The 57671-nt window shown below is 43.3% G+C and carries 50 protein-coding genes (2 of these 50 cut by a window edge); 10 read left to right on the forward strand and 40 right to left on the reverse strand.

All coding sequences use genetic code 11. From position 1 onward, the window contains the following. From ABJF92_RS00485 to ABJF92_RS00515, 7 genes are all read right to left on the reverse strand, one after another. Positions 1-165, reverse strand: the 5' portion of a protein-coding gene (locus ABJF92_RS00485; RefSeq protein ID WP_446813894.1) for a CopD family protein. It extends 720 nt beyond the left edge of the window; the window shows 165 of its 885 coding nt (coding positions 1-165); its start codon is at positions 163-165; its stop codon lies beyond the left edge, outside the window. A gap of 35 nt (positions 166-200) precedes the next feature. Next, positions 201-548, reverse strand: coding sequence for a copper resistance CopC family protein (locus tag ABJF92_RS00490; RefSeq protein WP_446813895.1), 348 nt, complete (start codon positions 546-548; stop codon positions 201-203). A gap of 11 nt (positions 549-559) precedes the next feature. Further along, a complete protein-coding gene (locus tag ABJF92_RS00495) occupies positions 560-3694 on the reverse strand; it encodes an efflux RND transporter permease subunit (protein ID WP_446813896.1) in 3135 nt (1044 codons plus the stop codon). A gap of 3 nt (positions 3695-3697) precedes the next feature. Next, positions 3698-5245 carry an efflux RND transporter periplasmic adaptor subunit gene (locus tag ABJF92_RS00500; RefSeq protein WP_446813897.1) on the reverse strand — a complete coding sequence of 516 codons (1548 nt, stop codon included), beginning with the start codon at positions 5243-5245 and terminating at the stop codon, positions 3698-3700. After that, positions 5242-6627 carry a TolC family protein gene (locus ABJF92_RS00505; RefSeq protein WP_446813898.1) on the reverse strand — a complete coding sequence of 462 codons (1386 nt, stop codon included), beginning with the start codon at positions 6625-6627 and terminating at the stop codon, positions 5242-5244. The genes ABJF92_RS00500 and ABJF92_RS00505 overlap by 4 nt, the downstream gene beginning before the upstream one ends. Positions 6628-6697: 70 nt before the next feature. Next, on the reverse strand, positions 6698-7111 hold the full coding sequence (locus ABJF92_RS00510) for a hypothetical protein (RefSeq protein ID WP_446813899.1): 414 nt from the start codon (positions 7109-7111) through the stop codon (positions 6698-6700). 59 nt (positions 7112-7170) lie between these two features. Then, positions 7171-7752, reverse strand: coding sequence for a TetR/AcrR family transcriptional regulator (locus tag ABJF92_RS00515; protein ID WP_446813900.1), 582 nt, complete (start codon positions 7750-7752; stop codon positions 7171-7173). Positions 7753-8038: 286 nt separating this feature from the next. On the opposite strand from ABJF92_RS00515, the gene ABJF92_RS00520 reads away from it, so the two are divergent. The 3 genes from ABJF92_RS00520 to ABJF92_RS00530 are packed head-to-tail and all read left to right on the forward strand — an operon-like array spanning position 8039 to position 13773. Then, complete coding sequence (locus ABJF92_RS00520; RefSeq protein ID WP_446813901.1) at positions 8039-9262, forward strand: efflux RND transporter periplasmic adaptor subunit; 1224 nt, start codon at positions 8039-8041, stop codon at positions 9260-9262. Between the two features lie 3 nt (positions 9263-9265). Then, entirely contained in the window at positions 9266-12379 is a 3114-nt protein-coding gene (locus ABJF92_RS00525) for a multidrug efflux RND transporter permease subunit (RefSeq protein ID WP_446813902.1), read from the forward strand. Then, a complete protein-coding gene (locus tag ABJF92_RS00530; protein ID WP_446813903.1) occupies positions 12376-13773 on the forward strand; it encodes an efflux transporter outer membrane subunit in 1398 nt (465 codons plus the stop codon). Before ABJF92_RS00525 ends, ABJF92_RS00530 begins: the two co-directional genes overlap by 4 nt. A 76-nt stretch (positions 13774-13849) precedes the next feature. Here ABJF92_RS00530 and ABJF92_RS00535 read toward each other — a convergent pair whose 3' ends face one another. Beyond that, the gene (locus tag ABJF92_RS00535; protein WP_446813904.1) at positions 13850-15025 is read right to left on the reverse strand and encodes an MFS transporter; all 1176 of its coding nucleotides are present in this window, start codon (positions 15023-15025) and stop codon (positions 13850-13852) included. A gap of 149 nt (positions 15026-15174) precedes the next feature. On the opposite strand from ABJF92_RS00535, the gene ABJF92_RS00540 reads away from it, so the two are divergent. Next, entirely contained in the window at positions 15175-16056 is an 882-nt protein-coding gene (locus ABJF92_RS00540; protein WP_446813905.1) for a LysR family transcriptional regulator, read from the forward strand. 112 nt (positions 16057-16168) lie between these two features. Here the strand turns inward: ABJF92_RS00540 and ABJF92_RS00545 are convergent, their stop codons facing one another. The 10 genes from ABJF92_RS00545 to ABJF92_RS00590 form a co-directional block, all read right to left on the reverse strand. Beyond that, entirely contained in the window at positions 16169-17617 is a 1449-nt protein-coding gene (locus ABJF92_RS00545) for a uracil-xanthine permease family protein (RefSeq protein ID WP_446813906.1), read from the reverse strand. 115 nt (positions 17618-17732) lie between these two features. Further along, positions 17733-18374, reverse strand: a complete 642-nt coding sequence (locus ABJF92_RS00550) for a M15 family metallopeptidase (protein WP_446813907.1) — start codon at positions 18372-18374, stop codon at positions 17733-17735. Between the two features lie 127 nt (positions 18375-18501). Continuing rightward, positions 18502-19779, reverse strand: a complete 1278-nt coding sequence (locus ABJF92_RS00555; RefSeq protein ID WP_446813908.1) for a TRAP transporter large permease — start codon at positions 19777-19779, stop codon at positions 18502-18504. After that, positions 19773-20258, reverse strand: coding sequence for a TRAP transporter small permease (locus ABJF92_RS00560; RefSeq protein WP_446813909.1), 486 nt, complete (start codon positions 20256-20258; stop codon positions 19773-19775). The genes ABJF92_RS00555 and ABJF92_RS00560 overlap by 7 nt, the downstream gene beginning before the upstream one ends. A 45-nt stretch (positions 20259-20303) precedes the next feature. Further along, positions 20304-21329: a TRAP transporter substrate-binding protein DctP gene (dctP, locus tag ABJF92_RS00565; RefSeq protein ID WP_446813953.1), complete on the reverse strand. Its 1026-nt coding sequence runs from the start codon at positions 21327-21329 to the stop codon at positions 20304-20306. A gap of 160 nt (positions 21330-21489) precedes the next feature. Further along, on the reverse strand, positions 21490-22401 hold the full coding sequence (locus ABJF92_RS00570; protein WP_446813910.1) for a LysR family transcriptional regulator: 912 nt from the start codon (positions 22399-22401) through the stop codon (positions 21490-21492). 369 nt (positions 22402-22770) lie between these two features. Further along, positions 22771-24249, reverse strand: a complete 1479-nt coding sequence (locus ABJF92_RS00575; protein WP_446813911.1) for an LA2681 family HEPN domain-containing protein — start codon at positions 24247-24249, stop codon at positions 22771-22773. 140 nt (positions 24250-24389) lie between these two features. After that, positions 24390-25007, reverse strand: coding sequence for a hypothetical protein (locus tag ABJF92_RS00580; RefSeq protein ID WP_446813912.1), 618 nt, complete (start codon positions 25005-25007; stop codon positions 24390-24392). Position 25008: 1 nt separating this feature from the next. Next, positions 25009-26040 (reverse strand): DUF262 domain-containing protein, encoded by a 1032-nt coding sequence (locus ABJF92_RS00585; protein ID WP_446813913.1) that lies wholly within the window; start codon positions 26038-26040, stop codon positions 25009-25011. Between the two features lie 152 nt (positions 26041-26192). Further along, entirely contained in the window at positions 26193-26732 is a 540-nt protein-coding gene (locus ABJF92_RS00590) for a hypothetical protein (protein ID WP_446813914.1), read from the reverse strand. A 377-nt stretch (positions 26733-27109) separates the two neighbouring features. On the opposite strand from ABJF92_RS00590, the gene ABJF92_RS00595 reads away from it, so the two are divergent. Beyond that, a complete protein-coding gene (locus ABJF92_RS00595) occupies positions 27110-27223 on the forward strand; it encodes a phage integrase N-terminal SAM-like domain-containing protein (RefSeq protein WP_446813954.1) in 114 nt (37 codons plus the stop codon). Between the two features lie 24 nt (positions 27224-27247). Here the strand turns inward: ABJF92_RS00595 and ABJF92_RS00600 are convergent, their stop codons facing one another. The 8 genes from ABJF92_RS00600 to ABJF92_RS00635 form a co-directional block, all read right to left on the reverse strand. After that, positions 27248-28039 carry an ABC transporter ATP-binding protein gene (locus tag ABJF92_RS00600; protein ID WP_446813915.1) on the reverse strand — a complete coding sequence of 264 codons (792 nt, stop codon included), beginning with the start codon at positions 28037-28039 and terminating at the stop codon, positions 27248-27250. Further along, positions 28036-29130, reverse strand: a complete 1095-nt coding sequence (locus tag ABJF92_RS00605; protein WP_446813916.1) for a FecCD family ABC transporter permease — start codon at positions 29128-29130, stop codon at positions 28036-28038. The genes ABJF92_RS00600 and ABJF92_RS00605 overlap by 4 nt, the downstream gene beginning before the upstream one ends. 114 nt (positions 29131-29244) lie before the next feature. After that, complete coding sequence (locus ABJF92_RS00610; protein WP_446813917.1) at positions 29245-30381, reverse strand: ABC transporter substrate-binding protein; 1137 nt, start codon at positions 30379-30381, stop codon at positions 29245-29247. 267 nt (positions 30382-30648) lie between these two features. Beyond that, positions 30649-31635, reverse strand: coding sequence for an XdhC family protein (locus tag ABJF92_RS00615; RefSeq protein ID WP_446813918.1), 987 nt, complete (start codon positions 31633-31635; stop codon positions 30649-30651). 51 nt (positions 31636-31686) lie between these two features. Further along, on the reverse strand, positions 31687-32319 hold the full coding sequence (locus ABJF92_RS00620) for an N-carbamoylsarcosine amidohydrolase (protein ID WP_446813919.1): 633 nt from the start codon (positions 32317-32319) through the stop codon (positions 31687-31689). A gap of 14 nt (positions 32320-32333) precedes the next feature. Beyond that, positions 32334-33086, reverse strand: a complete 753-nt coding sequence (locus tag ABJF92_RS00625) for a maleate cis-trans isomerase family protein (RefSeq protein ID WP_446813920.1) — start codon at positions 33084-33086, stop codon at positions 32334-32336. Positions 33087-33104: 18 nt separating this feature from the next. Continuing rightward, a complete protein-coding gene (locus ABJF92_RS00630) occupies positions 33105-33911 on the reverse strand; it encodes an alpha/beta fold hydrolase (RefSeq protein WP_446813921.1) in 807 nt (268 codons plus the stop codon). A gap of 8 nt (positions 33912-33919) precedes the next feature. Beyond that, positions 33920-35065: an FAD-dependent monooxygenase gene (locus ABJF92_RS00635; RefSeq protein WP_446813922.1), complete on the reverse strand. Its 1146-nt coding sequence runs from the start codon at positions 35063-35065 to the stop codon at positions 33920-33922. Positions 35066-35283: 218 nt separating this feature from the next. Here ABJF92_RS00635 and ABJF92_RS00640 point away from each other — a divergent pair, with 218 nt between their 5' ends. Both ABJF92_RS00640 and pncA read left to right on the forward strand, forming a co-directional pair. Then, positions 35284-36315 (forward strand): 2,5-dihydroxypyridine 5,6-dioxygenase, encoded by a 1032-nt coding sequence (locus tag ABJF92_RS00640; RefSeq protein WP_446813923.1) that lies wholly within the window; start codon positions 35284-35286, stop codon positions 36313-36315. 59 nt (positions 36316-36374) lie between these two features. Beyond that, positions 36375-37115 (forward strand): bifunctional nicotinamidase/pyrazinamidase, encoded by a 741-nt coding sequence (gene pncA, locus ABJF92_RS00645; RefSeq protein ID WP_446813924.1) that lies wholly within the window; start codon positions 36375-36377, stop codon positions 37113-37115. 106 nt (positions 37116-37221) lie between these two features. Here the strand turns inward: pncA and ABJF92_RS00650 are convergent, their stop codons facing one another. The 14 genes from ABJF92_RS00650 to ABJF92_RS00715 all read right to left on the reverse strand — a co-directional run bounded on the left by ABJF92_RS00650 (position 37222) and on the right by ABJF92_RS00715 (position 53751). Beyond that, a complete protein-coding gene (locus ABJF92_RS00650; RefSeq protein WP_446813925.1) occupies positions 37222-37806 on the reverse strand; it encodes a nucleotidyltransferase family protein in 585 nt (194 codons plus the stop codon). 41 nt (positions 37807-37847) lie between these two features. Beyond that, complete coding sequence (locus ABJF92_RS00655) at positions 37848-38561, reverse strand: ABC transporter ATP-binding protein (protein WP_446813926.1); 714 nt, start codon at positions 38559-38561, stop codon at positions 37848-37850. A 12-nt stretch (positions 38562-38573) separates the two neighbouring features. Continuing rightward, positions 38574-39332 (reverse strand): ABC transporter ATP-binding protein, encoded by a 759-nt coding sequence (locus tag ABJF92_RS00660; RefSeq protein WP_446813927.1) that lies wholly within the window; start codon positions 39330-39332, stop codon positions 38574-38576. Further along, a complete protein-coding gene (locus ABJF92_RS00665; RefSeq protein WP_446813928.1) occupies positions 39329-41251 on the reverse strand; it encodes an ABC transporter permease in 1923 nt (640 codons plus the stop codon). Before ABJF92_RS00665 ends, ABJF92_RS00660 begins: the two co-directional genes overlap by 4 nt. Before the next feature lie 92 nt (positions 41252-41343). Further along, on the reverse strand, positions 41344-42549 hold the full coding sequence (locus tag ABJF92_RS00670) for an ABC transporter substrate-binding protein (protein WP_446813929.1): 1206 nt from the start codon (positions 42547-42549) through the stop codon (positions 41344-41346). Between the two features lie 225 nt (positions 42550-42774). After that, a complete protein-coding gene (locus ABJF92_RS00675; protein ID WP_446813930.1) occupies positions 42775-43236 on the reverse strand; it encodes a MarR family winged helix-turn-helix transcriptional regulator in 462 nt (153 codons plus the stop codon). A 116-nt stretch (positions 43237-43352) separates the two neighbouring features. Further along, a complete protein-coding gene (locus tag ABJF92_RS00680) occupies positions 43353-44036 on the reverse strand; it encodes a TetR family transcriptional regulator (protein WP_446813931.1) in 684 nt (227 codons plus the stop codon). A gap of 33 nt (positions 44037-44069) precedes the next feature. Continuing rightward, positions 44070-47732 carry a molybdopterin cofactor-binding domain-containing protein gene (locus ABJF92_RS00685; RefSeq protein WP_446813932.1) on the reverse strand — a complete coding sequence of 1221 codons (3663 nt, stop codon included), beginning with the start codon at positions 47730-47732 and terminating at the stop codon, positions 44070-44072. A 1-nt stretch (position 47733) separates the two neighbouring features. Continuing rightward, positions 47734-48267, reverse strand: coding sequence for a (2Fe-2S)-binding protein (locus tag ABJF92_RS00690; RefSeq protein ID WP_446813933.1), 534 nt, complete (start codon positions 48265-48267; stop codon positions 47734-47736). 189 nt (positions 48268-48456) lie between these two features. Further along, positions 48457-48714, reverse strand: coding sequence for a ParD-like family protein (locus ABJF92_RS00695; protein ID WP_446813934.1), 258 nt, complete (start codon positions 48712-48714; stop codon positions 48457-48459). Between the two features lie 61 nt (positions 48715-48775). Continuing rightward, on the reverse strand, positions 48776-49465 hold the full coding sequence (locus ABJF92_RS00700; protein WP_446813935.1) for a response regulator: 690 nt from the start codon (positions 49463-49465) through the stop codon (positions 48776-48778). Between the two features lie 5 nt (positions 49466-49470). Then, entirely contained in the window at positions 49471-50913 is a 1443-nt protein-coding gene (locus ABJF92_RS00705; protein ID WP_446813936.1) for an ATP-binding protein, read from the reverse strand. 83 nt (positions 50914-50996) lie between these two features. After that, complete coding sequence (locus ABJF92_RS00710) at positions 50997-51479, reverse strand: hypothetical protein (protein ID WP_446813937.1); 483 nt, start codon at positions 51477-51479, stop codon at positions 50997-50999. A gap of 55 nt (positions 51480-51534) precedes the next feature. Beyond that, positions 51535-53751, reverse strand: a complete 2217-nt coding sequence (locus ABJF92_RS00715; RefSeq protein WP_446813938.1) for a YHYH protein — start codon at positions 53749-53751, stop codon at positions 51535-51537. 614 nt (positions 53752-54365) lie between these two features. On the opposite strand from ABJF92_RS00715, the gene ABJF92_RS00720 reads away from it, so the two are divergent. From ABJF92_RS00720 to ABJF92_RS00730, 3 genes are all read left to right on the forward strand, one after another. Beyond that, entirely contained in the window at positions 54366-55406 is a 1041-nt protein-coding gene (locus ABJF92_RS00720) for an aliphatic amidase (RefSeq protein ID WP_446813939.1), read from the forward strand. A 94-nt stretch (positions 55407-55500) separates the two neighbouring features. Next, positions 55501-56298 (forward strand): AAA family ATPase, encoded by a 798-nt coding sequence (locus tag ABJF92_RS00725; protein ID WP_446813940.1) that lies wholly within the window; start codon positions 55501-55503, stop codon positions 56296-56298. 90 nt (positions 56299-56388) lie between these two features. Next, positions 56389-57671, forward strand: the 5' portion of a protein-coding gene (locus ABJF92_RS00730) for a VWA domain-containing protein (protein ID WP_446813941.1). It continues 964 nt past the right edge of the window; only the first 1283 of its 2247 coding nucleotides appear in the window; it begins with the start codon at positions 56389-56391; its stop codon lies beyond the right edge, outside the window.

Genomic DNA, 57671 nt, shown 5'->3' on the forward strand with positions numbered 1-57671 from the left:
TCCTCCTCCAAGGAGCGCACCAATCACCATGTATTTTTTAATCGCACTGTGTAAAAAGGCACATTGATTTAACAAGTAAAATGAAAACATCCCACCAACAACACTTGCCACGCCCACATAATGTAATATACGCATTATTAATTGAGCTATTTCCCAACTTGTCATAACCATCAAACTGCCTTTCTACTCACGATCAATCATTAATGCTGCATGAAACTAAAATCACCTTTCATCACATGTCCATCGCCCCCCAGACCCTTCCATTCAACTCGGTAGGTATCTGGCTTAATATTCGGCAAAGCTAATTGAAAGTGTTGTTGTGCAGGAGCTTTACGGTCAAGCTTAAGGGGAATTGGCACACCATTAGAGGCAATAACCTTAAGGCTCATCACTCGCATCGGTTGTTTAAAATGTAGCTCTACCTTTTCTGCCTGCTCCATCAGCATGGCACCATCCTTTGGAACAGTCATCGTCATCATTCCATGAGCCAAAGCATTAACTGAAGATGCGAAGGCCGCAGAGATCATTAACAGTTTAAATTTATTCATTACCTTTTCCTTTAAAGTGAGTTCGATTGAGTTAAAGAGGATTTTTTCCATAGAAAATACACAACAGGCAGCACAAGTAGTGTTAAGACCACCGCACTGACCATGCCACCCACCATAGGTGCGGCAATTCGACTCATTACCTCTGAGCCTGTACCTGTGCCGTATAAAATGGGCAATAAGCCAATAATGATCGATGCGGCGGTCATCATCACCGGACGCACCCGCATGCCAGCACCATGCAATACCGTATGGTAGAGTGTCTCGATTCTTGGTGATAAACCTTTGTCCGCGCATTTTTTTAGGGTTTCATCCCACGCTTGATTTAAATACACCAACATAATGACGCCTATTTCTACTGCTACACCGGCCAAGGCGATAAAGCCAACCCCAACGGCAACGGAGAAATTAAAGCCAGACAAGTACATCAGCCAAATGCTGCCAACCATGGCAAATGGCAGGGTGCCCATAATGATGGCCACTTCCGAGAGATTGCGAAAATTGATGTACAACAACACTATGATGATCAGTAAGGTAAGTGGCACCACATAGGTCAATTTGGCTTTTGCCCGCTGCATGTATTCGTATTGCCCAGACCAGTTCAATGAGTAGCCAGCTGGCAACACTACTTGCTCGGCAACAATTTGCTGGGCATTTTCTACATAACGGCCGATATCCACCCCTTCAATGTCCACAAAGGTCCAGCCATTTAGTCGTGCATTCTCACTTTTCAGCCCTGGAGGGCCTTCTTCCACATAGACCTCGGCAATATCTCCTAACGCTATTCTTAATCCGTTCGGGGTAACGATAGGCAAAAGGCTAAGCTGCTCTGGAGAGTCACGATACTCTTGTGGATAGCGGACATTGACCGGGTAACGTTCCAAGCCCTCAACGGTATTGGTCACATTCATACCCCCGACAGCCGATGAGATAACTTGCTGCACATCTTGAATATTCATGCCATAACGTGAAGCCTTCAGGCGATTAATGTCCACCTTAACGTAGCGACCACCAGCCACCCGTTCAGAATAAACCGATGCTGTGCCCTCGACGGGCTTAAGGATTTTTTCAAGTTGCTGGCCTATACCTTGGATGACAGTTAAGTCTGGACCAGCAATTTTAATCCCCACCGGAGTTTTAATCCCCGTTGCCAGCATATCGATACGAGTTTTAATGGGCATCACCCAAGCATTAGTAATACCCGGAATCTTCACCATTTCATCCAGCTGCTGCTTGATTTTGTCACTGGTCATGCCTTCTCGCCATTGTGACTGAGGCTTTAACTTAATAAAGGTTTCAATCATGGTCAACGGGGCTGGGTCGGTTGCGGTTTCTGCACGCCCTACTTTACCAAACGCCGTTTCCACCTCTGGAAGCGTCATAATCAGCTTATTCGTTTGTTGCAACACCTGACGTGCTTGGCCGATAGATATACCCGGGTAGGCCGTTGGCATATACATCAGGTCGCCTTCGTCCAAATTAGGAATAAACTCACTGCCCAATTTATTCAGTGGCCACATACCAACGAAAAATACCATGACCGCCAACAGCAAGGTGGTTTTGGGATAATGCAACGCCGCTTTCAAGGCTGGCATATAGACAGCTACCAGAGCCCGATTAATCGGGTTCTTATGCTCCGACACGACTTTGCCGCGAACAAAATAACCCATCAGTACGGGTACCAAGGTAATAGCTAGCGCCGCCGACGCTGCCATGGCATAGGTTTTGGTGTAGGCCAGTGGCCCAAACATCCGCCCTTCTTGGGACTCCAGAGTAAATACCGGCACAAAACTTACAGTGATAATCAGCAAGCTGAAGAATAAAGCTGGTCCAACTTCCGTTGCCGCCTTAGTGACAATTTGCCAACGGTTTTCCTTGGTCATCTCAACTTTCTCCATATGCTTATGGAGGTTCTCTATCATTACTATGGCGCCATCAATCATGGCACCAATGGCAATGGCAATACCGCCCAGCGACATGATATTGGCGTTAATACCTTGCCAATGCATAACAATGAAGGCCGTTAAAATACCAACTGGCAAGCTAATAATGGCCACTAGTGAAGAACGTACATGAAATAGGAACACCACGCAGACCAACGCTACCACAAGAAACTCTTCCAGCAGTTTGGTCCATAAATTATTGACGGCACGATCAATTAGTCCAGACCGGTCGTAAACCGTAACCACTTCCACGCCTTCCGGTAAGCTTGACTTTAAGCTCTCCAGCTTTGCTTTGACGCCGGCAATGGTTTGTTGTGCGTTTTCGCCAAAGCGCATCACCACAACACCGCCAACCGTTTCACCTTCACCGTTCAGTTCCGCTAATCCGCGACGCATTTGCGGGCCAATACCCACCTCAGCAACATCTTTAATGGTCAACGGCGTGCCACTGGCACTGACCCCTAGCGGAATCGCCTCAATATCTTCAATGCTCTGAATGTACCCAGAGGCACGCACCATATATTCCGCTTCTGCCATCTCGATGACCGAGGCCCCCACCTCTTGATTACCTCTTTTAATGGCATTTTGGATATGACTTAGGGGCATATTGAGTGCCCGCAGTTTGTCTGGGCTAACACTGACTTGATATTGTTTCACCATGCCACCGATGGGGGCTACTTCAGAAACTCCCGGTACCGTTTGCAACTCATACTTTAAGAACCAGTCTTGTAACGACCTCAACTGAGCAAGATCAAGGTTGCCTGTCCTATCGATTAAGGCGTACAAATACACCCAACCGACACCTGTGGCATCTGGACCTAACTGGGCTTTGGCATTACTCGGTAATGAGGGCGCAACCTGACTCAAGTATTCTAAAACACGGCTACGCGCCCAATACATATCAGTATTTTCATCAAAAATGACGTAAACATACGAATCGCCAAAAAATGAATAACCACGCACAGTTTGCGCGCCAGGCACCGACAGCATTGCCGTCGTTAAAGGGTAAGTAACCTGATCCTCTACCACCTGTGGCGCTTGACCTGGGTAGCTGGTCTTAATAATGACTTGTACATCAGACAAATCTGGAATGGCGTCAACCGGGGTGTTTTTTAAGGAATACAGCCCGACCGCTACCAACATCATACTGGCCAACAACACCATAAAACGATTATGGATAGACCATCGAATAATTGCAGCTATCATGAATTACTCCTGCTCGCCACTAGCGGATAAATAGTCACTGACCACAAACTCAACACTACTCTCTCGAGTGATTTCAAGTTGTAAATCTTTACCAACAGGCAGTTCACTTGGCTCCAGCCAATCCGCCATTGCAAAGTCCATGGTCATCTTCGGCCAGCCCCAATCCGCTATTGCTGCATGATCAACATTCAGCACCCGCTTAGCGGCATCAATGTCATTGATTTTCGCTGCCACCCACACCACATCATTGACGGGTGCTGCATGGTTTGCGTCCTCATGTTTTGCTTCCGTAACAGCCATTGTCATCTGATTATCCGGCATGATATTCATGCGTTTAAAGTCTGAGCTTTTGCTGGATTCGGAATCCAATAGAAACTGAGCCGAGGTGACCACTTCATCGCCTAATGCCAGTCCTTGTATTATCTCTACATAATCATCCCCGAAGGCGCCAGTTTGTACGGCGATGGATTTAAAACGCCCTTCTCCAAGCGCCAACACCACGCGATCTTGGACACCACCACGAATCAGTGCGGCTTTTTCAACCAAGAGCTTTGACTCTGACGACACCGCTTGAATACGCACATGAGCAAACATATCGGGTTTCAATAACTGCTCGCTATTATCTAAGCGAATGCGTACCTGAAGGGTGCGATTTTTGGCGTTTAAAGTGGGGTAAATAAAATCAACTTGGCTATGAAAGACTCGCCCTGGCAGGAAGTCCATTTGTGCTTCTACCGACTGACCAACCGCAACCAACTGTGATTGTCTTTCAAACACTTCAGCTTCTAGCCACACCTCACTAAGATCGGCGATCGACATTAGGGTGGTACCCGGTTTGATGTAAAAGCCATCCTGAATACCTAAGTTATCTATCACCCCACTTTGTGGAGCATAAAAACGAATGGTTTGCGACACACGACGCTTTGACTTAAGAGTACGAATAAAGTCACTGGGCACATGCAAAGCTTTAAGTCTCTCTTCTGTTGCTTTCATCATGCGCTGATCTTTACGACCTAAGGCAAATAAGAACTCTTCCTGTGCATTCACTAACGTGGGTGAATAGAGATCAAACAATGCTTGTCCCTGCGCCACGTAATCACCATTTGATTTCACAAAGCTTTTCTCTACCCATCCTTCTACCCGCGGATGGATGTGGGTAATCTTGTCCTTGTTATAAGATAAATACCCTACAGTGTTGATATTAGGTTTAAGTACCCCTTGAAAGACCTCACTGGTTCGCACACCTAAGTTGTTCACTACTTCCGGCGAAATTGTCACCGTCCCTTGGCTACTCTTCGCACCGGACTCATTCGCGTAAAAAGGGATGAGATCCATGCCCATTGGCGATTTACCCGGTTTGTCTCGTCGATAATTTGGGTCCATTGGTGCTACCCAATATAAGGGGCTTTCCTCTGCGTCTGAGCCGTTAGATTCTGCCTCCATGGTATGTTCAGCCATTTGTCCCGACACCACTGAAGGTAAAAAATGGTAACCAGCAACAGAAAGCACACCACCTAAAATAAACACTCCGATAAAATTCATCACTTTCATTTGCTCACCTCTTCTGCAGTGCTCGCCAATACATAGTTCAATTCAGACAAACGCTTTAAGCGCTCGACTCGGATAGCCAGTAATTCAATTTGGGCATTTAAAATAGCAATGCGCGCCTGAACCACCTCGGTAAAAAAGCCGTCATTACTGGTGTAGGCATTCAGTGTGGTTTGTGCACTTTGCTCATAACTCGGAATGAGTTGACGCTGGAACAGCTCGACTCGCCCCTGTAATAATTCAATGTCTGAGCTAAGGGTGCGATACTTTGAGCGTAATTCGTTAAGGACTAATTGTTTTTCTGAAACGATAGCCTCAACTTTTAACGCCGCAGCTTTAACCTGTGCGTCTTGATTCCGAGAGGAAAATATTGGCAGGCTGACACTGGCAACCAGCGAGGCCAGATCGGCTCGACTGTTACCACTTAGGTCATCACCCCGATAGCCATAGCCTAAACTAATGCCCCATTGCGGCTCGTATTTTTGTTCAGCAAGGGCTTTGTCTACTTGTGCGATAGACGATCGTGCCTCTACCATTTGCACCATTGGGTGTTGGCTTAAACGCCTCATTAACACTTCAGAGGGTGGTATCTGCATGGCGGCGGCAGAAAGACTTAGAGACTCAACACTATTAATTGCTAAGCCAATAGGCGTGCTCGCCTCTACTGAGGAGGATGACTGAATATATTGCGATAGCTTGAATAGCGCACTACGTTTGCCCTGCTCAAGCTCTGCTAACCTGTGGTCGAGCTTGATCAGTTCTAATTCAGAGCGCACTAAGTCTTGCTGTTTAGCCGCACCATAGGCTGAGCTATAGCTACTTTCCACCACATCATGGAGTTGTTCAAAAAGCTTTTTATTTCTCAATACCAGCTTAATACTTTGCTCATATTGATAAGCCGTTAGCCATAACTTAGACACCTCCATGGTCAAAATGGCTCGGCGGTTATCCCGCTCTAGGGGTAGCTGATCCCCTTGAACACTGTATTTTTCCGCCATTAATCGCAAAGTATCGCCAGCGGGAAAGGTTTGCGAGATCGAAAAACTCAGTTGTGTCATAGCTTCTTGATTAAAATCAAAGCTATCCGTAGGCATATTTAATAAACCAAGATTGACCTTGGGGTCGGGTAAGGCTGTCGCCCCTTGGCTTAGCGCTCGTAACGCCTCTTCTCGATGCAAACTAGAGGCAAGCCATTCATCTTCGCTGATGGCTTTGCTAATAGCGTCTTGTAGCGTTAATTTAGTGCTATCCGCCACCACAGGGAGTATGGCAAGGAAAGGTAACACCAATAAATAGCGTAAATAGCCTATTCTGCTCGTCATTGAGCAAGGCTGATCAGCGCTCTGTGAATCACCACAGAGTGCCCAAAAATTGTTTTTGGTCATTGTGTTTCATACTCATTTTAAATTCATAACAACTCAGCGCAAAGTACCGCGATGAGCGTAAACAGCGAATTTAAGAAATGACTATAGGGGGGAAATAAGGGGTACTTGGGTGGGCAGAAGTATAACTCTGCGTGGGTAGTAAAGTGTGCACCGCAAAGAAGGTATCAGAGGAATTAATGTAACCTAAAAGTAGGCCTGAAAAGGCGCTACAGTGGCTATCTAAACAGCCTTGATGGGAGTGATCCATTGTCATGGTCGCACAATCAAGCATGCTTTCTGGCTGACATGCGATATCACCAATCGACATATCATGGTCAGCTTGTGTCATAGTATGAGCAGACATAGTGTTCATACTGTCACTGGTCATCATCATGCTATTGGTGGTCATTGCCATAGAAAATAAAGCCAGCATAAGCAGCACTAAGCAGGCGAAACCACGCCTTCTTACCGACTGACTAACTTTATGTGAAACATCTACAGACATGAACCAATCTCTCTACTAAGTGCGCAAACTATATAAAACTCATGAATGATATGCAAAGACTAATTTTCACTTAGCAGCGACGATATCTGGGTTAAAGACTGCCAAGATTGCTGAAACGCGTCTTCTAAGCTAATGTCGGAACCCAGCCATAATTCCACCCCTGACCAGCCGCTAGACAGTAAAACATCGGCAAGTATATTTAGCGTTAAAGGGGGATATTCTGGGTATTTCTCTGCCAAGACACGACTCAATTGGTCTCTCATCTTGCCCATTCTCACTAGCCTAATTTGGCTAAGTCGCGGATGATCTTGCATCACTTCTTGAGCCACTAACAGCTCATGTCGATGGGGTTCTAACGCCAATGTATTAGCCAGCATAAGTTGGCGAATACTTTCGTAAAAGCCTGCTTCATTTTTCATAAAGGTTTCGATGTCTTGCTCTGGCATGGACATTTCCGGCCCCATTAAAGCAGACTCTTTGTTGGCATAATAATTAAAAAAAGTGCGTGGGCTAATACCAAGGTGTTGGCTAATCTCAAGAGTGGTCACATTTTCAAAGCCCTTCTCAGTGATCAAAGCCAATGTGGCTTGCTGGATTTCTTGCGCGGTCTGTAGGCGTCTACGCTCTCTTAGATTTGGCATATTTTGATCATCCTTTTGGTTTTCTATAGAAGCAAGTCACCTTCTATTTCTTATTCAATTTATACATCTTTGATGTATGCATTAAGACCATGATTTACATAATATTTTTAGTAATAAATGTGCAAATAATATGCCCTTATTTGACTTTACACTAATTTACCTTGAAAGCAAAGTTTGCGCATTGTGCAATCTTTTATACTTACCTATTATTCCCCTACCGTCCGACGTCATGCAGCAAATGCCAACATCGGATTTTTCTTCGCTGTTACATCAAGGGTAAATATTAATGAAAAACGACAATCGACATTGGTTTAAACAAAGCCTTCTGATTATTGCTCTACTTGCTTCCCACGGCGCACAAGCCGACGGTCCACCAGCGGGTGGCCCACCAACCGCGCAATCACGCTCTGTTGGTATTATTGAAGTCGAGCAACAAAGTGTCCCTATCATTGTCGAGTTGCCTGGTCGTTCTGTGGCCTATGAACAAGCGAATATTAGACCTCGGGTTGAAGGCGTGGTCATCAAAAAACTTTATGAGCCGGGTAAACTCGTTGAAAAAGGCACACCTTTATTCCAATTAGACGATTCAACATATCAAGCGAGTGTCGCTACATACGAAGCCTCCGTTGCCGAAGCGGAAGCGGATTTGCCTGTCAAGCAAGCTGCTTATGATAGAGCCAAGAAACTGGAAGGCTCTGGCTACACTTCCGACGATGTAGACTCTGCAAAATCCTCCTTAGCATCGGCTAAAGCCACACTAAAAACCGCACAAGCCGCATTGAAATATGCTCGCACACAACTGAGCTGGACCATCATCACAGCGCCAATCCAAGGCATTGTTGATGTGTCTGATGTATCACTAGGGGATTTAGTCACAGCGGGGCAAAGCGATAACTTAACCACGGTCACAACCCTAGATCCTATCTATGTCGATATGGTGGCACCCGTTGCAGAGGTGTTAAAAATGCGCCGTAACATTGAAAAAGGGCTGGTCCAAGAAGGCAAGAAGCTCTCTGCAAGCTTACAGCTAAGCAATGGTGAAACCTACCAAGGCACGGGTATGCTTGTGTCTTCTTCACCTACTGTCTCGACTAGCACAGGTGTGGTCACTGCACGTTTTCAGTTTGACAACCCTGATCATGTGATTCTGCCCGGCATGTTTATCCAAGGCACCTTGCAACCTGGTACTCAACAGGCTTATTTAATTCCGCAAAGAGCCGGCACTCACGGTGCTGATGGCAAGCTGTCAGTATTTGTTGTGAACGGTGAAGGCAAAGCCGAAATCGTTAAACTCGATACTCTAGGAAGTTACAACAACAATTGGATAGTGACATCCGGCTTAACCGCACACCAACAGCTGATTGTTGATGGTCAGAAAAATCTAGTGGAAGGCAGCGACGTTGACCCTGTACTGGTGACTATCCAACAAGATGGCACCACTGTTGATGTTGATTCTGCTGATTCTTCAGCCTCAGCACACAGTGCGCAGATGACTCAGCTGGAGAAGTAAACCATGACACAGTTTTTTATCCATCGACCTGTTTTTGCCTGGGTATTGGCAATCACAGTGATGATTATCGGTGCCTTTGGCTTGCAAAGTTTGGCCATTTCACAATACCCAGAAGTTGCCCCAACCTCGGTGAACATTAATGCCACTTACTCTGGTGCCTCAGGTGAAATTGTCGCGAATTCAGTGACCTCGGTTATTGAAGACGGCATGACAGACCTTGATGGTTTGCTGTACATGACCTCGACTTCTAGTGAAGGCAGCTCCAGCATATCCCTAACCTTTGACAGTGCGGTTGACCCAGACATTGCACAAGTACAGGTGCAGAATAAGTTACAGCTGGTTGAAGGCTCTTTGCCAACCGCTGTTACCAGCACAGGGATTTCGGTTACCCGCTCTAGCAGCAGTATTTTATTGGTGGGTGGTTTAGTCTCCACTGATGGTAAATATTCAGATGTTGCCTTGGGGAATTTATTTTCTGACAAGATGCAAAAACAGCTGGAACGCCTTGAAGGGGTGGGTGATGTCAACCTATTCGGTAGTGAATATGCAATGCGTGTTTGGTTAGACCCAAGCAAACTGTATCAGTATTCCCTCACACCAAGCGATGTGACCGACGCTATCAGTAGCCAAAACACTAACGTTACCGTTGGTTCCTTGGGTGCGACGCCAAGTGTTGAAGGTCAGCAGACTAAAATTTTACTTAAAACACGTTCACAACTGACTTCCGTCAGCGATTTTGAAAACATTATCTTGATGACGAACGATGATGGCTCATCCGTCTTTCTAAGCGATGTGGCCAGAATTGAGCTTGATAACGATGACTACGATGTTACCTCTATTTACAACAACTACAACGCAGTGGGCTTTGGCGTAAACTTGTCTACCGGTGCGAACGCGGTGGAAACTTCGGAGCGCGTTCACAGTAGCATTTCGCAGTTGTCTGAAGGTCTTCCTCAAGGCATAGAAGTTGTTTATTCCTACGATACTACGCCTTTCATCGAAAAATCTATTACGCAAATTTTCCACACCTTGATCGAAGCGATTGCCTTGGTATTTATCGTTATTTTGGTGTTTTTGCAAAGCTGGCGAGCCACCTTGATTCCGACAATCGTGGTGCCCATTGTATTGTTGGGAACCTTTGCCATTTTGGAAGCAGCGGGTCTAACCCTTAATACCCTCACCATGTTCGCTCTAGTACTGGCCATCGGCTTGTTAGTGGATGATGCCATCGTCGTGGTCGAAAACGTTGAGCGTATCATGGAAGAAGAAAACCTCAGCGCCTTGGCGGCCACCGAAAAAAGTATGAAAGAGATTTCCTCTGCTTTGGTGGGCATAGTGATAGTACTGTCATCCGTATTCTTACCTATGGCCTTTATGAGCGGCTCAACGGGGATTATTTATCGCCAGTTCTCAGTGACCATTATTTCCGCCATGGTGTTGTCTCTGTTCGTGGCGCTTATCTTAACGCCGGCCATGTGTGCCACCTTGCTAAAACCGTCCCATGGTAAGCCTAAGAACGTTGCATCGCGTACCTTCAACAAGGCGTTTGACCGTTTAAACCTGAACTACTCTGGTAGCGTTGCACGCTTCCTGAAAAGACCTTTCCGAATGCTACTATCGGTTGCACTGATTGGCATTGCCTGTAACTACTTATACCAGCAGTTGCCTTCTAGCTTTGTACCAACAGAAGACCAAAGTATTCTAATGGCCACCGTGTCTTTGCCAGAAAATGCCACCCGCGCACAAACAACTAAGACTGCGACCGCTATCAAGGATTACCTATTAAATGAACAAGGTGATTACGTTGAAGGGGTGTTCTCGCCTATTGGTTACAGCTTCGATGGCAGCGGCCAAAACAAAGCCATGGCGTTTATTAAGCTGAAAGATATATCCGAGCGTCCTAATAAATCGGCAGCACAAATTGCTGCTGAGGCCAACGGACACTTTGGTAGTGGTCGTTATGGACAGGTTCTGTTCTTGCAACCACCCTCTATCCAAGGTCTGGGAACGTCCAACGGTTTCCAAATGTACCTGATTGACCGTGGTAACAATGGTATTGAAGCCTTACAACAACAAGCTCAAAAGCTAGCGGCTGACGCCCAACAGTCGGGGCTAGTGACCGCTGTACGAGGCTTTGATGCCAACACAGCCACTCAGTTGACGATGGACATTAACGCTCAACAAGCCCAAGCATTTGGCCTAAGTCTGTCTGATATTAATGACAATTTGTCTATCATTTTTGGTGGTGAATACGTCAACGATTTCATTCTAGATGGCAAGCTTCGTAATGTGCGTGTCAAGGGTGACCAAGAGCATCGCATGCAGCCGGTTGATATTAATGATTGGTACATGCGCAACAGTGACAACGAAATGGTGCCAATGGCCGCTTTCAGCCAACAAGTTTGGGGGGAAACCATCACCACGCTTTATCACCATAACGGTGAAATAGCGATTTCTTTAGAAGGTTCTGCCGCACCCGGTGCGACCTCTGGGGAAGCCATGGATGAGATGGCTCGCTTGGTTGACAACCTTGGGCCTGATTACGATTACGCTTGGGCAGGATTGTCTTACCAAGAGCAAATTGCCGGTGACCAAGAGCTCATCTTATATATTCTCTCTGCAGTTGTGGTCTTCCTTGCACTTGCGGCGCTTTATGAAAGTTGGTCAGTACCTTTGGCTGTGATTCTGGCAGTGCCGATCAGTGTTCTTGGTGCGCTATTAGCCACTTGGATCTTTGGTCAGTCCAATGATGTTTACTTCAAAGTCGGTATGTTGACCACCATAGGTCTAGCGGCCCGTAACGCGATTCTGATCATTGAGTTTGCAGAAAGCATGCGACAACAAGGCACAGATATTGTGGAAGCCATTCTTACCGCTGCCAAAATGCGTCTGCGCCCTATCCTGATGACCACATTCGCCTTTGCTTTTGGTGTCTTACCCTTAGCGACCGCCGATGGCACCGGAGCTAACGCCCAGAACTCCATTGGTACTGGCATGCTCGGTGGTATCGTGTTCTCGGCAATTTTCGGCATCCTGATGGTGCCTGTCTTATACCTCGCCATTATGAAGATTGTTGATATGGTGAAAAGTATCGGCAAGAAGGAAACAGTAAAATGATGAATTTATTAAAAATAGCGCCCTTCATATTGTTAACAGGTTGTGCCGCGGTGGGTCCTGATTGGCAAGCGCCAACAACAGAGTTGGAAAGTACCTTTGTGAGCGGTGAAAGCGACAGCATTAACGATGTGGCCTACCAAGCTTGGTGGCGAGAGTTTAATGACCCAACCCTAACCACTTTAGTGGAAAAGGGTTTTGAGCAAAACTTGAGTATTTTACAGGCGAAGGAACGTATCCGTGAAGCCAATGCCCTATTGCGCGAAACTGGCATTAACTCAGCTCTAGATGGTTCTTTGTCCTATGACAGGTTACGTTCTGGTGGGCAAAACGTGTCGACTTCAACCAGTTCCAGCACGAGTTTAGATGCTGAATTTGTTATCGACTTATTTGGTGGTATTCGCCGCGAGCAAGAAGCGGCACAAGCCTATTTGGCCGCTACTCAGGCTGATATCGGCACGGAGCGTTTAGCTTGGTTAGCGGAATTGATTGAAATGTATGCGGATGCCCGCTACTACCAAAAAGCCGCTGAGCTTACTGAATCCACCATCACAACTCGCCAAGACACCCTAGCCATTACCCAAAGACAATTGGATAACGGCTTGTCTACTCATTATGAGTTGGCCGAAATAAAAGCCGCGCTGCAAACCGCTCAAGCGGACCTACCGGGCTATCAAGCTCAGTATCAAGCAGCCGTGTTTGCCTTAGCAACCTTGATGGATGAACCGGCTAAGCAGATCTTGGAAACCATGGAGTCCAGCGCGGATCAGTTAACCCTGCCCACAACGATTGCCACAGGCATTCCAGCAGACTTGCTGCGTAATCGTCCTGACATTCGTTACTACGAAGCCATTTTGCACCAACAAGTGGCAAAAACAGGGGCAGAAGAAGCGGACCTCTACCCTTCTATCAGCTTAACTGGCTCGGTTTCTCATGCCAATTCTGCCGATAGCTGGAGCTTTGGCCCTTCTATTTCGCTAGGCCTATTTAATCGCGGCTTACTTAAAGCACAACGTGATGCGCAGATTTCTGCCGCTAATCAGGCTGAAATTGACTGGCGTGCCAGCGTACAGGATGCAGTGGAAGATGTGCATGTTGCCCAATCTAACTTCACCTTGTACCTGCAACAATCTGAGTTGTTAAAGCAAGCAGCAGAGTCCTACAGTACCGCGCTAGAGCTTGGGCATAATAATTTCAAGAATGGCGCCATGACCTTGCTTGACTTGTTAGATACCGTCCGCTCCGAAGCCAGCACGCAAATCAGTGCAGCTTCCGCTCGCAATACTGCCCTGCAAGAATGGGCAGCCTTGCAAATAGCCATTGGTGCTGGAGCAGGATTTGCAGATCTAGAACAAACCAGTGAAGAAACAAAGGTAGAAACGGTCGCTCAACCTTAGTACAACAGACTTAATAAGCTCCCCCAAAAACGGAAAGCGTTCACGCGCTTTTCCGTTTTTTCGTTTTTTCGTCTGCTTAGGCTAATTTCTCACTGGATCTGCCCTCAAGATGGGCCGACAGCCTAGTTAACAAAATCGCGCCCAAGACAATCACCGCTCCTATCCATGAGGTATCCATTAGCGTCATGCTCTCCACCACCACACCGCCGACGATAGAACCTATGGCAATACCCACATTAAAGGCCGCAATGTTTAAACCTGAGGCAACATCCACCGCATTTGGCGTGTATTTTTCCGCCAGCTGAACCACATAAACCTGCAAACCTGGCACATTACCAAAGGCAAAAGCGCCCCATATCAATACCGTTATCACGGCCGCAAGCGGCTGCGAGGCAGTGAATGTAAAAACCAACAACACCAATGCTAGTGCACTAAAAATAATCTGTAGTGCTTTAACTGGCCCCATACGATCGGCCATTTTGCCGCCATAAATATTGCCTACGGCTACAGACAGACCATATACCAACATAATTAAGCCAATGGCGCTAGGCGCAAAGCCACTCACTTGCTCAAGTATTGGTGCTAAATAGGTAAAGGCGACAAAGGTGCCACCATAACCAACAGCGGTCATGGCATACACTAGCAACAACCTTGGCTGAGTAAGCACCGTAAGCTGCTCTGCAAATGTCGCTGGTGTGGCTTGTTTTAAATTTGTCGGAATCAGTATGGCACTGCCTAACAAGGCGATTACGCCTAATAACGCCACCACCAAAAAGGTCGTATGCCAGCCAAACCATTGACCGATATAAGTTCCAAGCGGTACCCCTGTCACCAAGGCAACTGTTAAACCAGTGAACATAATAGCAATAGCACTGGCAGCTTTTTCTTTTGGTACCAAGCCCGTGGCAATGGTTGAGCCGATGGAGAAAAATACCCCATGTGCTAAGCCGGTAAGGATACGTGCCATCACCAAAGTGTTGTAGCCCGGCGCTTGCCAAGCCAGCAAGTTGCCAACAACAAATAGCAACATGACACTTAATAGCAGTGATTTTCGATTCCAGCGCCCAGTTAAAGCTGTCAACACCGGTGCCCCAATGGCTACACCGAGGGCATACAAACTCACCAACAACCCTGCTGAGGGTAAACTAACGTTTAGATCTTCTGCCATCGTGGGTATGAGCCCGACAATGACAAATTCTGTGGTTCCAATCGCAAAGGCGCTAAGCGTCAATGCAAGCAATGCTAAAGGCATAATATAAGTCTCTCTGTTAGGTTTTGATCGCGCCATTATGCCCATCACGCTTATTGTCAAAAACAGCATATATAACAAATAATATTTGTTATATATGCAATAAAAGATCAAAATTACACCTTTACTCAAACAGTTACTCAGGTACTAGTATGCTCACCCGATCCGATGATTTAGAGATTTTGCTGACTGTCGTCAACTGTGGCGGTTTTTCAGCCGCCGCTGAACTATTAGATATACAAGTGGCCCGTGTTTCACGAGCCATCAGTAAGATAGAGAAACAATTGGGTGTTACCATACTTAACCGCACCACTCGGCGCATTGAACTTACCGAAGAAGGCCGCATATTTCTTGACGCTATTCGTCAGGGTATTCATCAGATCAACAAGGCTGAAGAGGACATTATCTCTCAGGGGGAACTGCCCCAAGGTCGTTTACGAGTGGATGCCGCCAGCCCCTTTGTGTTTCACCAAATCGTGCCTCTAGTACAAGCTTTCCAGCAACGCTACCCGCATATCCAATTGGAGCTTACCTCTAATGAAGGCATTGTCGACCTCATTGAGAAGCGTACTGACTTAGCCATTCGCATTGGTCAGTTGCCTGACTCAACTCTTCACGCGACACCTCTGGGAATGAGTACTTTACACATAGTGGCTTCTCCTAATTATTTAGCGACACGCGGTGTCCCTAAGCACACCAGTGATCTACAGGAGCACAGCATTATCAGCTTTACTGGCCCAAAGATCCTCAATGAATGGCCTTTAAAAGGCTTCACTATGCAGCCAGCGAATTTAACCTCCAGCAATGGGGAAACTGTTCGACAGTTAGCTTTGGCTGACAACGGCATTGCATGCTTGTCTGGATTTATGGTCAATGACGACATTACCCAAGGTAGCCTCATCTCTATCTTGGCTAATGAAAAAATCCCTCACCCTAAAAGAGAGCAAATTAATGCGGTCTATTATCGGTCTTCCAGCGTAGCCAAACGCATCTCCGCTTTCATTGAATTTATAAAGCCAAGGTTAACACTTTAAAAATGTTGCTTATTACTCAGCTATCTACACCTTCAAGTTTTCAAAAGGCACAAAAAAGCCCCAATAATGATCCATCACTATTGGGGCCATAAGTGCTACTTAGAACTAGCGATTAAGCATGCGCTTCTTTCACTTCTACTGTAGATACGTCCGCTTTTTCAGCTTTCTCAACAGCCTCATTTACTTGGTCCGCTTTCGCTTCCTCCGGAATCGCTAAATTTAATACGATCGCGATACTCGCGGCAGGAAGTAAACCTGTAGCCAACAAAGACTTAACCACTGGGTGCGCGTGTTGCAAAGCACTTGGCTCAAGCATAAGCCCTAAACCAACAGAAACAGACAGTGCAAAGATCAGCATGTTACGGCTGGTCCAATCTACATCGGCCAACATTTTTACGCCTGACGATACCACCATACCGAACATGACAATTACACCACCACCTAGCACGGTAATTGGGATGCTGGCGATGACTGCACCGATTTTGGGAATTAAACCACAAATAATTAGGAAGATGCCCCCAAAGGTCACAACATGGCGGCTCATCACTTTCGTCATAGCGATCAAGCCAACGTTTTGTGAGAAAGAGGTATTGGGTAATGCACCAAAGAAAGAGGAAAAAGCGGTACCCAAGCCATCCGCAAAGGTTGCCCCTTTAATCTCTACATCGGTGGCTTCTCTGTCCGCACCACCTTTGGTGATACCAGACACATCCCCTACCGTTTCTATGGCAGAAATCAAGGACATCAACGTAACACCAATAATCGCAGTGGTCGTAAACTCAATACCAAACGGTAAGATTTTAGGTAATTCAAAATAACCTGCTCGTGCCACATTACCAAAGCTAACCTGACCAAACATATACGCCACGATATAGCCGACGATAAGGCCGATTAACACAGAAGATACGGATAGCATACCCTTACAAAAGAACTTAAAGCCCAAAGTCGTTGCGATAACCACTCCCGCAATGAGCCAATTTTCTAAGCTACCAAACGCCGGTGTATTCATGGCTGGCACACCACCCGCTGCATATTGAACCCCTACACGCAGTAGCGATAAACCGATCATTAGAACAATTAAACCCGTTACCAATGGTGGTAAAGCAAAGCGAAGGCGTCCAACAAAAGGCGCGATCGCAGCCTGCACCAAACCACCGACCAGAACCCCACCGGTTACCACTGCCATGGCCGCAACGCCTTGGCCGGCTACTAATGGGATAAGAATAGGAATAAATGCAAAGCTAGTACCTTGAACAATGGGTAAGCGAGACCCGACAGGACCAATGCCGATGGTTTGCAGCAAGGTTGTGATACCCGCTAGCAACATACACATTTGCATCATGTAGATCATGTTGCCAAACTCGGGGGAATTTGAACCAAAACCAAACCCGGCGGCACCACAAATAATAATTGCAGGGGTAACGTTTGCGATGAACATGGCTAAAACATGCTGAATACCTAGAGGAATAGCAAAACCTATAGGGGGGGTATAGTTAGGGTCTCGTAATTGCTCAGGGGTACCCAACAAAGAATTTGTTTGAGAGCTACTCTCTTTAGGCATAGGTCTACACTCCATTGATAATTTTGACTACACATGAAGAAAAGCAAGATCCATACCTATTTTCAGTCACCACTAAAAGTGATGTATTTTTGATTCTCTCGAAAATTATGCATAACTATGGCATGGGCCTGATAAAGTCACTCCCTACTATCTCACTTTCCCATTGTCGAATAATATCTCTTGGCCGTGTTACACCATAATTCGCCTGCGTATTGCCTGTTCGATAAGCCCATAGCTGATTTCCAAAGTCGTAATGCCACCACTCACTGGGTAAATTTGTAAAACCAGCCTCCGTCATTGCATGAAACAGAATCCGTCGATTACGCTGAGCTTCTGTATTTTCCCAACGAGAAGCCTCCAGTGCATCCGTCCATGAATCTTGGCTTGCTTCGTCAAAATGCGTTCCCATGTCAATAAAGCGACCAATATTGTCACACAAGGTCACATCTATTGAACCGCCTGTTAGATGTGGGCTAGGCGACTTCACATCGGTACTAGGAGGAGATACTAAGCGCTTTGCCTTTTCATGCAAATATTCTTCTGGGCACTCAGGGTATGACTTTTTAAGAATATTAATCAAAGTATCAAACAAGTATTGCTGTACGGAGAATGGTCGCCAGCCATCTAACACCACTAGCCTAGTACCCTTTGGCAATAAACTTACTACTTCATGAAGCTTTTCAAATACTGTTTCCCGGACAAAACATTCAGGTATTGCATTGGCTATACCCATTTTCGCATAAAAAGGATATGTCACAATTTTGCTCGAAGTGCTTAGCGGTATTAATGCCTCACCATTATCCTCAATTGTGATTTTCCTATAGTCATTCCATGAAAAATCACAGGTTTCAGGAATCTTTTTTTGCGCTTGATTACGACACATATCAATTAAACACACTCGGCAGGTATAGGGTTAAGCTAGGAAAGCAGATAACAAATAGCTGAGCTACAATCGCCACTAAAACAAAGGGCCAAATACTCTTGAACATTTCTGTAATTTCAATTTTACTCACAGCCGCAGCGACAAATACACATGCCCCCATTGGTGGTGTAATCAAAGCTATCGTTATGTTTATCGTAATAACCACCCCTAAATGTACAGGGTCTACTCCCGAAGCAATGGCGACAGGAAAGAATACAGGTGTCAGTAACATTAATGCCGATACCTCTTCCATTAACATACCAATGAAAAAAGTAATGAGGCTTAATATAAGCAAAACAACCATGGGATTCTGACTATAAGGTTCTAGATATGCAGCGAGTTCCGTCGGCAACTGTGCATATGCAAGCAACCAACTCACAATAGATGAGGCCGCAATGATCACAAAAATGGTACCTGTCAAAATCGCCGTATCAATCAAGGCGAGGCACAGTTTAGAAAACGATAAACTTCGATTTAACACTCCTAGTATTAACGCATACGCCACAATTAAAGCACCGGATTCAGTAGGTGTTACGAAACCAAAAACAATACTAGAAACGATGATAAAAGGCGCAATTAATGCTGGAGCAGAATACCAGAAGGCCACCAAGATCCCTTTAAGACTCGCTTTTTCATTTTGACTTTGGATACCAACTTTTCTTGCGTAAATATAATTCATGATCAAAAAGGCGCCGCCAAGCAATAACCCCGGAAAGACACCAGCAAGAAATAAGTCCCCAACGGATGTATTAGTAAGTGACGCATAAAGAATCATAAAGATACTTGGAGGGATAATTGGGCCTATCAATGAACTTGCAGCAGTTAACCCCGCCGCATAGCTCGTAGAATAGCCCTCTTTTTTCATTGCTGGCACCAATAACGACCCTAGAGCCGAAGTATCCGCTACGGCTGAGCCGTTTACGCCAGCAAAAAACACACTCGAAACGACATTCACATACCCCAACCCCCCTCTTAGATGACCTACCAGAGAGTTTGCCAACTTGATTAACTGTGATGTTAACCCTGATGAGTTCATCAGGTTTCCGGCAAAAATAAAGAGTGGGATAGCCATGAGTGCAAATGAATTAATACCTGAAAAAAACTGCTGCGGTATCATTCGGAAAGCCAATGAAAAATCGACAAAATAAAAGCCAACGATAGAGGCTAGTATTAGGCAAATAAAAAGCGGTATACCTAATAAAATATTAACTAGAAAAGTTATAACAATTGCAATTAGCATGACGCCGCGCCTTGTTTAGATTTAGGAAAGGGCCCCTGCAATAAGACCATGAAAAATAGCGCTCCGAAGCCAATAGGGACCGAAAGCATTGGAATTGTTTTGCTGATACCAAGACTCATGCTTGAAAATTTACTCAAGGACAAAGCATATTGCGTACTAATGTAAGAAAAAAAGAGGGCCACAGCTAAAACGATGAACCACTGGTATAAACGAATAAGGCGTTTTATCGAGACATTTACAGCAGACTCTATAAATGCAACTTTCATGTGTTTTGATTCAACATAGGCACATGACATGGCGAGCATCACACTGGCAATAATGCCATATCGTGAAAGCTCGTCTGACCAAATGGGAGAATGGTTCAAAATGTAACGGGTAAATACACTGTATAAAATCAGCAATACGTTAAGGGCTAAGATAGACACGGATGTCAGTAAAAATAAACGGTACAACGTTGTTCGGATAAAAGTTAGATTCATGCAAGCCTCATAACGGCGCCCTTAGGCGCCGTGATAATAATGTTATTATTGATTAAACCCTGCATCTTTTAATGCTAAATCTATCCACTTCTGATCAATTCCTTCTTCTTCTAACCACTTAAAGAAAGATGGTTGACCAAGTTTACGGAACTCTTCTAGTTCTTCAGCAGTCGGGCGATACACCTCCATACCTTTTTCTTCTAGATACGAAATCCGTGTTTCTACTTGGTTCTGTACAGCTTTACGGTTAATTTCGTTCGCTTCTTTTACCGCTTCAAACAAGGCAGTTTTATCATCCTCACTTAAACTATTTAACAACTCATCATTACCAACCAAAAACTGATCCGAGTATTGGATATTCGCTAGAGTCATGTATTTTTGAACTTCAAACAGGCTGCCCAGAATAATGTACATAGGAGGGTTCATTTGACCATCCGCCACACCAGTTTTTAACGCTAAGTAAACTTCTGTCCAAGGAATAGGCGTACCTGATGCACCGAAAGCGTTATACAAAGCAACCTGACTTTTATCCATCGCTCGATAACGTAACCCTTGAAAGTCTTTAGGAGATTTAATTGGATGCTTATTATTGGTAAATGCTAGGAAGCCACCTTCTTCCACCACCGCCATAAGATGACCGCCGGTCCGTTGATAGAATTCATTTTGAATCGCTTTCCAGTATTCTCCTTCGTCAAAGAATTCACGCGCATGATCAAAGTCACTAAATAAGAAAGGTATCGCACTCACAAAAATTTCAGGCATCAAAGGAGAAACACCACCAAATGAGGCAATATTTAAGCTAGGTGTATTTAGAACTTGCTCCATACGCTCTTCTTCTTCACCCAACATACTATTAGGATATAGTTTTAGAGTAATCTCTCCATCTGTCTTTTCTGAAACTAGCTTTTTAAGATTGTTGGCAAATAGATGTACTGCATTTTTATCTTCATCCGCAGCGCCGTTATAACTTAAGTTAATTGTTTGCGCTTGTGCAGAAAATGACATTCCTGTAATTGCTACACCTAGAGCCATTGCCTTAATCAAACGTGTTTTCGTTAGTAATTTGCTCATTGCTTTCATCATTAAATTCCTTAGTGGCTTTAAAGTAATAAACTCTCTAAACATTTGTACTGACCTGCACAATCAACATAGACTTGAGGTGTTGACACCACAAGCCATCAAGCGTTGCAATTTAGTCAACATTATAGATAAAAATATATTCCTCTAACTCTTAATGAGCCAAAAACGCCATTGTTTCCGATAGATGGTCTAGTAACGCTTGGGAGGCTAAGGTTAGAGGCCTATTCTCAATACTTAATACTCGTACTTTGGCTTGAGCAAAAAGATCACTCTTCATTGGAACAACAACAATGACTCCTTTTTCAATTTCTTCACGCACAGTTAACAAAGGCATAAAAGTAAGGCCTAACCCCGACATTACAAAATTCTTCAGTGCCGCAACAGAGTTCGTTTGAAGACGAGGCGTAAGTTTTAAATGATTAAGCTCTTCCGCCAACGCCACCAATCGACCCATACCTGTTGATTTGTCTAACAGCGCCATAGGATGTTCGGCAATTTCATGAAAAGTCACAGGTTCCTTGTGTTTCGTCAAAGGATGATTAGGGGGGGCTATAAGCTGCAACGGGTGATTTGTTTCTAAGTGACAATACAATTTAGGAGTATTAACAGAGGCATAAGTTAACGCAAAATCAATATGGTCTTCGTGCAGTAACTGAACAGCATCTTGCGCGCCAGCCATTTCTACTGAAAGTTGAATCCCTTTATTTTTTTCCAGAAAGGATTGCAGCGAAGAAGATATCAAATCACCAATAATACCTTCTCCTACAGCGATCCTGACCTCGCCCGTCCTTAGATTAAGTAGATCATTAATCCTAGATAAGGCAACCCGCTCACTGGCAGACATCTTGCGATAGTAAATTAGTAGTTCTTCACCTGCTGGGGTAATTGGGTTTCGATTATTGCTTCTGTCCCAAACCGGCAACATGAGATTATCTTCTAGCTGCGATAACAATCGACTAACAGCAGAAGGGTCAACATTTAGCCTTGCTGCAGCTTTTCTGAGCGTTTTATAACGGGCAATAGCATTAAGGTACTCTAGCGCCCTTGGTGTTATTTGATGCATAGATAGCCTTTAGATATATATTCACATTGAGAAGTAAAAAGGTTAAGCATGATATTCAACAACAATTCCCCGACTCTATAAGAGTTCAAAAAAAACCAACTGAACTTCCCAGAGTTCGCTAGACAGTAGAAACTTCTAAAAAATCCACCAAGTTTACAATTCTCGACAGTTTCTATATGTACATTAGGTGCTTTTGATATGAATCCAAACCAATTGCAACTCTAATAAAATACTCTTTATTACAAATTAAACATTCTGCATTCTGGCTAATGAACACTGGACTTCCTTATACAGTTGACGCCGCCAGGTTGCGGAGTCAGATTGCAGCTGCTTGTTATGGGCTTATCCCTAAGTGAAAACACTTAATTTTTACTCATAAAAGCGTTCAATTGGCGAAGATTGCATGGGAAAGGATACCTTTTCATTCTCTATATTCCTTATTTCCTCTTCCCTATGCATAGCAAGAGACAAATACACCAGGGCTTCTCTAGCCATTGACATGATTCTTAGAGTTTTCAATTGAAACTCATCAAGGCTTATATAGGAATGAATATCAGCATTTTTAGCGGGAGCATCGTAATCTTGCAAGCTCAAATACCTATGTTCGATTCGATTCCTTAAACCCGCTAACTCTTTTGCTTCCGGTAAGGCCACATCATCAAAGTCGTCATCAAAAAGATCTTTAGATAAATAGTAAAGCCCTCGTAGGGGCCAATTTTGGTTTCCTTCAAAGCAAGAGTAAAGTTCGAGTTTATTATTTTTCCTTTGCCCCCAGATTTTTCTAAAACTCACTGCATTTATTTTCAAACCAACGTTGTAATAATCGTTCAAGAAAAGTGCGACTTTATCAAATATCGAATATGCCAAACGAAAAGCTACCTTTAACTGTTCAATTCTATAGCTAAACTGAGCCCCATCGAAACCATTCATCAGAAGGACATCTTTGTCTGAGATGTGTTCGCTATAAAAATCAAGCGACTCAAAGAGCATAAAACGTGCAGTAACATACTCCTGCTTCATAATATTAAAATAATTGGGAAACCGAGCTTCCTCATTAATGTTATATGTATGACTTGGAAGGTGAAGAACGTCTTGAGCAGAAACTGAAAGTTTTGTCACATCGTTCAGTGATGATAAAAAAAGATTATTATCTAAACACCATGTTCGATATTCTACCTCTGCTTTGCTATTTCCAACTGGCCATTGGTTTAGATCGTAATCAAATCTATACTCGATTCTTTCTAGATGCTTTTCTGCGGTAAGGTAATTTTCCCTGAAATATTCTTGGGCTTCAGGGTGCAAACCACTGTCCCACAGCGCATCTTTTGAAATTGCCCCCTTGAGTTCATCAACAGCATGGGCAACCATAACGTCTCCATGTCCATAGTCATAAAGAGCACGAGCATAATGGATAAGGCCAACGCCTTTATTTCCAAGAGCCATAGCAAATTTAGGCATTAAGTTAAGTGCTGAATCCCAAGCTTTAATTGCCTCTATAAATCGTCCAAATTGATTAAGACTATTTCCAAGGTTTGTATAGACTTTACATTGAAATATATGATCCAAACTAGGAAATTCTGAATCAGCGATAGCTCTTCGCAAATTTAATATTTCTAGGACTTTTTCACTCTGCTGCCAACTCCAAGCGTATTCTGGCTCGTGAGATTTTAAAGAAGCTAGTGAACTATAAATATTTGCTTTATAGAAAAGAGCTATCGGTCTTAGGTGAGGATCTGCAGACTTGATCATAGAGTCACACTTTCCTACCAATATAGTTAAATCAGATACATTATTGTTCACCGCCGCAGAATCTATCTCTATACCAAGAAGATCTAAATCACTACTCATCTGAATCACTCATGCAAAAGATTAATTTTCCTGATTATTATTTCCCAAACCCAACTATAACGCTGACCCATAACGCCTTGCTTTGCGGAAATTTAGGAGCGCTAGCGAGTAAATTTTCCGTAGCAACTACTTGTTAGGCATTATTTAGTCAGCCTATCAGCTAATAAAAGGAAATAGTTTGATAATATGGTGAATATGAGGTCATGCGTATTTCTTCGCTTTTGAATTAATAAAGATGCCATTGATGGAGACATCTCGGCTATGTATGCCATTTGGTCTTTCACATACTTTTCAAACTTTGCCATAGCAGAAGGAGATCGGTGAGCTATAGCATTTCTTATAACTCGTAATTCAAACATTTTTTCAGGTGCTTCGCAGGATTTTTGAACCCTTGAGTTTTTCCTAAAATAATCATCAATGCGTTGCTGAAAAATTTTTGCGTCTAACCAATCAGTAAAATCTTTATCTCGATCTTTCCTATTTTTATTAATTTTTTTGAATGCTTCGTTAATATTTTTTGATGCTGGACCATGGGGCTTTATTTCATAATTCCCCCTAGTTTTTGCCTTGCACATGCAGCGAAGGAAATACTCTTCAATAAAACACTCCCAACTGACAACAAGACGGATAAAACACCCTTCTATATGAGTATCTCTCTCCAAGCTTTCTTGCTCACTTGACAGCCTAAGAACAATACGATTAATATTTTGGATTTCCTTATCGAAATTTTCATACGTTGCCTTTAATGAATACGCCATATTAAAATACCAACTTAGCTATTTCCTCATGCCTAAAGCGCCTTTGTGCAACATTACCGGTACTTTGTTTAAACTGGGATTTTAGTACTGGATCAAAATTTGTCTGTACATACTGCACGCAAAACTCTTCCATTTTTTCCAATGTTTTATCAATGTCAGTTTTCCCGGTTTTTTCATTTTCCCTACCTTCAAAGCCATAAAGTCGAGCATAAACAACTAAAAAAAGTGAATAGAACATGAATTTTGGTTTGAATACATGTCTTATATGTTTTGATTCGAATAGAGTACCAATTACAGTAAGCGTTTTATTAAAGTGTTCGTTAATTTGGTGTTTCAAAGGAAATTCATCGTCAAACTCTTTATACATCTTTTCAATCAGCTTCGAGCTAGCTGACTTTGTGCCATAAATAATCGTACATAAAATGTCAGAAACAAGGGAAGCATCTGCCATTCTAGCTATTACAGCTGGTGTAAGTATTTTAAACTCTACCCAAAACGTGTTGTATTCAGATGCCAGCTCATAAATTAGAGTTTTAATCTCTCCTGCGTAAACAGAATTTAGCTTCTCTTGGCTGTTTAGAGGCAAACTAAAGGAATTCAAACGTGAGAAGATTGAAATTATATCGCTATCTGAAGCCCCTCTAATTGATATAAATGACACCTCAAAGTCTTCAACCATTAATTGCTCTTCGGCAGGCAGCTCTCTAAAATTACAGCCGTAAAATTCTTCATCATAAATATTTTTAGATAGCAAAAACTCATTTCTGTAAAATTCTACTATTGTGGAGATCCTTTGCTGCCCATCAATAATTTCCTTTTTTCTCTTACCACTATCGTCAACGTAATCCCTTAAGTAGATTGGTGGAAGCGGAAAATTATTGAGAATCGTATCCATTAAGGCCGTTTTAGCATTAACAGGCCAGGCTGTTCTTCGGCGTTGATATTTTGGTTGAATAGATAATTCTCCACTCTCTAAAAGCCTTGCAATATCAAGAATGCTGTACATCCTTTGAGATAGTTGTATTTTTGCCATTATTTTTCCTTTTTAATATCTTATGTCGACTATTACCGTCACTCTTAATATTTTCACCGCTGCCTAACGCCTAATTAACAGGAAAAACTTGTTGGCTAAAAGAAGCGAGAAGGAGCAAAAGCCAACTATTTTTGCCCTTTTTTAATTTCTTGTTATGTTTTATTTTCGCAAGTTAATAATTTCATAAACAATACCTTAGAAAAATCTTTTCCAAACTGTTCAATATCCTCTGGACCTCCATAAGGAAACTCTTCATTTGATTGCTCTTTAAGGTAACAATGAAGCGCAACAGCGCTATCATGAGCAATATCAAAAAATGGAACCGCTGGATGTTTATAATTAGGGTCAAAGTGAACTACCCACTTGTTTCTAAAGCTAACTATTTTTTCTTGATATTCAGAGAATTCCTCTTGCGTTTTACCAATTGATTTAAAGAGATAACTACGAAAATGAGCATGGTTTTTTACAACTTTTTTCCAATGACATTCTTCTTTATGGGAACCAAATATCTTGCACCAATTTATGACTGTGTCATATAACAGAACATTATTTAAATGTGTAAAAGGGTTCAAGTCCTTATACGAACGATCTAAGTCATCACATTTATCTTCAATAACTAAAAATGAATGATACGAACGAAAAAATGCGTTTAACCATTCAAATCTGCTTTGTATTTCATGAAATTTTGGCAAACACTACTCCTTGAAAAATAACATTTTAATAGTGCGTATGCGCATTTACACTTCTTAAAAATCTTCTGGATATCTCTATAACCAACTGACTTTAAAGTATTTTATAAAGAAAATCACAAAAATTAAAACGAGCAAAACGAGCGTGTGTGTTATTCCTTTTATCCACAGCACATTATTTAGACACATAAAAAACTTATTATTTGATACTAAAAGACTTTTTGGTTATTGGCCAGTGCAAGTACGCAAACCCATGACTATTTTTTTTGGAAAAACAAGCAAAGAACGAATAACTTCCAAAATAAACTGTATATTCACACAGATTTTTACTTCATATCCACAAGGCGTGTGCGACGTCTTCAAGCCCTTTTGTTAACTCTATACGCAATGAACTTCGGTTACGTGGTTACAGCCTTAAAACTGAAAAGTCATATTTAAACTGGATTAAGTACTTCATACGTTTCCACCAGCTTAAGTCTTTAGATATTGAATAAGGCGCTTAAGCGCCTTATTCATGTTCACGCATACGCCGATTGAGGTGTGAGTAATTCAGCATCTAGGTATAACTGACCTTTACGGGTTTCTTCCAACGTTGTTCGTACATTGTAAGCCTGTCCAAGCTCTGGCATGGCTAACACCTTGTGAGCATCGCCTTGGGTTTGAATAACGCCTTTATCCAGCAATATTATTTGGTCGCAAAACTTCGCAGCCAGATTCACATCATGCAATGCAGCAACGGTGATAAACCCTCTTTCTACTGTCAATTTTTTAATGACACTTAAAATAGAAAGTTGATGATGCAAATCTAGGGCACTCGTCGGCTCATCTAATAAGATAACCTTGGGTTTTACCACCAATATACGCGCTAGCGCCACCAGCTGTTTTTGCCCACCACTTAGTTCGCTAATACTTCGCTCTGAAAGGTGTCCGATATTAAGTAAAGAGAGCACATGCGCTACTTCTTGGATATCCGCATGTTTCACCCGCCAGCCTGTTTTTTGTTTTAGTGATACCAGAACAGATTCGAAAACAGAAAGCGCTAAGCTGCTATAAAAAGATTGAGGTAAATAAATAATGTCTCGTGACCGTTGCATCTTGGAACATGTGTTGAGATTTTTCTCCTCCAGAATCACCTCACCTGACTGGGCTTTGATTAAACCTGAAATTGACTTAAACAAAGTAGATTTACCCGCTGCATTAGGACCCAGCAAGGCGGTAAAACTTCCCTGCTCTAAAGGTGCCACATTTAAGTCATTAAGTACCAAGTGAGCACCATAACTGACGGTTAAGTTTTGAACAGATAAACTCATAATGCTTGCTCCTTAGAATGTCTTAGGATGATGGTCAAAAAGACAGGAACACCGATCAAGGCGGTAATAATTCCGATAGGGTATATAATGCCCGGCGTGATGGCTTTACTAACGATAGACGTCACACTTAGCATTAATGCGCCTAATAGTGCAGCAAGAGGAACAAAGTATCGTTGGTTTTCACCAACTAACAGACGCGCAATATGTGGCCCAACTAAACCAACAAAACCAATGGTTCCGACAAAAGCCACGGCAGTAGCCGCCAATAAAGAAATACAAATAAGAATTTCGATACGCAATCGAGGAATATCAACGCCCATACTTAACGCACTTTCCTCTCCTAGCCTCAGCGCTGTTAATTGCCAAGTTCGCATCATACAAAAAGGCAGAACAATCGTTAATAAAATCGCTCCCCATGATATTTGTGCCCAACTAGCACGGTTTAATGAGCCCAACATCCAAAAGACAATACGCTGTAATTGGGTTTCAGAAGCACCATATTGCATAATGGCTAATAACGCATTAAAGGCAAAAAAGATCGCGATACCAAAGAGTATGATTGTTTGCGTACCGACACCTTTTAAACGCATTAATAATAAAAGAACTCCGCACGTTCCTAAGGCAAAAATAAAGGCATTTAAAGTCACCAAAAGGGACCCTACGTTAGCCGCAAAGCCCACTCCACTAACAATCGCAAGCGCCGCACCAAAACTTGCAGCAGAAGAAACACCTAAAGTAAAAGGTTCTGCTAATGGGTTATTTAATAACGTTTGCATTAATGCGCCCGCGACACCTAACATCGCTCCGACTAACACAGCTGTAACCGCTACAGGCAAGCGATAATCCCAAATAATAACTTCTAACTTAATGCCGTGAGATTCTCGATTCATTAATACTTCAAGCACCGTACCAAGAGAAAAGTTCCCTGGACCAATGCTTACATCCACAATCAAGCTAACCATTAATAGCAGTACAATTAGACTCAGCATTTGAATTTTTTTACTTTCACTGGCCATAAAACCATTAACCAAATCATCTTGTTTTTTTAAAATGACCTGCCCATCATTGGGCATTGTTACACTATTACTCATACAACTTACCTACTTCACACGGATACCAGACGCAACAAAAAATACCCTTTCACTCAGGCTCTTTAATACAAAGTCGAGCTGAGCGAAGAGGGTATTATGAGTGGTTAAAATGGACTATTTCAGCTTCTGCCAAAAGACACCGCTGTAATCAATTGGTAAAAATCGATCATGCAATTCAATGAAGTTCGCTTCGGTATCCAATGCTTTAAAGTCTTCTGGGTAAAACCATTTAGCAAAGGTTTGTAAGGCAATAAAGTGATAAGGACTGTTGTAGAACTGATGATAAATAGAATAGAAATGTTTGGATTTAACGGCTTCTAATTCAGGCCAGCCTTTACGGTCGGCTAAGGCTTTTAAACGCGTTTGAGCAAGCTCTTGAGTTGCCTCATAACCCAAAAGTACCGCTTGGGTATTAGGGTTAGCTTCAGACCAGTTGGCACCCGTACCAATGATGTAATCCAGTTTGTCGCTAAAAATAACTTCTGGATTAACATTACCACTATAACCTGGGAATTTTCGGCTTCCCCAGTTTATACCGCCAGCTTCGTCAACCAAACGTCCTAAATTTGCGGCACCAAAAGTACTACAGCATTTGTCCGGATTGTAACCAGCGGCTCGGTCAATGAATACAACGGGGCGTTCTTCTGGTTTTTTCGTTAAAACCACAGCGTTCACCAAACGCATCTGCTCCACGTAATAATCAATGAACTCATTGGCCGCCTTCTCACGATTTAACACTTTCCCTAGCATTAACAAGCTTGGCACTGTGTTTTGGGTTGGGCGTTGTCGAAAGTCTACAAACACCACTTTGATACCCGCTTTTTCAAGCTTAGTAAGCAATCCACTTTCTTGTGCTTTGAGTAAATTACCTAGATTCAGGATAAACAAATCCGTATCAAGAGTAATAATCTTTTCTAGGCTGAAATCCCCCGTGTAAGGACTACCAAGATTTTCAATGTCGGCAATCTTTGGGAATACCTTAAGATATTTACGGTATGCGTCGGGATCGTATTGGATTAAATCGTCTTTCCAACCTACAACTCTACCAAGCGGATCTTGCTTATCAAGCAGCGCTAAACTGTAAGTTAAACGCCCTTCACCTAAAACAATATTCTCTATTTTATCTGGGTCTAAGCTGACTTTTCGACCAGCCATATCCGTGACTTGAATGATGTCAGCTGAGGCACTAAACGCAGTAGCGAATAACGCTGGCGCTAAAAGTTTTTTTATTATCGAACGATTTAATCTCATCACTTTCTTCCTTCATTGGGTGAGTTCGAAGGAGATTCTACGGATTTGAATTCAACCTGTAAATGTAAATGATAACTATATTCATTTATATTTATAAATTGCATACTCTGAGAATGATGAGCGCCTTCTGCTTTAGCCCCTCTATCGGCATTAAGCCTCTTGAATACGAATATTCACAGGAGCCATAGGGCTCTTAACCAAATGAGTGAAAGTTTTTTTAACATGTATTATTGATAGGGATATGTCTATGGCGCTTGACAACCAAGTCTATGTGACGAGCGGTGTAGCGCCTTTTTGAACTCTTACAATATCTGCCATGACGGCTAGGGCAATTTCTGCTGGGGTTTTACTGCCGAGGTTAAGCCCGATTGGCATGTGTATCCGAGCCAAAGCCTCGCCAGACAGTCCACCAATACGCTTCAGTCTTTCAGCTCGCTTTTCAGATGTGCGCTTAGAGCCCATCACACCAATATAAAAAGCAGACGTTTTAACCGCATCGATCATGGCCAAATCATCAATTCGAGGGTCATGAGTTAACGCGACAATAGCCGTATTGGCATGAACATTATTCGCCTGGTAAATAAAGTCCGCAGGAAAGCTTGGCTCAACCCTTACGCCTTCGACAGCAAAGTCAATTAAGCTGTCTTCACGATGTTCACATAGGATCACTTCATACCCTAACATCTTGGCATATTGGGCACAAAAGACAGCAACGGTTGAGAAACCTGCAATAATCAAGCGGCTTGTCGGTCCATAACAAACCGTGACTTGCTGCTTAGTTTCATCATATTCAACTGTTGAAGCGGGAAGGGTTGTGTCGCTTAATTCGCGTTTCTGGCGTGATAAATCAATGTATCGAACAATGTTTTGCTGGCCTAATAGGCTTTCCAGCAAAGTACTAAAATGCTGTAGACTGTCTTCATTGCACGGAAACCGTTCCACTAAAACATCCAGTTGCCCACCGCAAGGCAAAGCAACTGTCGCCTTTTTAGCATCACTTGCTTGTACCCCATAGCGGAGGATTTGACTAAAACAAGTGAACTCCCCTTCTTTTAGTCTCAACAAGAAATCGTCTTCAACGCACCCTCCAGAGAGTGATCCAATAAAATCACCTTGTTCACAAGCCGCCATCATAGCACCAGGCTCTCGTGGCGAGGAGCCAAAGGTTCTGAGCACAGTGCATAGCCACACACTGTGCCCTTTTTTCGACCATTTTAGTGCTTGCTCAATCACTTGTAGATCAAGATGTTGCAATTAAATCCCCTAATGAAAGCACAGTGATTGCACTCACGTTTAACCAAGGCGCTATACGTCTACGCGTTGAAAGTAATCAATTACCTCATCACGCATAACAACATCGCCATATTTACTATCGATATCAAAAAGGTTCGCTTCGTGAGGTTCTGGGTGTCTATCCCCTACACAATCTCTCACCACAATAGTTCTAAAACCATACTGCATAGCATCAACTGCTGAAGCCCGAATACAGCCACTCGTCGAACAACCAATGAGAATAACTGTATCAATGCCAAGAGCCGTTAGCGTAGCAGCAAGACTGGTGCCAAAAAAAGCACTCGCGTACTGTTTCGTTAACACTAACTCACTATCATTAGGCGCCACTTGCGGACAAAACTCCGCAAACGTATTTCCCTTCACCATGGCCTTCATGACCGGGGCTTTTTTTAACCACACTCCGCCATCGACAAAGCTGGGATGATAGAGAATGTTGGTGTGAATGACAGGGATATTTTTGCTTCGTGCAACCTCCAATAAGGCCGGAGATCGATCAACGGCCTTTACAACACCTTCGGCATAAAGTGGAGAGGTTGTATCAGTATAACCTTTCATAAAATCGACAGAAATCAAGGCGGGCTTTTCGCCAAAACCAATCCTTGAGTCCCAGACACCTTCATAATTGTTTTTCAAATTACTCGCCATAACCTACCCTCTCCTTAGTAAGCACCCGATAGCAAAGCACCGGCACCGGGCACAACCGTATCAAGCTCAAGCGCTTTTAGCATGGCATATGTGGTGGCGACCGCTGCCGTCACAACAGGCTTACCTGTTAATGCCTCAACTTTCGCAATCGCACCTAGTGACGGCATTTGGACACAAGCAGACAGTACGATGACATCAACATCGGAGTAATCTAACTGGGCAACAATATCGGGTAATTTATTAAAGTCGTGTCGACCAACATCAAGGTTATCGGCTATTTCAAGGGCGATATGATCTACCACCTCAAACCCTTCTTCGGCAATATAATTAACGACCATCTCTGTTAACGGTTTCATGTAGGGAGCAACCAGTGCAATACGTTTTGCCTTCATTACATGTAATGCATCTACGAGTGCACCAGCACTGGTGATAACCGGCGCGTCCCCGCCATTATTTTTGGTGTGTGTGGTTAATCTTTTTTCAGACTCACGATGGTAGCCAACACCCATCGCCATAATAGCCACTAGGCAAGCGTACCCAAGCACATCCACCCTAGCATCACTCAATTCAACCGCACATCGATCGGACTCGGCATCCATAGCGGCCAATTCTTCTTTTACGACTTTTTTCATTCTCATTCGGCTTGAATGGAAAGTGAATCTTTGCCCAGGGAAAAGGCTCTGTCTTGCCATCAACATAGCGGGGATTTCTGTTTCCATAGTTGTGTTAGAACTCGGAACTATTTGACCAATTCGATAAGTATTCATGACTGCATCCTTGTTTAATTAAATAACATCCGCGCTGGACAGTGCCGCAAAGAAACCGTCGAAATCATCCCACGGAATCATATGCCCAGCGTCCACAACGTGCTGCACATTAACGTCAGGGATAAGTTCAACAATTTCTTTTTCATCGTCAGGCATGATCACTCCCCCTTTCCCTGCAACCATCAAAACAACGGGAACCGTTATAGAGGACAAGTCTTGATGAAAGTCATCTTCATGAAAATCTTGGAAAGACTTCACAATGGCAGGCTCATAACATGTGTGTAGCCACTGAGCTCGAAGTTGACGCTGCTCATGGGTCCAAGTTGGGCAGAAATCCAACATATCTTCTGCACTCATACCTAGATTAGAACGTCGAATAGAGTCGACATACCAAGGTAATTTACTAGGGTAGTCTCTTCGATTTGGCCCAGACACTGGAGGGTCCACTAACACCGCTTTGCTGACACCTTGCAATCCGCGCGCAAGCGCTCTGGTGATAAAACGCGCGCCCATTGAATGACCAAGAACAACAAAATCCTTTAACCCTAATGCTTTTGACAAGGCTACGATGTCATCTGCACACGTATCAGGGTCATAGGAAAGGTCTCCACCTGTCGACGACAAGCCTCGTCCTCTAACGTCCACGACATAGGTTTCAAAATATTCTGAAAGCTGTTCTGCAACAAACCCCCAAGTGACGGCCGGACTGGTAATTCCAGGAATAAGTAACAAGGCTGGCTGAGGTTTTCCCCCTTTACCGTATTTCAGATAATGTTGACGTATACCATTAGCATTAACATGTGCGCCATATTGAAAATTGCTCATATATCCTCCTAGTTAGTCGCATCTTTAAGCGGGGCATTGTATAGGTCGTATCCAAAGCACCAAGCTGGGTCCTCTTGAGTACGAAGCCAGGTATTGGCATTTGAAGTGCTTTGAACGCGGGTTGCTCTTTCTTTACGATTTGCCTCATAAAGAGCAAAAGCTGTAGTAAAGTCAGACAAGCCGACCTCTTCAATACATCTAACCAACATAGCTGCATCCTCAATCGCCATTGCAGCCCCTTGTGCCATATGAGGTTTCATCGGGTGACATGCATCGCCCAATAACACCATACGATTTCTACGCCATAGAGGAAGAGGATTACGATTTTTAAGAGGCCATTTGGTGACTTCGGATGTTGCATCAATTAAAGCTTGAACTGTGCCGTGGTAACCGTCGAACGCTTCGCGCATTTCTTCCTGACTACTCGGTAAGAAGGAAGCGTCACTACTCCAGTCAGGGTCCGGCACACCCGTCACATAATAATATTCATCTCGGCGGCCAGTAGTGAAATACACCATCATATGACGATCTTCTGTCCACCATTTAATACAGTCTTCAAAGTTATGATCAAACTTGGCAAGCTGCTCACCTGTAATAAGAGCTCGATGGGCAATCCAACCACTGTAGGTTGGCTTTTCTTTGCCTAGCAAATTTTCTCTCACCATAGAGTTGATGCCGTCTGCACCAATAACAAAGTCAGCCTTCGCTTCGGAACCGTCGGCAAATTTCATTAACACTTCTTCACCGGTGTCTTCAATATGCTCAAGGTGCTTATTAAAAACAACGTCTTCACTATTAAGTGGTGACAGCATGACATCGTGCAAATCCCCCCTATGAACAGTGACGTAGGCTGCACCGTACTCTTTTAAAGCATATTCACCTAACGGAATACGTGACATATAGTCTCCAGTAATACCATCTCGGCTAAACCAATAATCAGGATGGGAGGACATCAAGCTCACTTTTTCTTCAATACCCATTTTCCTAAAAATCTTCATTACGTTTGGCCCCATGTGAATACCGGCCCCTAAACGTGAAAAATGAGGCGCCCTTTCATACACGGTGACATTGAAACCTGCCTGCTTTAATAGAACAGCGACGGCCGCACCACCTAAACCAGCACCAATAACCGCGAAGTTTTTTTTATCTTTCATCAAGACCTCTCATGAATATATATAATTTATAACGTACACACTATAAATTCCTATGCAAAAGAAAGGCCATTAGTTGAAATAGTGGCCTATTAGTTGCTTTACATAGGGAGAGAACCGAAAAACACACTATTATCTTTAAAGTGTATGCACTATAAATATTCATTTTTAAGACCATGCACTTCATTAGGTCTTAAGTTAAAACAAAGAGGAGCACCAAAATGCCCGTTAGTGATAATCAATTGGTCGAAATGTTCGAACATGTACTCACACTATCTAAGGTAAAACCTTCTGAAAGTGTCGCAATCTTAAAAAGTCACTACTCAAACCCTAGAATTGTTCAAGCAGCCTTTAATGCAGCGCAACGATTAGGAGCGAGCGTTTATGGCGTTGAACTGCCAGCTCTAAATCCTCCCAAGGCAATGGGGAATGACATGACCGCCTATTGTGGCGACACGCCCTTAACAGGCAATAAAGCGGCACAAACCGCACTGGAAGCTGCGGACCTTATCGTTGACACAATGATGTTGCTTCATTCACCAGAGCAAGAACAAATCCTTAAAACAGGCACTCGCATCTTATTGGCGGTTGAACCCCCTGAAGTGCTTGCTCGAATGCTGCCAAACCTAGAAGACAAAGAACGTGTTATGACAGCCGAAAAGGTATTGAAAAATGCCAAAGTCATGCGGGTCACTTCGGAGGCTGGTAGCGACCTAACCATGGCATTAGGTCAGTACCCTACGGTAACGGAATATGGTTTCGCGGATGAACCTGGACGATGGGACCATTGGCCGAGTGGCTTTTTGTTCAGTTGGCCTAACGAAACAACGGCCAACGGCACCTTGGTCATTGATAAAGGCGATATCTTGCTCCCTTTCAAAATTTATTGTCGTGAAGCCATTAACCTCACCATAAAAGACGGCTTTATTACGGATATCGAAGGTGGCTTTGAAGCAGAATATTTACGCGAATACATGGCGTACTTTAACGATCCAGAAGTCTATGGTATTTCCCATGTGGGCTGGGGCTTACAACCTAGAGCACAATGGACGGCGATGGGCCTACACGACAAAAATGATGGCATGTGTATGGATGCTAGAGCGTTCGATGGCAACTTCTTGTTTTCAACAGGCCCTAATACTGAAGTTGGAGGGACACGGAAAACCCCTTGCCATATGGATATCCCACTAAGGAACTGTACGGTAGAGGTAGATGGACAAGTGGTTGTGAATAAGGGTGAAGTGGTTTCTTAATGACTACAGCTAATTTAGCAAACTGATTTAATTATGAATACATCAATAAGGAGACTATCATGTCAGATATTACGAGAAGAGATTCATTACGTTTATTAGCAGGAGGAGCTGCCTTAATGGGCTTAGGCGGAGCAACCATTAGCCAAAACTTAATGGCCGAAACATTAGATGCGGATGGCAATGAAAAAAGTGCACTTATCGTTGTGGATGTGCAAAATGATTTTGTACCGGGTGGCTCATTAGCCGTTGGAGGTGGCCATGAAGTCGTGCCTATTATCAACGCATTAAGCAAGCACTTTAAAAATGTTGTGATAACACAAGACTGGCATAACCCAGGTCATGCATCTTTCGCGTCCAGTTATCCAGGCAAAAAACCATTCGAAACAACCGAATTATTTTACGGCACGCAAGTGCTATGGCCAGACCATTGCGTACAAGGCACAAAAGGAGCGGAACTCGTTGATGGTTTAGACATACCTCACGCGCAATTGATTATTCGTAAAGGCTTCCATCCTGATATCGATAGTTACTCTGGTTTTTTTGAGGCGGATCAAAAGACCCCAACAGGGCTACAAAACTATCTAAAAGAGCGCGGTATTACGACACTGTATGTGGTCGGTTTGGCCACCGATTTTTGCGTAGCATGGACCGCAATGGACGGTGTTAAGTCTGGCTTTACGGTCTCTGTTATTGAAGATGCGACCCGAGCAATTGACTTAAATGGCTCGCTTGCTAACGCCTGGAATGCCATGGAGACAAAAGGCGTTGCACGTATTCAGTCTTCCAAAGTTCTCGCATAACAGACCTTAACGCAAGAAATAATATACGCTCTCTTCTGTACACCCTAAACACCAAATCAGTACAGAAGGGAGCCACTTTATAGACGATTAAGTGTACGAGACAGCTCTACGTTTTGTTTTGCCATAATGAAACCGCGTCAGGCGTATCTAAATCCATAACCACCCCGCTATCATTAACCTCTACTAATTCCACCAGCGGCCCTAAGCCTTTTAACGCTTGTTTCCCACCTTCATCTGCGGTTAAATTTTTAAATAAGTCCCATAAATCACGACCGATCCAAACAGGATGTCCTGGCAATCCTTTGTATGTAGGTCGAACCACTTTTGCTCTATTAGCTCTTTGCTCTAATCTACTCATGGTCTGGGGCCCTATTGCCGGCATATCGGCGAGATAAATACCTAACGCTGTCACTTCCGAAGATGGGTCTTTTTCTAAACGATGGGCAATTAAATCACTCAAACTGGCACCTAAGCCATTAACGGCATGCGCTGCTGTAACTAACGTGGCGTTGATCGGCAATAGTGGTAGAAAGTCTTTATGATGGTCTGTTGTAGACAACACGAGAGAAAGGTCTGAGTTAGGGTGTGCTAAAGAGATGTTTTTGATGGTTGTTTCAAGAATTGTGGCGCCATTAGGGAGGATATAAAAACGTTTGTCGGAACCAAATCGACTTGAAGTACCTGCCGCCATAATAGCGACAGGCTTCCTTTCATGGCGATTCGTCTTCACGCTTAAACAGATAAATAGTTCGATTGTACGCTGGTATCATTTGCCAGCTCATCCATAGTGCCTTCGTAACAGATATGTCCGTTTTCCAACACATAGACTCGATCACTAACCAAGTTAGCAAACTGTAAGTTTTGCTCCGACAGAAGAATGGAAAGTCCTTGTTTCTTTAACGCCAGAATCATATTTGCCATTTGTTCCACAATCACCGGCGCTACCCCTTCTGAAGGCTCATCTAATAACACCAAATATGGATTTCCCATGAGTGTACGAGAAACAGTCAACATCTGCTGTTCACCACCACTCATTTGACCACCTGGACGATTTGGCATTTCACCTAAGTTAGGGAATAAGTCAAATAGCTTTTCAGGCGTCCAATAAGGTGTGTCATCACGCTCAGGCTGTGCACCTACTTCTAGGTTTTCGGTTACAGTTAGTTCTGTAAATACACGACGGTCTTCTGGTACAAAGCCCATACCGAGTTTAGAAATAGCATGCGGGGAGCTTTTCGAAATAGTTTCCCCCATGAAATTCACATTGCCTTTGGTGTTTGAGAGCATCCCCATGACGGCCTTCATTGTCGTTGACTTACCAGCACCATTACGGCCCATTAACGCCACGACTTCACCACGTCCAACTTTTAAATTTACATCAAATAAAATATGAGCTCGACCATAAAAAGCATTTAAGTCGCTAACATCTAATATAGTTTCTTGCATACATCACCTGTATTAAGCTGCTTCGAATGATTTACCGCTACCAAAATAAACTTCACGAACTTTTTCATCGTTTCTAATGTCATCTGCGCTGCCATCGGCAATGAGTTCACCGCGAGCGAACACAATCATGCGGTCGGCATGTTCGAATACCACATCCATACTGTGTTCCGTGAAGAGCACAGAAAGGTTGCGATCCACTACCATTTTTTTAACCAGGGTCACCAATTGGTTTCTCTCTTTAGGTGCCATGCCAGCAGTGGGTTCATCCATAAGAAGCAGTTTAGGGTCATGAGCGAGTGCCATCGCCAACTCAACACGCTTTACGTCGCCATAGGCAAGTACACTACAAGCACGATGCGCTTGATCGGCCATACCAACTTGCTCCAATAATTGCATCGCTTCTTCTTTGTAATAAGATGACGCTGGTGACCACCAACGATGCAGTTTTTTGTAACGCGACAACAACACCATTTGTAGATTTTCTAAGACAGTCAATGATCCAAACGTTGCCGAAATTTGAAACGTTCGGCCAACGCCCGCATTCCATATTTGTCTAGGATGGCGACCTATTAGCTCAACACCTTCTAATTGAATCGAGCCTGCATCAGGTTTAATTTGACCGTTTAGCATATTAAAACAGGTTGATTTGCCTGCACCATTTGGACCAAGTAAAGCTAACAGCTGACCTCTTGGAAGTTCAAAAGAGACATTATTAATGGCCTTAACTCCACCAAAAGACTTACTTATCCCATCTACTTTCAACAAGCTCATAACGCGCCCCCTCTTTTCTTAGCCTTTGGTAGTTGACGTTGTTTTACCCATTGCCAAAGGTGCCCTAAGCTTCCAACAATACCGGCTGGGAACAGTAGAACTATCATCAAAATAATCATCCCTAAAACGGCTTTCCAATAATCTGTTTCTCGTGCGACCGCATCATGTAACCAAGTAAAGATACTCGCTCCTACAATCGGTCCTAACAAAGTCTGAACACCACCCAATAGCACCATTACAAGACCATCGATAGATCGTGCTACCCCGATGGCTTCAGGCGAGATACCACCTTTTGAAAAGACATAGACAGCCCCCGCGATACCTCCAAACAATCCAGCCACAACGAACGCGGCCCATTGAATACGCTTTACATCGATGCCTATTGCGTCTGCACGCAATGAAGAATCTCGTGCTGCACGCAGCGCCAAGCCAAAAGGTGCAAATAGAATGCGTCTTAAAACCAGTACACCGGCTAAAACAATCGCTAAAGTTAGGTAATACAGCGCTGTCGAACTGGACAGCCAATCAGAAGGCCAAACACCAAAAATGCCGTTACTTCCTCCTGTTACAGCGTCCCATTGATATACGATAGACCAAACAATTTGCGCAAATGCAAACGTCAGCATCGCTAAATACACGCCACTTAAACGTACAGAGAACCACCCAAAAACGATGGCTCCCAAAACAGCAAGCAGTGGCCCAACGATCAACGCCAGCTCCATTGGTAGTTTCCAATTTACAACCAGTAACGCTGCGCCGTAGGCACCTAGTCCAAAGTAAGCCGCATGGCCGAAAGAATGCATCCCCCCTGGCCCCATTACAAAATGCAAGCTGGCAGCAAACAACACGGCAATCAAAATTTCGACAAGAATAATTTCAGCGTATGGAAAGCTGTCTTGAAAGACTGGAATCAATACCAACAAAGCCACTAAGCCGACGGCAACCTTTCTTAAAATAGGTGATGACGGTTTCAATGGAATTTCAGCAGCGTAATCATTACGCGCTTCGGCTGGTGGCTTACCAAGCAATCCCCACGGGCGGATCACTAAAACGATAGCCATTACTAGAAACTCAACCACTAAGGTTAATTTAGACATCGAAAATGACATTCCGAAAACATCAATTGTGCCAAGTGCTATGCATAACGCTTTAATAACCGAGATCAATAATGCAGCAAGAAAGGCCCCAGGAATAGATCCCATACCGCCCACCACAACCACGACAAATGCGGTGCCTACTGACTCTAAATCCAAGGCTAAGTTAGCCGGTATTCTAGGCTCTTGAAGCGCACCACCTAATCCTGCTAAAAAACACCCTAGCGCAAAAACACTGGTAAACAGCCACGCTTGGTTAACACCTAATGCAGACACCATTTCTCGGTCTTGTGTTGCTGCACGTATTAACACTCCCCAGCGTGTTTTATTTAACAACAACCAGAGTGCCCCTAACACTGCAGGCCCAATGACGATCATCACCAAGTTATATTGAGGAAAGTTGCGGCCTAAAATTTCAACAGAGCCTGTCAAACCTGGAGCACGAGGGCCAAATAGATCTTCTGGTCCCCATATAGATAAAACAACGTCTTGTAGAATTAACACCAATGAAAAAGTAGCAAGCAGTTGGAAAAGCTCTGGAGCTCGATAGACGCGCCGTAAAATCACAATTTCAATCAAGGCACCCAACAAGGCGACTATCAACGAAGACAAAACAATCGCTGCCCAAAAGCCGCCTACCGTGTCTCCGATATAACTGACCATGCTGTAAGAAACGTATACGCCCAACATATAAAAAGAACCGTGGGCAAAATTCATAATTCGTGTCACACCGAAAATAAGTGACAAACCTGAAGCAACCAAAAACAGTGATGAGGCATCAACCAAACCGTTTAACAGCTGCACCAAAAAGCCTGACAAGGTCATATTGTTTTCCTTCTACACCTTTTAATTGATTTCAAAAAAGGCCATACCTAATTTATTGCGGGAGGAGACCCCTCCCGCAACCGCTTTCACTTTTAATTTGAAGGGCGCATTTCAGCAACTTGCGCATCGGATGGCTGAACATCAGCCCCATCTACGTAATAGAAATCTACCATCTCACCTTTTCCATCGACTAAAGCGGTTTTACCGACATAAGCACCAAACGTTGACTGGTGATCTTGGGGTCGATAAACGATATCGCCAAATGGCGTTTCAAGTGATAAACCTTTAAAAGCCTGAATCAAATCGTTTGTATCGGTAGACCCAGCCTTTTTAATGGCAGCGGCAACACTTTTAATACTGGTGTAACCCACAACAGAGCCTGCTCTTGGGTACTCACCAAATTTCGCTTCATAAGCATCTTTAAAACGAGTGTGTTCCGGTGTTTCGATTTTGTCCCATGGATAACCGGTCACATACCAGCCTTGTGGCGCTTCAGCCCCCATTGGGTCTAGATATTCAGGCTCTCCCGTTAACAACGAAAATACTTCTTTGCCTTCAAATAGCCCTCGAGTATTACCTTCACGCACAAACTTCCCTAAATCAGCGCCAAATAACACGTTAAAAATTGCGTCTGGTTTAGCATCAGAAATAGCCTGAACAACCGAACCCGCATCCACCTTGCCTAACGGTGTCGCTTGCTCTATTACAAATTCAACCCCTGGCTGAGCTTTTGAAAGCAGCTCCATAAATGTCGCGACAGCAGACTGACCATACTCATAATTTGGGTACACAAGCGCCCAACGCTTTTTATTTAACTTAACTGCCTCAGGCACTAACATAGCAACTTGCATGTAAGTTGATGGTCTTAATCGGAAGGTGTATTCATTGCCACTCGACCAAACCATTTTGTCTGTTAGGGGCTCAGCCGCTAGATATACCGTTTTTCTTCGCTTGGCATAATCCGTCAAGGCGAGGCCGGTATGAGATAAAAAGCCACCAAAAATCATGCTGACTTTTTCACGTGTTCTTAATTCCTCTGCGACACGAATCGCGTCACCTGGATTGGCGTTATCATCACGATAAATAACCTCCAACTGTTTTCCTAAAACACCACCCGCAGCGTTAATTTCTTCTAAGCCCATTTCCCAACCTTTTTTATAAGGGCCAAGAAATGCTGACATAGCTTTATAGCTGTTTACTTCACCGATTTTGATCGTATCAGCCGCCCAAACTGGATTCATAAACAATGAACCCATTAATAACCCACCGCCGATTAACTTATGCATTACCTTATTCATAATCACCTCTAGTCGCTTATTTACGATATCCGCTTAATGAAGATTGAGACCTTGAACATTTGAAACATAAATCTTTCACACTATTAGTTCATGTAGTGCTTACTTAATGAAACATTGCAAGCATCAGACCAATAATTGATTTACGTCACAAAAAAGTCGTAAAGAGGGAATTAGAAGCAAAAAAAAGGGCCATAAGCCCTTTAATACATTTGATTAGATAAATCGTTAGTCGCTGGCATCGTTCATTTTTTTGAGCAAAAAGATAAGCGCTACTCGTTCTGCAGGGTTTAAGCCTCTTAAGGTCTCTTCGGTTATCCCTTGCGCGCATGGAATCATTTTATCTAATAATGCTAGGCCTTCATCTGTAAGGGAAATCATCACCTTTCTGCGGTCGTTTTTGTCAGCCGCCAAATGAATCCAACCCTTTGATTTTAAACGATCTATTACGCCTCTCATGGTAGCCTGGTCGACGGTTGTGGCCGTGACAATATCCGTAATAGAACAACTTCCCATACTTTGTATGGTGCATAGCGCAATAAATTGAGGAGCCGTTAGATTTGGCTCACAGCTCATTTCCTGAAAGATCATCATATGCCTTTGATAGGCCTTTCTAAGCAAATGACCAACTTGTTCTGTAAAGTTATAGTCTGTCTCTACAGGACTGCTTTCACCTTTTAGTTCTTCCAACGATTTTCACCTCTTTAACTAAAATAAAATCACCATTAAGGTGCATACACCACAAAAACGCACAAAAATATCAATATATAGTGAGTTAAATCACATTATTAATAGTGTATACACCATTAATAATGTGATTCATCCGTCACAACAGATCTTAGCACTACCTTAGTGATGTGTTGTAACCACTCGTCTTGGTAAGCCGCTCCTTGGAAATCTTTGCCTACAAAAACCGTCAGTGTGTGCTGGTTCGAACAATAAAAATACGTTAAGGCTGATATGGTCAAATAAAGATTACTGGCGGTAAGCTCGTTTCTGAATACACCAGTAGATTGACCAGCCTTCAATATTGGCACCAAGTTACCTTGAATGTTTCCCGAGATGTTTTTAATGTTTTCAGATTTTTTCGAATGCTTTGCTCGGTGTAGGTTTTCATCGTTTAAAATGGCGACAAATTCAGGATGGCTTAGGTAATAGTGAAAGGTAAAGGCTATGATCTTTTTTAAGGCTTCAATGGGTGACAAAGGGTTTAGCTCTAGCGCATTTTCAGCTTCATAAAATGCCAAATACGTAGATTCCAACACCTCCAGAAATAACTTCTCTTTGCTTCCAAAATAGTAATATATCATTCTATCATTTGAGCTGGCCTCTCTCGATATACGTTCAATACGTCCACCTGAAAAACCATCTTCTGCGAAAACTTTAATCGCAGCCTGCAAGATCTTGCGCTTTGTATCACGGGCCTGCTGTGCACGCTTCCCGCCAGTAAGGCTCGTTAACTTATCACTTTCAATATGCTGAGTACTCATTCGACCCCTTTACTTCACACTTTCAATAACCGTTTAATGGCTGCCCGGGTTTGCTCGAATATCAGAGATAACTTTGCCTAAATTTTTCCATTCGGGTTTATCGGGGGCAAACTCTTTACGAATATAAGAAAACAATGCCGTTAATTGCTCATCATTCAAACTTGCAGAAAAACCTGGCATATAACCTAAAGATGAGTCTACTGGTTTCTGTACACCATATAAAACAGTTCTTATTAAGTTATTAGGTTTATCGCTGTGTACATTTGTATTGGTTTGCATTTCCGGTCTAATGCCATACCAATCATCTTGTTCGCGAGTTGAATGGCAAGCAGAACAAGAGCCTTCGAAAATGCTTTTGCCTTGAACCAATATATCATTAGTTTGCGAACTTGTACTTTTTAACCAGCGCGACACAACACCAGAAGTCGAGGTTGTAGGATTTCTCTCTTTTACAACTTGTCTATCTGGCTTTAGAACCGGCTCATCCACCTTTTGTGATGTGAGTTCCACTTGCTGATTGGATGCCAAGCTGGTGTTCAATAAATAATGCGACATCGCTTGAATATCACTATCAGGTAATTTTTTTAGTTCTTCTACCACTGGCCCCATAGGGCCGGTAGCAGGGCCATGTTCAGGTGAATGCCCGGTACGTAAATAATCGAACAAGCTACTCTCATTCCAAGGAATGGGGGCTTTACTCAAAAAGGTTAAAGCAGGTGCTTCCCAGCCATCGACTTCTCCACCAGCCAAAAAGCTATCACCGACTTTCTCCGCGCCCATAATGTTCCGCGGTGAATGACAAGCACTGCAATGACCAAGGCCATTTACTAAATACGCCCCTCTATTCCAAGTTTCGCTTTGCTCTGGCTGCTCTTTAAATTCAGTACGGCTTTTAAAAAGAGTATTCCAACCTGCCATTAATGGCCTCATATTAAAAGGGAAACTCAGTTCATTTTTGGGAATAGATGACTCCACCGCAGGCTGCGACATTATATAAGCATACAGAGCTTGCATGTCCTGATTGTTTATATTTTGATATGCGGTATAAGGAAATACAGGGTACAGGTGTTTACCATCTCGGCTTATCCCTTCACGCATCGCTCGCTCGAAGGCTGGAAAAGACCAGTTACCTATCCCTGTCTTTGGGTCTGGTGTTAGGTTGGTACTGTAAATTATACCAAAAGGTGTATCTAAAGCACGGCCTCCAGCATTTCGTTGCCCCCCCTCAGAGGTATGACAAACAGCACAATCTCCCGCAGCAAAGAGCTGCTCACCTCGGGCAATAGTTGCCTGAGAATATGTCGCGGGGTTAGGCACGGCAACAGGAGAAATATTTGGACGCCATGGTGACATGACCACGGCCACACCGGCTAATGAAGAAAGTAAGGAAAACCATTTAATGCTTTTTCCATATTGACCAAACCAACGCTTTTTTTTTACCGCTTTACTCGCCTCTGCATTTTTATCCAGTAACCCCTTCTTCATTTTATCTGCAGTAAAAGGGGGCTGCCGCATTCGCACTCCGGTTGCATCAAAAATTGCATTAGCGATGGCTGCGGCGCTGGGAACAGATGCAGACTCTCCTGCACCTTGAGGAGGCTCTTCAGGTTTGTCCGCCATTACGATATCGACATCGGGCATTTCAGGAAACGTTAAGATCGGATACGCTCCCCACTCTTTATCCATTACCGAGTCTTTATTGAAAGAGACCTGTTCCTTCAATGCACGGCTAGTAGACTGTAAAACATTGCCCTCAATTTGATGACGAACTCCATCAGGGTTGATCATCAAACCTGCATCATGCCCTACCACGACACGCGTAACACTCACTTCTCCAGAATCGGTATCAACTTCTACATCCGCAACCCAAGCGGCCCAAGCGGCTCCAAAACCCGGGAATTTACTATGAATATAACGTGCGTACGCAAACCCTCTTCCTTTTACGATTGAGCCAACTTTCTCCTTTTCTTTCCAATGTCCTTGCCTAGGCTGCCAATCCGCACGCTGCACCACCGATTTAACGAGGTCGGCTGCACGGGTATCTTTTAGATAACGCAATCGATATTCAACAGGATCAACCCCAGCAGCTTCAGCTAATTCATCTATGTACGACTCGTGCGCAAAGGTATTGGGCAGCGCAGAAACACCTCGAAGCCATGCCGCCCGAACAATAGGCGCCATATCATTCGCCCGAACGCGAATATGGTCAAAATGATAAGGTGGGATACTGGTTCTATCACCCATCTCCAATGCTGCAGGAGTGGGCTCGACTACCCCAGTTAACAGCAGTGTGATCATGGGGGCGCCATTTGATGGGTAAGAAGTGGTAAAGTCATAACCTGCAGGGCTGCCATCCGCATTGATGCCACCGTCAACCTCCATGAGCTGAGTAGACCCCTTTGGCTCCCATAAGTGCTCTTGCTCCCTTGTTAGCTGCACCCTTACCGGTCGTCTTACGGCTCTAGAAAGTAATACCGCATCCCCACAAACATCGTCCGCACAATTACGTCCGTAACAACCCGATGCCTCATAACGAATAACATTAATTAGTCTTTCATCTATGTTTAATAAGAAAGCTAGGTCTGCTCGTAAAATATGAGGGTTTTGCGTCCCAGACCAAATCGTAACTTTATTAGAATTTACATCTGCAACCGCGCACGATGGCCCAATTGAAGCATGCATTTGGTAAGGCCAAACATAAGTACGCGACATACGCTGATCAGCATTTTCAATAGCCTTCTCGATGTCACCTTGATCTAAAAGAGTTCGTTGCGTAGCAGGATTAACTTTAACGGCATATTCTAGATCAGTTAAATCCGGTAGGTCAGGATGAGGCTTCCAATGTACTTTTAACTCATTCATTGCACGAACAGCATTTTCTTCACGTTCCGCGACGACCCCAACAAAGTCACCGATCACTTCTATCGCCACAATCCCAGGAATATGCGCAATCGAGTCTTTCTCAACATCCAACAATGAATTGCCAACAAACTCACCACTGTCACGTCCACCATAGGGCGGGCGAATGACACGACCATGTAACATGCCAGGCACGCGTACATCATGTACGTAGGTCAATTCACCTGTCGCTTTAGCTGGAATGTCAGTTCTATTCGCAGACTTGCCGACAATTTTGTAGTCATTAACGGGTTTTAACGGTGCATTTTCGTCAACGGTTAATATTACTTTTGTATTCGCTACTAACTCTGCAAAGCTCACAGATTCACTTGCATTTTGTTTAGAAAAAATTACGCCTCCAAGGCAGCTCAACTTATCTGGCGATATTTCTAGATGTTTCGCTGCTTGAATTAATAAGTATTGTCTAGCCGTAGCGGCAGCATAGCGTAATGGAACAGCGGTGATTTGTAAGGTTGCACTGGCTATCGTTGCGCCTTGGTTGGGCGCTCGCTCTGTATCACCTAATATCATTGTCACCTGATGCATTTCTAGATCGAGTTCTTCAGCAACAATTTGCGCCAACGATGTTCGAATGCCTGTCCCTAAATCCACATGACCGTTAAAAGCGGTGACTTGACCATCAGCGTCAATGGCAATATAGACCTCAAGTTCTTTTTCTTGCTTTACATCATCCGGCTTCTGAGCAGGACTTAAAGGCGGGTTGCTTTCTTTGACTAAAAAAAGCCCTTGGCTTTTATCTAATAATTCAGCTCTACTTTCGAATGTATTGTTAGACATACTATATTTCCTCTTCAGGCGGGAAATCGCTGGCAATAAAAAAAACATCAGCCGCTTTTTTAGCCGCCTTGATAATTTCAATATGGGTTCCGCAGCGACATAAGTTGGCACGCAACGCATTCTTAATTTGTTGTGTCGAAGGTTTGTTAGAGCAGTTTTGAAGGAAGGCTGTCGTTGTCATTATCATACCGTTCATACAATAACCACACTGCGCTGCTTGCTCATCAATAAACGCTTGCTGGACAATACCTGGCGATGCGATAGTGCCTAGCCCTTCAAGGGTGCAAACTTCCTTACCAATCACCGCAACAACAGGTGTGATACAAGAGCGAGCCACTTTGTTTCCTATTAACACAGAACAAGCGCCACACTCCCCTAATCCGCACCCATATTTAGGTCCATTTAATGAAAAATCGTTTCGCAGTACATACAGCAGTGGTGTCTGAGAGTTGGCATCTACTTGCACCAACCTACTATTAAGGGAAAAGACTATCTTCTGTGATATAGACACAATGGCCATCCAATATATTTTCATTAAGTACTTACTTAACGAAATAAGCAATTAAGATACCAATTAAAAATATATTATTTATTTCTTTAAATTCAATTGGTTATGGACAGACAACAAAAAATCAAGAGGTAGATACAAGACAACACACCAAGGCAGTGCACCATTAAAGACATGATGTGAGCAACGTAAGCTATGTGCATTTACCTAAAAACCTTAAGAATGCACAATACATGATAACGCGTTAACTAATAGTGAGTTGAGATAGGAGGCTTCATGACGAAGCAATTTTAGGATGACATGAAAGTGTCTTTGATCGTTTGGACTTTCATGAAAAATCAGTGTGGGATTAAGCTCTGCTAGCCTACCCATTTTCATCCAAAATTCAGCTTGTGAGTTGATAGATCGTGACATTAGAAGACCAGACTTTCTAATTTCATCGTGTAGATCATCTGAAATTTTTACGATGCCCATGAAACACTCTATATATGATTTATACAAACCATATATAGATATCTAGAGGATATTCAAAAGCCTACTCATCTAACCTATAGGCAAACTTATAGCCAACACCATAGACACTCACGATCGGGTTGATTTGATTGTCTACCTGATGAATTTTTTTGCGTATATTTTTAATGTGTGTATCAATATTACGATCACTAATATCGACTGCGTCTTGATAAGCATGATGGATAATTTCTTCCCGGCTAAAGACTCGACCTTCCTGCCCGATTAAAAGTGACAATATCTTAAATTCGACGGCCGTCAGTGGAAGTGGTTGGCTTTGATACATAGCCAGATAACTTTCTAAATAGAGAACAAAATCTATACATTCGATGCAAGTGGGATGCGTGGTTTGTGTTCTCCTGAGCACCGCACTGATTCTTACCATCACCTCTTTAGGGCTAAAAGGTTTGCAAATATAGTCATCAGCCCCAAACTTAAAGCCTTGAAGCTTATCGATCTCTTGTCGCTTTGCACTCACCATAATAATCGCAACGTTGGAAAAACGTCTTATTGCTTGGCAAAGCGTCATTCCATCGGTCTGCGGGAGCATGATATCCAACAAGATCAAATCTACCGAGTTATTACGAACATAGTCCACGACCCCCTGCCCGCTATTTAGGTGTTTTGCGTTATAGCCCTCTAGGTGACAATAAGCTATGAGCACTTCAGCAATGTTCTCTTCATCTTCAACGATGAGTATGTTTGTTGTGGACATATTAACTATCTCAATAAAGGCAAACGAACCAACACGGCCAGACCACCCAAAGCTGAATCACCGAGCGAAATATCACCACGATGAGCTATCACTATCTGTTTACATAATGTAAGCCCTAAGCCTGATCCGCCTAGCCCTCTATGACGTGACTTTTCCACGCGATAAAAGCGCTCAAACAAATTCTTTTGATCTTGTGGGGAAACATTGGGTGCTGAATCCTGAAAAACAAACTCTACATACTCAGCAGATTGTTTAATATCAATCTTAAATTCTCCAGAAGGGAGAGTATATTTACAGGTGTTTTCTAATAAATTGTTGAATAATTGCTGCAGCCGATCTTGATCGCCACTAACCGTTATGGCTTCATCTATATCAACTGATACCCGGTTAATCGTTATTTTTTGCTGCCGAAAGCGTGCGGAAAAACTGTCTAAACACCCAGTCAAAACCGCCCTTATATTTAAGGGTATTTCGCTATAAGTTAAGCAGGCAGCATCTGCACTGGCCAATTGACTCAAATCGTCAACAATATGCTCTAAAGTATTGGTCTGTTGGATTAACACAGCAATACGTTTTTCATCTGGCTGAAATACACCATCCTGTACAGCCAATAATTGTGAGCGTAGGACCGTCAGTGGTGTTCTGAGCTCATGCGAAGTATCAGACACCCATTGGGTTCGTGTTTGTTGATTAAGCGCGAGTATTTCGGCCAGTTCATTGAAGTTTGTTGACAGCACACCAAGTTCATCCTTAGTAATAGGTGATATGCGTTGTTGGTAGTCACCTTCTTTTAACGCATTGGTGGCTAATACAATTTCTTTAATAGGCTTAGTCAAATGTCGTGACAACAAAATAGACACTATAAACGCAATCCCCATCACACCAAGTGCCACCATTAAGTAGTTGTAAAATTGTGCCGACAAAAATGCTTTTGCGGGACTACTTTCTACGAGTTGTGATGGCTCAAAACCCAGCCAACCTATAACGTCTGAATTTAATGTAATCGACTCGATATGATCGTTATCAGCAATCCTCTCTCGACCGACGATGACTTCTTTATTGGGGTTGTACAAGCTAATCCGTTTCCCTGTTTGTAACGAATCTGGCGGAAGTTTGAACCACATAAAAGCCGAAGGTGGCGTGTTGAGCGTTGATATTTCATTCTGCTTATCGGTGTCTTGAACGATGTGTTTTTCATTCGACTCATTCGATGGGTCAACGATGGATCGCCATAATTGTGGGTCTTGTGCCATTTTTTGCCAGTCATTGGCGCTCTTATAAAATAAAACCAACTGCTGCTTCACTCGCTCTAAATGCTTTTGCTCTTCTTTTTCGACAAACTGATTGAAGCCTGTCGAAAAAGTGATAAATATGAACACAAACATCAAGCCAACCAACACCATACTGGTGACAAAAAAAGCAATAAAAAATTTATGTATTAACTTCATTGGCGTCCACAAATAAAGAAGGGGTTATCAAGGTAACATGTGGCGTTGATTTTATAATTGAATCTCATCCTTTTATACAAAGGTTAAAAAGTAAAGTCGACCTTATCTCCAGCGTTAATGACTCTGTATTGAGGCCTCACCACACTGATATGAACCTCCCCTAAACTCTTTGGCATTTGCATGCTCAGAGTGGAGACATGTGCCAAGGAATGTCGTGCCTGCAGTACCACTTTGCTAATATGGTGATGTCCATGTGTTGTATCTTGCGCCAACGTGACACGCTCAATAATAAGAGGCTGCTGGTTGAGGGTAAGAATCAACTGATCTGTAAAAAGTTTTTTGATAAAGTCGTTTTGTTGTTCAGGGCTTAAGTTTGCTGGCATGACCCGATCGATGTCACCCATCAACCAAGCCTGATGATCCCTCAATTTTGATAGGAGTTTACTCATATCAGTGATGATCTGCACTTCGACTTGACCAGCTCTTAATATCACTTGGGCACTGGTTTCATTCACGGTATGCGCTTTGGCTGGCAACAGGATGATATAGACTAATAAAGGTATCATCCAACACAGTCTATTAAGGGCGAACTTTTTAAATAGAAATTTACTTAGTACCACTTTATTCCGCCTTATCTATGGTTGTTTTACAAAGAATAGTGTTATCCGTTTCTAAATCTTCTCCCCAGATAAACTGAGCACTCTCATCCCATTTAATATCATCGTAACCATCTTTTGGACCTACTGCTGAAGCACTATGTACGGTGGCATTCGGCCAAAGCGAGGCATCAAAACTGGACAGCAGCCAATTGTCAGGAGCACTTTGTGACATAAAAGTACAATACCCCTGCCCTGCAATAGGATTCTGGCTGTTTTCACACTGTTTGTTTAACGGCGCTTTGTGCAGAACCTTGCATTGCCAACGACCATCACTCACTGCAACGAAATCATTCGTTTCTGTATCTGTCAGCTGTAAAATAAAACCACCATCTCCCATTTGTTGGCGATTTGTACCTATATATTCTAACCCTGTGTCATTTTGCTTGAAGTCTTTTATGACTACATTCAGCTCAATGGGGTAATCGGTAGAAAAGGTAACACTCTCAGCGTTAAAAGAACGTTCTGTTGTAATGGCAACGGAATCTTCGAGCAGTAGTCGCTCTCCTAGATAGGCTGCGAACCAATTATCAGCCCAAGCATCGAGTCTAAACGTATGCTGCCCAGAAAACTCGGTGTTTATTCTGCTTTCTTTTACACTATTGTGTTCCGTTTGAGAGGAATTTTTTGGCTTCTGTGGCGGCGCTTGCTTATCGCGGCAAAAGGTGCCCGTTTCAAGCTTTCCTTCATTGCTAATGGTTTTTTGGGTGAAATCATAACAACGATCAAACTGAGCGGATGGACGATAGGTCGTGAAAAACTCTTCACCTTGATACCAATAACGCATGGTTCGGCTACCATCGGGCATCTCTTCATGAGTTAAGTTTTCAACGCCTTCTTGTGGTGGGCGCAAATCGGCTCTTATGCCGTCAATGTCACCGCTCAAAGGCGCAACACGAGGTAGCACCTGTGTTTCTACATTACCGACTAGGCACTGAATAATATAAGGCGGTGTTGATGAGGTTTGGTAGCGGTAACCATACTTTTCATCTGCTTGACCATTGCATACATCCAACGCACCTGGCTCTATGTCACTTCCGTCTGGGTTCTTATCAGCATACAAAGGGTAGCCATCATACCCCCAGCCGATAATGGCATCACTCGTTTGGTTTTCCATCGTCGCTATCATGCATGTCGGAGCAATATGATAGTGATAGTCGTCGCCTCTACCTGCGTGCCCGCCACAAATATCCAACTGACCAAGTTTAAAGGTATCGTGCTTCTCATCGTATATCTGTACATCTAACTCGCCTTGAGACGAGTAGTCATAAATCGGCACCCCATTGACCGCTACCCCTACCGCCGCGTCTATCGTGGTATAAGATTCAGCACGACTTGGATACAATTTAATGGGCGCAGCATAACCTTGGGCTGGCACAGGCACTTGCTCATTTGTGCCTACGATACCTGTCATAACATCATGGCTTGGATAAGTCGAAGACATCACGTAGGCGTATTCGTTATCGCAAGTGATGGATACCGTCGACTCAAAGCCTGCATCCTCGATAGACTCTCGGATAGCCATACACCTAGGAGATTCAATACTTTCAGATTCACTCGGTGGTTGTCTTTGAAACGATTGATTTCGTGGTTTGACACTGTCATCTGATCGTGCTTTAAGGGGGTGATCCGCCTTATTGTGTTTACGGTCATACGTTACAACCATAGTCGCTTTATCCAAAGTAATGTCTTTGATCGCGTTCAATAGTGTATCTCGATCAACAGGTCGCTTTGGATCAACGATGACCTTAGAAGCTAGGGCATACAGGGTAAATTGATAACTTTTTTCACCCGGCCCTTTAGAGCAAGGTGGTGCATATTGGCGTAAACCATTAACACTGTTAGTCCCAATTTCTCCTAATATTTCTTCACTTTTTAGCTCAGTATTCGAGGCAGGAATATTATATAAAGTCCAGTACCAGTGGACGCCATCTGGTGCATCGTGATGCATTATCAAAGCATAAAATTGTGTTTCTGAAGGAGCCCCCTGCCAACTCAAAGGTGGATGAACACTGTCACCATCGCACGTGTAAAATGTCGGTAAACGCCCACCATTATTCATTTCAGTACTACTTAAAACAAAACCCGTTGTTGAAACAAATGGCAGACGGTCTAAACTCCCACAGGCGCTTAGCACGATGGCACATATCGGATACAGGAAGATCAAACCTATTTTCTTCATCACTCAGCCTTTTAATCCACGAAATATACTGTTGTTAACTGCAGATAGTCTAACCCTCAAATGTAGGCAAATTATGTAGTGAAGACCGTTTTTATGAGGACAATAGGCAAGTAAATAGTGGACTTCCCTAGCGTTATTTAATAACTATTAGCATTTCAATCTTTTTTAAGGTCACTATCCAGAAATCCAAATACTACCTCCATTTTTATACCCCCTATGAACCAAGGTTTTCCGCTAAGATTTTTTTTAAAATTAAGTGTCAGTTGCCAGTCTAGAGGCGCCAAAAATGTCAGCCTTTAGCAAAAAACTACTGAATATCTGCCATGATTTCTCGACACTATCTTTATCATCACTCCACTTTAACAGTGGCTGTTCCGTCTCAGTAAACGGCACAGCTTTATAGAAATTAAACCTTCCAATCAATAGCGTAAACACACTATTTCGAACTATGAAACACGCTATTGCTGTCGGCAATTAGAAATCAATACACTATGAGAAACGAAAGATGTTGCGAGCTCATTCTCTCTAACTCTCCTCTCGCAGACAGACTCTTTTGTTCATACCCTTAATCATTATCGAGTTAAATTTCCATTTAAATCAATGAGGTAAAGAAAATGTATCATGGTGATATTTCGAGCAGTAATGATACCGTTGGTGTTGCGGTTGTTAACTACAAAATGCCACGTTTGCACACAAAAAAAGAAGTCATAGAAAACTGCCATAAAATTGCAGACATGGTTAAAGGAATGAAAATGGGGTTACCAGGCATGGATCTGGTGGTTTTCCCTGAATACAGTACCCATGGCATCATGTATGACGAAAAAGAGATGTATGAAACAGCTTCCCAATGCCCCGGGGCTGAAACAGAAATTTTTGCTGAAGCGTGTCGAGAAGCCGGTGTCTGGGGTGTATTTTCATTGACTGGTGAACGTCATGAGGAACATCCAAATAAAGCGCCATATAACACACTTATTTTGATGAACGATAAAGGTGAAATCGTTCAGAAATATCGAAAAATTATGCCTTGGGTACCTATAGAAGGCTGGTACCCAGGTAATTGTACATATGTAAATGATGGACCAAAAGGCATGAAAATCAGCCTAATCATCTGTGATGATGGTAATTACCCAGAAATTTGGCGTGACTGTGCAATGAAAGGTGCAGAATTGATCATTCGCTGTCAAGGCTATATGTACCCAGCAAAAGATCAGCAAGTACTCATGTCTAAAGCGATGGCATGGACTAATAATTGTTATGTCGCGGTGGCTAATGCCACTGGATTTGATGGCGTATATTCTTACTTTGGTCATTCCACACTGATTGGTTTCGATGGTCGGACGTTAGGTGCCTGTGCGGAAGAAGAAATGGGTATCCAATACGGCCAATTGTCCGTCTCTATGATTCGTGATGCCCGCAAGAATGGTCAGTCTCAAAACCACTTATTCAAATTACTGCATCGTGGCTACACGGGTAAAATCAACTCTGGTGAAGGTGATAAAGGCGTCGCGGCTTGTCCATTCGATTTTTACAAGAACTGGGTCACAGATCCCGAAGGAACACGTGAAAGTGTTGAAGCAATGACACGACCAACCATAGGCACAGAAGAATGTCCGATCGACGGTATTCCTAATGAAAAAACAGGATCACATCGCTAAGAACACTTTTTATAGAAAGAGGAGCGACACAAAGCGACTCTTTCAATTTCAATCCATGCGGGTGTTATACAGACTTTACGATCGAGCCTAGACTATGAATTTGAACGAATATCTTATTAACCAAGACCCCTATTACTTAGCGGTTGGTAACGAAGTTAAACACTTTGAGGCCGCTTATGCTGACCGAATGCCAATTATGCTTAAAGGCCCCACAGGGTGTGGTAAAACGCGCTTCGTCGAGTACATGGCGTGGAAGCTTCAGAAACCATTAATCACCGTTTCCTGTCATGAGGATATGACAGCTTCAGACCTTGTTGGTCGTTATCTACTGGATGAAAAAGGAACCGTATGGCAAGACGGGCCGTTAACGCTCGCAGCTAGATATGGTGCAATTTGTTATCTAGATGAGATTGTCGAAGCTCGCCAAGATACTACCGTCGTCATTCACTCCTTAACAGACAGTCGAAGGGTGTTACCTCTAGAAAAAAAGAATGAGATGCTAACGGCTCACCCAGATTTTCAAGTCGTGATTTCCTACAATCCAGGTTATCAGAGTGTGCTTAAAGATCTAAAAGAATCTACAAAACAGCGTTTCGGTGCTATCGACTGCTATTATCCCACCGCAGAATTAGAAGCCAAGATCATTGCTCACGAATCAGGCGTCGATGATAAAACATCGAAATTACTTGTTAATATTGCCGAGCAGACCCGTCACCTAAAAGGTCACGGTCTCGACGAAGGGGCATCAACTCGAATGCTTATTCATGTTGGTAAACTTATTTCTCGCGGTATTCCACTACATGAAGCCTGTGAATTTGGTCTCATACTTCCGATTACAGACGACCCAGACATACGTAAAGCACTATCACATGCAGTAGCAGCCTGTGGTTAACGTATTCATATCTAATCTATGATCGTGCTTTGAAATTCTAGAGAGGCACTCTCATATAACTTAACTCGCCTCTTAAGTGTATAAAACATCATGATAGAACGGTCGGACACTAGCGAAACATTATCACTCTCACAAGTAACCAACATTGAAAAACCTGAATACTCAGAACATGATAAAGCACTTTGGTTGGACGCTTGCTATAAAATCGAGGAAGCCGGTTACGGGGCAACCGTTTCTCAAGCATTTGCTATAAATTCATCTGACATTCTTCAACGGTTAGGTCTAGATAGCGTTCTAAAGCTTGCTGACATGGTTTCATTAGCCGCCATAAAAGCCGACAAAAAAACCGCTGAGCGGCTTTCCATCGAGTGTTTAAAAATTACTATTCGATTCGAAAATGATACCTCTTTGGCAAATACTTGGCTCACACTCATGGAGCAAGTTATCAAACTAGCCCCTGAATCGGCTTTTCTCGTCCTGAATAGAATGGACTATCTGCTTTACCATCTCAGCTTATCTCATTTAGAAGGCTGGCTACTAACAGGTCTCCGCGCTGGTGCTTCTGACCCCAAAAAGCGATTTAGCTATTTTTCATTTGAAGATTCTCAAGCCCAAAAATGGTTGGAACATGCTGCCGGTTCAATGAGTTTTTCAGATATTAGTCGTGAAACAAAAGCCTATTTAGGGGCTCTTTGGAACATACACCTGCCAGTACGGGAAAAGCATATTCATGCTTCTGGCGAACGTGTTAGAAGGTCAGGTTTTGGTTTGGGCCTCATTACCGTGCCCTCTTCTTTCCCTGGGTATCAAGGAGATATTGCCCATCAATTGTATCGGGCAGCGTTGGCACATATTGGCGCACATATCACCTATTCAGGAACCTCTTTCTCTGTAGACCAACTCAAACCACTGCAAATCGCACTGATTTCCTTGATTGAAGATGCTCGAGTGGAACATCTAGCCATACAAGACTTCCCTGGGTTACAGGATTTATGGAAGCCTTTTCATATTGCGAAAGCTAGGGGAGCACAAACGGCCAATCAGTTGTTTGTTAGACTTGCTCGAGCATTAGCTGATCCAAATTATGACGATACAAATCCTTGGGTTTGTAAGGCTAAACAGTTATTTTATGACCATAAAGACGAATGGAATGACTCTTTCATTAGTCGCAAAATAGGTGGTCTGCTCGCCAACGATTTGGGACAAATGCGTATTCAATTCAATGCCAAAACATACGTCGTCGACCCACCTTATCGAGACGACAACATGGGATTATGGGATGTCGAAGACCAAGATACTTCTGAATCAACACAAGCTGATGAATTGCTAAGTAATGTTGATATAGATGAAATGGACAACTCGGAACCTGACAC

Origin of the sequence: Marinomonas sp., assembly GCF_039940335.1 — a bacterium.
GTDB lineage: Bacteria > Pseudomonadota > Gammaproteobacteria > Pseudomonadales > Marinomonadaceae > Marinomonas.

What these genes read in the sequence shown, in the direction of transcription:
- ABJF92_RS00695 (WP_446813934.1), bottom strand. Translation starts at nt 48,714, where the DNA reads ATGGGCATCGTAAAAATTTCAGATGATCTACACGATGAAATTAGAAAG.
- ABJF92_RS00575 (WP_446813911.1), bottom strand. Translation starts at nt 24,249, where the DNA reads ATGAGTAGTGATTTAGATCTTCTTGGTATAGAGATAGATTCTGCGGCG.
- ABJF92_RS00720 (WP_446813939.1), top strand. Translation starts at nt 54,366, where the DNA reads ATGTATCATGGTGATATTTCGAGCAGTAATGATACCGTTGGTGTTGCG.
- ABJF92_RS00670 (WP_446813929.1), bottom strand. Translation starts at nt 42,549, where the DNA reads ATGAATAAGGTAATGCATAAGTTAATCGGCGGTGGGTTATTAATGGGT.
- ABJF92_RS00535 (WP_446813904.1), bottom strand. Translation starts at nt 15,025, where the DNA reads ATGCCTTTAGCATTGCTTGCATTGACGCTTAGCGCCTTTGCGATTGGA.
- ABJF92_RS00620 (WP_446813919.1), bottom strand. Translation starts at nt 32,319, where the DNA reads ATGGCGAGTAATTTGAAAAACAATTATGAAGGTGTCTGGGACTCAAGG.
- ABJF92_RS00525 (WP_446813902.1), top strand. Translation starts at nt 9,266, where the DNA reads ATGACACAGTTTTTTATCCATCGACCTGTTTTTGCCTGGGTATTGGCA.
- ABJF92_RS00705 (WP_446813936.1), bottom strand. Translation starts at nt 50,913, where the DNA reads ATGAAGTTAATACATAAATTTTTTATTGCTTTTTTTGTCACCAGTATG.
- ABJF92_RS00650 (WP_446813925.1), bottom strand. Translation starts at nt 37,806, where the DNA reads ATGGCGGCAGGTACTTCAAGTCGATTTGGTTCCGACAAACGTTTTTAT.
- ABJF92_RS00530 (WP_446813903.1), top strand. Translation starts at nt 12,376, where the DNA reads ATGATGAATTTATTAAAAATAGCGCCCTTCATATTGTTAACAGGTTGT.
- ABJF92_RS00630 (WP_446813921.1), bottom strand. Translation starts at nt 33,911, where the DNA reads ATGAGCAATTTTCAATATGGCGCACATGTTAATGCTAATGGTATACGT.
- dctP (WP_446813953.1), bottom strand. Translation starts at nt 21,329, where the DNA reads ATGAGCAAATTACTAACGAAAACACGTTTGATTAAGGCAATGGCTCTA.
- ABJF92_RS00610 (WP_446813917.1), bottom strand. Translation starts at nt 30,381, where the DNA reads ATGAGATTAAATCGTTCGATAATAAAAAAACTTTTAGCGCCAGCGTTA.
- ABJF92_RS00700 (WP_446813935.1), bottom strand. Translation starts at nt 49,465, where the DNA reads ATGTCCACAACAAACATACTCATCGTTGAAGATGAAGAGAACATTGCT.
- ABJF92_RS00685 (WP_446813932.1), bottom strand. Translation starts at nt 47,732, where the DNA reads ATGTCTAACAATACATTCGAAAGTAGAGCTGAATTATTAGATAAAAGC.
- ABJF92_RS00680 (WP_446813931.1), bottom strand. Translation starts at nt 44,036, where the DNA reads ATGAGTACTCAGCATATTGAAAGTGATAAGTTAACGAGCCTTACTGGC.
- ABJF92_RS00580 (WP_446813912.1), bottom strand. Translation starts at nt 25,007, where the DNA reads ATGGCGTATTCATTAAAGGCAACGTATGAAAATTTCGATAAGGAAATC.
- ABJF92_RS00640 (WP_446813923.1), top strand. Translation starts at nt 35,284, where the DNA reads ATGCCCGTTAGTGATAATCAATTGGTCGAAATGTTCGAACATGTACTC.
- ABJF92_RS00505 (WP_446813898.1), bottom strand. Translation starts at nt 6,627, where the DNA reads ATGACCAAAAACAATTTTTGGGCACTCTGTGGTGATTCACAGAGCGCT.
- pncA (WP_446813924.1), top strand. Translation starts at nt 36,375, where the DNA reads ATGTCAGATATTACGAGAAGAGATTCATTACGTTTATTAGCAGGAGGA.
- ABJF92_RS00665 (WP_446813928.1), bottom strand. Translation starts at nt 41,251, where the DNA reads ATGACCTTGTCAGGCTTTTTGGTGCAGCTGTTAAACGGTTTGGTTGAT.
- ABJF92_RS00605 (WP_446813916.1), bottom strand. Translation starts at nt 29,130, where the DNA reads ATGAGTAATAGTGTAACAATGCCCAATGATGGGCAGGTCATTTTAAAA.
- ABJF92_RS00655 (WP_446813926.1), bottom strand. Translation starts at nt 38,561, where the DNA reads ATGCAAGAAACTATATTAGATGTTAGCGACTTAAATGCTTTTTATGGT.
- ABJF92_RS00570 (WP_446813910.1), bottom strand. Translation starts at nt 22,401, where the DNA reads ATGCATCAAATAACACCAAGGGCGCTAGAGTACCTTAATGCTATTGCC.
- ABJF92_RS00560 (WP_446813909.1), bottom strand. Translation starts at nt 20,258, where the DNA reads ATGAATCTAACTTTTATCCGAACAACGTTGTACCGTTTATTTTTACTG.
- ABJF92_RS00540 (WP_446813905.1), top strand. Translation starts at nt 15,175, where the DNA reads ATGCTCACCCGATCCGATGATTTAGAGATTTTGCTGACTGTCGTCAAC.
- ABJF92_RS00725 (WP_446813940.1), top strand. Translation starts at nt 55,501, where the DNA reads ATGAATTTGAACGAATATCTTATTAACCAAGACCCCTATTACTTAGCG.
- ABJF92_RS00635 (WP_446813922.1), bottom strand. Translation starts at nt 35,065, where the DNA reads ATGAAAGATAAAAAAAACTTCGCGGTTATTGGTGCTGGTTTAGGTGGT.
- ABJF92_RS00710 (WP_446813937.1), bottom strand. Translation starts at nt 51,479, where the DNA reads ATGATACCTTTATTAGTCTATATCATCCTGTTGCCAGCCAAAGCGCAT.
- ABJF92_RS00490 (WP_446813895.1), bottom strand. Translation starts at nt 548, where the DNA reads ATGAATAAATTTAAACTGTTAATGATCTCTGCGGCCTTCGCATCTTCA.
- ABJF92_RS00600 (WP_446813915.1), bottom strand. Translation starts at nt 28,039, where the DNA reads ATGAGTTTATCTGTTCAAAACTTAACCGTCAGTTATGGTGCTCACTTG.
- ABJF92_RS00500 (WP_446813897.1), bottom strand. Translation starts at nt 5,245, where the DNA reads ATGAAAGTGATGAATTTTATCGGAGTGTTTATTTTAGGTGGTGTGCTT.
- ABJF92_RS00520 (WP_446813901.1), top strand. Translation starts at nt 8,039, where the DNA reads ATGAAAAACGACAATCGACATTGGTTTAAACAAAGCCTTCTGATTATT.
- ABJF92_RS00555 (WP_446813908.1), bottom strand. Translation starts at nt 19,779, where the DNA reads ATGCTAATTGCAATTGTTATAACTTTTCTAGTTAATATTTTATTAGGT.
- ABJF92_RS00690 (WP_446813933.1), bottom strand. Translation starts at nt 48,267, where the DNA reads ATGAAAATATATTGGATGGCCATTGTGTCTATATCACAGAAGATAGTC.
- ABJF92_RS00545 (WP_446813906.1), bottom strand. Translation starts at nt 17,617, where the DNA reads ATGCCTAAAGAGAGTAGCTCTCAAACAAATTCTTTGTTGGGTACCCCT.
- ABJF92_RS00715 (WP_446813938.1), bottom strand. Translation starts at nt 53,751, where the DNA reads ATGAAGAAAATAGGTTTGATCTTCCTGTATCCGATATGTGCCATCGTG.
- ABJF92_RS00585 (WP_446813913.1), bottom strand. Translation starts at nt 26,040, where the DNA reads ATGGCAAAAATACAACTATCTCAAAGGATGTACAGCATTCTTGATATT.
- ABJF92_RS00510 (WP_446813899.1), bottom strand. Translation starts at nt 7,111, where the DNA reads ATGTCTGTAGATGTTTCACATAAAGTTAGTCAGTCGGTAAGAAGGCGT.
- ABJF92_RS00495 (WP_446813896.1), bottom strand. Translation starts at nt 3,694, where the DNA reads ATGATAGCTGCAATTATTCGATGGTCTATCCATAATCGTTTTATGGTG.
- ABJF92_RS00660 (WP_446813927.1), bottom strand. Translation starts at nt 39,332, where the DNA reads ATGAGCTTGTTGAAAGTAGATGGGATAAGTAAGTCTTTTGGTGGAGTT.
- ABJF92_RS00625 (WP_446813920.1), bottom strand. Translation starts at nt 33,086, where the DNA reads ATGAATACTTATCGAATTGGTCAAATAGTTCCGAGTTCTAACACAACT.
- ABJF92_RS00515 (WP_446813900.1), bottom strand. Translation starts at nt 7,752, where the DNA reads ATGCCAAATCTAAGAGAGCGTAGACGCCTACAGACCGCGCAAGAAATC.